Consider the following 41874-nt stretch of genomic DNA (forward strand, 5'->3'; position numbering starts at 1 on the left):
CACCCGCCCCGCGCTGCTCGTCGCCGACGAGGCGCACTTCGCGAAGAACCCCCTCACCCGCCGGGCCCAGGCCGTCTCCGCCTGGGCGGACACCGCCGAGCGCGTCCTGTTCCTGACCGGTACGCCCATGGAGAACCGGGTCTCGGAGTTCCGCAGTCTTGTCCGGATCCTCCGTCCCGATCTGGCTCCCCAGGTCCAGGACGTCGACGCGGTCGCGGGCTCGCAGGCCTTCCGCAGGGCGGTCGCCCCCGCCTACCTCCGCCGCAATCAGCAGGACGTCCTGGCCGAACTGCCCGCCCTCGTCCAGGTCGACGAGTGGGAGGAGCTGAGCGCCGCCGATCTGGGTGCCTACCGCGAGGCCGTCGCGGCCGGGAACTTCATGCGGATGCGCCGGGCCGCTTACGCCCGCCCCGAGAAGTCGGCCAAGCTCGGACGGCTGCGCGAACTGGTCGACGAAGCCGCGGCCAACGGCCTCAAGGTCGTGGTGTTCTCCTACTTCCGCGACGTGCTGGCCACGGTCGGCGACGCGCTTGACGGTTCGTCATCGTACGGACCGATCTCCGGCGACGTCCCTGCCGCCCGGCGCCAGCAGTTGGTCGATGACTTCTCCAGTGCCCCGGGCCATGCGGTGCTGCTCAGTCAGATCCAGGCCGGCGGAGTCGGACTGAACATGCAGGCGGCGTCCGTCGTCATTCTCTGCGAGCCCCAGATCAAGCCGACCCTGGAGCACCAGGCGGTCGCCCGTGCCCACCGGATGGGCCAGGTCAGGACGGTGCAGGTGCACCGGCTTCTGGCAGCGGACAGCGTGGACCAGCGGATGCTCGAGCTGTTGGCCGACAAGACGCGCCTCTTCGACGCCTACGCGCGGCGCAGCGAGACGGCCGACTCGACACCGGACGCGGTCGACGTGTCGGACGGTTCGCTGGCCCGGCGGATCGTCGAGGAGGAGCAACTACGGCTGGGGGCCCGGACCGGGGCGTGACGAACGCCTGCCGTCCGGGCCCCTGTCCGTTCAGATCGCGGTCATCACGTGCTTGACGCGCGTGTAGTCCTCGAAGCCGTACGCCGACAGGTCCTTGCCGTAGCCCGACAGCTTGAAGCCGCCGTGCGGCATCTCCGCCGCGAGCGCGCCGTGCGTGTTGATCCAGACCGCGCCGAAGTCCAGGCTCTTCGACATCCGCATCGCCCGGGCGTGGTCCTTGGTCCACACCGAGGACGCGAGCGCGAAGTCCACGCCGTTCGCGTACGCGACCGCCTGCGCCTCGTCCGTGAAGGACTGGACCGTGATGACCGGGCCGAAGACCTCGTTCTGGATGATCTCGTCGTCCTGGCGGAGGCCCGAGACGACGGTCGGGGCGTAGAAGTAGCCCTTGTCGCCGACCTGGTGGCCGCCCGCCTCGACCGTGGCATGCGCGGGGAGGCGGTCGACGAAGCCCGCCACCTGTGCCAGCTGGCCGGCGTTGTTGAGGGGGCCGAAGAGCGCGTCCTCGTCCGTGGGGTGGCCCGTCTTCGTGTCCTTCGCCGCCTGCGCCAGCGCTGTCACGAACGCGTCGTGGATCGACTCGTGCACGAGTACGCGCGTGGCCGCGGTGCAGTCCTGGCCCGCGTTGAAGTAGCCCGCGACCGCGATGTCCCCGGCGGCCTTCGCGATGTCGGCGTCCTCGAAGACCACGGCCGGCGCCTTGCCGCCCAGCTCCAGGTGGACCCGCTTGACGTCCTTGGACGCCGAGGCCGCGACCTGCATGCCGGCGCGGACCGAGCCCGTGATCGCCGCCATCGCCGGGGTCGGGTGCTCGACCATCAGGCGGCCCGTCTCGCGGTCGCCGCAGATCACGTTGAAGACGCCCGCAGGGTGGCCCTGCTCCTTCAGTACGCCGCCGATGATCTCGGCGAGGAGGACCGTCGACGCGGGGGTCGTGTCCGACGGCTTCAGCACCACGGCGTTGCCCGCCGCCAGCGCCGGGGCGAACTTCCACACCGCCATCATCAGCGGGTAGTTCCACGGCGCGACCTGCGCCACGACGCCCACCGGCTCGCGCCGGATGATCGACGTCAGGCCCTCCAGGTACTCGCCCGCCGAGCGGCCCTCCAGCATCCGTGCCGCGCCCGCGAAGAAGCGGATCTGGTCGGCGCACGGCGGCAGCTCGTCGTCCGTCATCTGCGCGATCGTCTTGCCGGTGTCGCGCGACTCGACGGCGATCAGCTCGTCGGCGCGCTCCTCGAAGAGGTCCGCGACGCGCAGCAGCACCTTCTGCCGGGCGGCCGGGGTCGCGTCCCGCCAGGCGGGGAACGCGGCCGCGGCGGCCTCCATCGCGGCGTCGACGTCCGCGGCCCCGGAGAGTGCGGAGGTCTCGTACACCTCGCCCGTGCAGGGGTCGGTCACGTCGAGGGTGCGGCCGTCCGCCGCTTCCCGGAATTCGCCATTGATGTAGTTACGCAGCATGGGCTCCACACTGGACGAAAGCCCGGCCCACGTGACCTGCCAATGTGGAGCGGAGCGGGCTGTCGCCCTGTGCAGAGCGGCAGAGTGCGGGTCACATGTGGTGATGGGGCTCATAACCGGGAATCGTTCCGTCCGGTTTGGCCACCAGGAACAGGCCGGCCATGCCCATGTCGGAGTGGCTCTGGACATGGCAGTGATACATCCAGGCGCCCGCCCCGACGTGCTCGCCCGCCAGGACCTGGAAACCGAAGGAGTCCGCAGGGCCGACGATCTTGGTGTCGACGACACGGCTCGGGTCGTCCGGGCCGGTCAGCATCCCCGTACGGTTGTCCGCCCAGCGATGTCCGTGCACATGGAACGTGTGGTAGTACTCACCGTGCGTGATCATGACGATCTCGACGCGCTCGCCGACCGTCGCCTGGAAGTCAGGGCCCATGTGGCCGGAGACGTTGTTGATCGTCATGTCGTTGAAGACGATGGTGAAGGTCTTGTCGGGGAGCAGGTCTCCCTTGCGCCGCACGACCAGCCCGCCGTAGAGCCCCTTGCGGATGCCGCCCGTGCCGTGGTCCGTGCCGACGACATGGTCGTGGTAGTGCCAGTAGCCCGCGCTGCCCGGCTGGTACGTGCCGTCCTTGCGCCTGCCGGGTGTGTGCGTGCGCCAGGTGTACGTACGCGTGCCGCCCGGTTCGACCTGGCTCTTGTTGAGACGTGTGCCGTCGCTCGCCACGTCGTAGTCCACGCCGTGGGCGTGCAGGCTCGCGTCGACGTCCATGGTGTTCTCGAACTCGATGTGCAGGGTGTCGCCCTCGGTCAGCTCGATGAGCGGGCCGGGGATCGTGGCCTTGCCCTTCTCCAGTCCGTACCCCATCTGCCCGTCGGCGAGCTTCTCCGCGTACAGCTTGAGATGGCGGACCGCGCCGCCCGCGGGGGCCGTCGGCGCCGTGACGGCCGCCGCACTGTCGTCCGCCGTGGCCAGCGACAACGATGTCACCCCGGCCGCCGTGACCGCGCCGCCCGCGAGCAGGCGCTTGCTGAAGCTCCGTCTGTCCAGGCTCATACCGAACTCCCCACCGCTGTACGGATCTTGAGAGGTTGACGGGGCACACGAGACCCCCGGGACGCCGACACGGTAGCCGGGGACTCTTCGTTTATCCACACCCAGGACAAAGTTCGTGCCATTGCGGTCATACCTCTTGGCGAGTTACGCAAAGGGGTCTAGCTTCATCCGCGTTTGCAGTGACCTCTGAGGGGTGGGTGAACGCATGCAACACCAGCGCAGATCGAGACGTGCCATGGTCGCGGCCCTCGCGGCCGGCGCCCTCGGCGCCTCCTTGCTCGCCGGAAACGCGGCCACGGCGCAGTCGCCACCGGATCCAGATGCCATCAGGACAACGTTGTCCCTGCCGTCGCCGCCCGGCACGAGCAATGTGAAAGTGCTCGTTTTCCACGGCTCGACGGGCGAAGAGTCCCCGACCGTGGACGCCGGGATCGCCGCCATCGAGAAGATCGGGCTGAGCGGTCCCGCGGGGCAGCGGTTCAAGACCGTGGCCACGGACGACGCCTCCGTCTTCACCACCGCCAAGAAGCTCGGCTCGTACAACGCGGTCGTCTTCCTGACCGGCGGCGGGGACATCCTCGACCCCGAGCAGGAGGCCGGGCTCGAGACCTACATGGAGGCGGGCGGCGGCTTCCTCGGCATCGCGGACGCGGCACGCACCGAGCCGTACTCGGACTGGTTCACCGGACTGGTCGGCGCACGGCCCGCAGCGAACAGCCCAACCGCCGTGCAGCGCGCCACTGTTGAGGTCGGCGACCGGCAGAATCCGGCCACCAAGGACCTGCCGCTGGAGTGGAAGCGGCCTGACAAATGGCTGAACTGGACGAAGAACCCGTCCGGTGATGTGCACACCGTGGCCCGGGTACGCGAGATCACCTACCAGCCGGGCGCGAGCGCCAACGGCGCCGACCACCCCATCTCCTGGTGCCGTGACTACGACGGCGGCCGGTCCTTCTACACCGGCATGGGCTCCACGGCCGACTCCTTCAGCGAGGTCGACTTCCGCGACCATCTGCGGGGCGCACTGCTGTGGACGACCCGTCTCGTACGGGCCGACTGCAAGGCCACCATCAACGCCAACTACAAGGCCGAGCGCGTCACCCAGCCCAACCAGCCAGGACAGAACGACCAGATCGGCGAGCCGCACGGCGAGGTCATCGCCCCTGACGGGCGCGTGCTCTACATCGGGCGCGGCGGCGCGGACTCCAATCAGCCCGTCGTCACCGACTGGGCCGACCCGGACGTCGGCAAGGGCATCGGCCAGATCCACGTCTACGACCCGAAGACCAAGAAGGTCACCCTGGCGGGCGGTCTCACCGTCTTCGGCAACAAGGGCGGCGGGGACGAGCTGACCAAGGTCGAGGAGGGGCTGCTCGGCATCGAGCTGGACCCCGGATTCGAGCAGAACGGCTGGGTGTATCTGCACTACACACCCCACTCCCAGCTCGACCGCGACAAGCAGATCGCCGAGCGCCGCGTCTCGCGCTTCACCCTCGACCTGGCGACGAACAAGCTCGACCTCGCCTCGGAGAAGGTGCTGCTCAAGTGGCCGGTCCAGGTCCACAGTTGCTGCCACGCGGGCGGCGGAATGGCCTGGGACTCCAAGGGCAACCTCTACATCGCGACCGGTGACAACAACTCCTCCGGATTCAGCGACGGTTACTCCGGCAACAACCCGCAGCCCAACTACAAGGGCCTCTCGTTCGCCGACGCGCGCCGCACCGCCGGCAACACCAACAACCTCAACGGCAAGATCCTGCGCATCCACCCCGAGCCCGACGGGACGTACACCCTCCCCACGGGCAATCTCTTCACGGGCAAGGAGCAGGACGAGGGCGGCGGCAAGACCCGCGGTGAGATCTATGTGATGGGCGTACGCAACCCGGCGCGCATCTCCGTCGACAAGAAGACCGACATTCTCTACGCGGGCTGGGTCGGCCCCGACGCGGGCGAGCCCTCGACCACCTGGGGCCCTGCGAAGTACGACACCTTCTCGGCCATCATCAAGGCGGGGAACCACGGCTGGCCGTACTGCATGGGCAACAAGCAGCCCTACCGCGACCGCAATCTTCCCGACCCGAGCAAGCCGCTGGGCTGGTACAACTGCGACGCCCCGAAGAACGAGTCGCCGAACAACGACGGCCTGGTCAATCTGCCGCCGATCACCGGCAACACGATCTGGTACTCCCCCCAGGGCGGCGGCATCGACTACCCGCGCGACGCCAACGGCATCCCCAGCTACAAGAAGGAGGAGGGCAAGCAGCTCCTCCCGTGGCTCAAGGGCGGCGGCCAGGCGACCATGAACGGTCCCGTCTACCGTTACGACGCCGCTTCCGCCAGCGCCGACAAGTGGCCCTCGTACTGGGACGGCAAGTGGTTCGTCGGCGACTTCTACGACGGCGACCAGCCGCGCAACGCGGTCCTCACCGACCCCAAGACGGTCGGCAAGGGCGGTCTCCCGACGCACGCCGAGTCCCTGAAGAAGATCATCCCGGTGGGCGCGGACGGTATCCGCAACCTCATGGACTGGAAGTTCGCGCCGGACGGTTCGCTCTACGTCCTGGACTACGGCCGCGGCTTCTTCACCTCGGACTCCAAGTCGGCGCTGTGGCGCGTCACTTACAAGGGCGGCGAGGCGACTCCGGCCGCCGCCGATCTGGCCAGGAAGGCGGAGTAGCGATGAAGCGAAGAACTCCCCGGCTCCGAAGGCCCAGGATGTGGGTGGTCCTGCTGTCCGCCCTGCTGATGGTCCTCGGGCTGACGTCCACGGCGGCATACGGCCGTACCGACGACGCTCAGGAGGCCCAGCAGGTCCTCACCTGGACCGCGGGCGACTCGATCACCCAGTACACCTCGGCGCCCGCCACCGCGGTGGCCGGAACGACGACGATCGTCTTCGAGAACAGCGCGGCGACCGGCAACACCTCAGGCATGCCGCACACGCTGACCTTCGACGTCTCGGACCCCGAATACAACAACGACGTCCCGCTGAACATCCTCGCCAACCCGGGCGACGACCAGGGCGGCAAGCACACCGCCGAGGTCACCCTGACCCCGGGCCGGTACCGCTACCACTGCACGATGCCCGGCCACGAGACCATGCAGGGCATCCTGGTCGTCACCGAGGGCGGCGGCGATGACACCACCGCGCCGGAGACCTCCGCCAAGGTCGAGGGCGAGAAGAACCAGGCCGGCGCCTACATCGGCCAGGCGAAGGTCACGCTGAGCGCGACCGACGCGGGTTCGGGCGTCGACACGATCGAGTACGCGGACGGGGCGGCCGGCGCCTGGACGCCGTACACCACGCCCGTCGTCGTCTCCACGGTCGGCGACCACACCCTCCGCTACCGGGCGACCGACAAGGCGGGCAACGCGGCCGCCGAGAAGTCGGAGACCTTCACGGTCGCCGCCCCGCCGACCGACGACAAGACCCCGCCGGAGACCTCGGCGACGGTCAGCGGCGAGAAGGACGCCGACGGAAACTACCTGGGCATGGCGACGGTCACCGTGACCGCGTCCGACACCGGCTCGGGCGTCAACTCCATCGAGTACGCGGTCGGTTCGGCCGGGGCCTGGACCGCGTACACCGGTCCGGTCATGGTCCACGCGCTGGGTGCGCAGACCGTCCGCTACCGGGCCACCGACAAGGCGGGCAACGCAGCGGCCGAGAAGGCGGTCGACTTCACGGTCGTCGCCCCGCCCACCGAGGACAAGACCCCGCCCGAGACCACGGCGGCCCTCGACGGGACGCTCAACTCCGACGGCGCATACATCACGAGCACCAAGGTGACGGTCACCGCCACCGACGCGGGATCGGGCGTCGACAAGGTCGAGTACTCGCTCGACGGCGGCCCCTACCTCGCGTACACGACGCCGGTTCTCGTCGACCGCGTGGGCCGGCACACCTTCGCCCACCGCGCGACCGACAAGGCCGGCAACACCTCGGGCGCCAAGCAGTCGGCGTTCACGATCGCGGAGGGTGGCGGCGTCCCGGCGCCCAACTGCCCCGAGTGGGACGAGCGGTTGACGGTCATCGTCGGCACGGTCGACACGGGTGTGCCGAACCGGATCACCCGCAGCCGGTGCACGATCAACGAGCTGATCGAGGACGAGAAGGAGTGGACCTCCCAGGCCCTCTTCCTCAAGCACGTCGAGAAGGTGCTCGCCAAGCTCCGGACCGACGGCGTCATCGACCTGCGCGAGCACAAGAAGATCACCAAGGCGGCCAGGCAGTCCGGCATCGGCAAGCCCGGCCAGACGACCGGCTACCGCGACATCTTCGACGGCACCGCACAGTCCCTCGCCAAGTGGCAGCACGTGGGCGGCGGCAAGTTCGGCCTGAACGCCGACGGTTCGATCACCAGCTCCACGACCGTCGACGGCATGGGCATGCTCTGGTACCCGCAGCGCAAGTACGCGGACTTCTCGCTCAAGCTCCAGTGGCGCGACGACGCCCCGGGCACGGGCAACGCCAACGGCGGTGTCTTCGTACGCTTCCCGTGGGTGCACGACAACCCCGAGGAGTCACGCCCCGAGTGGGTCGCCATCAAGTACGGGCACGAGGTCCAGATCCTCGACAAGCCCGACGGCGACATGTACAAGACGGGCTCGCTCTACGGATTCGACCGCGTCGGTCTGGGCGGCGCGGGCGTCACCCCCAAGGGCACCTGGAACGATTACGAGATCCGGGTGGTGGACCAGCACTACTCGATCCTCCGCAACGGTGTCCTGATCAATGAGTTCGACAACGTGGGCGGCCAGGACTTCTTCCCGGCCCGCTCGGATGACCCTGGGACCGACGGCCGGCGGTTCGCCGACGGCTACATCGGTCTCCAGGTCCACTCCACCACGGATGTGATCTCCTACCGCAACATCCGCATCAAGGAGCTGTAGCGGCTCCGGCTGCCGCGGTCGGCGTACCCCCCTCACCTGACGGGAGGGGGGTACAGCCTTCCCCGCCGGGCGTCGCGCTCGGGTCGGGACTCGGTGAGGCCGTGTCCGAGGGCGAGGGGCAGGCCGGCGGTGTGGAGGCCGAATCGCTCGGACTGGGGCTGTCACTTGCGGTCGGCGAGGGCGACGGCGACGGCGACCCGGAATCACTGGCGCCGGGACTCGGGCTCGCACTCGGGCTCGCACTCGGGCTCGGACTCGCACTGCCGGAGGGCGAAGGACTGCCGCTGGGACTCTGCGACGGCTTGGCCGTGCTCGATGGCTTTCCGCCGGGCTGCGGGCCGATGATGATCCCGCCACCGTCACCGCCACCGGGCTTGGCGTCGCGCGGCGGCCTGGGATCGCCCTGCGCGCTTCCCGCACCCGGACTCTGCGGCAACACACCCTGCCCGTCGGCGACTTGGTGCACGCCTTCGCGGTAGAAGGACAGCCACGACAGCACCAGCCGCAGATACGCGTCCGAGTGGTTGTAGCTCAGGATCGAGCGGTCCAGATCGGTTTTTACGGCAAGATCCCTGTCGCCCGCGCAGAGGTAGTGCCCGGCCGCGAGCGCCGCGTCGAAGATGTTGTTCGGATCCTTCTTGCCGTCGCCGTTCCCGTCCTGTCCCCAGGTCGCCCAGGTCGACGGGATGAACTGCATCGGCCCCACGGCCCGGTCATAGGTGGCGTCCCCGTCGTACGCCCCGCCGTCCGTGTCGGAGATGTGCGCGAACCCCGAGCCGTTGAGCACGGGCCCGAGAATCGGCGACAGCGTGGTCCCCTGCGCATCGACGGCGCCACCGCGCGCCTGTCCCGACTCGACCTTGCCGATCGCCGCGAGCAACTGCCACGGCAGCCTGCAGCTCTTGTCGGTCCGTGCGAGATCGCCCTCCGCCTTGCGGTACGCGGCGAGCACCGTGGCCGGGATCCCCTGGTTGTCCCAGGTGGGCCCGGAACCCCCCAGGGTGACGGAGATCTTCGGCGCCGCCGGGGTGACCAGAGGCGGGATCTCGGTGTGGTACGAGTCGTCGGTCGGCCCCTCGACCTGTGCGGTCGTCGGCCCGCCCGCGGTGTCCTGCCCGGGCGAGGCCGACTGGTGCGCCACGAGCCCTGGTGCCTGCGATGCCGTCAGTGCGGCCATCGCCGCCGCGGCCACCGCCGTACCGCCCAGTCCTCGTCTCATCCGTCGCGCGTGCCTCATCCGTCGCTCCCTGATCGGCTCTTATCGGGTGAAGGTGTCGATGTTCGCTATCCGCCAGCTGCCGCCGGTGCGCACCACGTCGACGGCGAACATCGCGGCGGCGTACGTCGTTCTGTCGTCCTTGGCGGCGGTGTTCGTGTTGCTCTGGTCCGCGTAGAGCAGGACCCGCGCCCGGTTCCCGTCGATGAGCTCCACCCCGCTCTCGGTGACCGTGGTGGTCAGTACGAGCTTCTGTTTCGCCGCCTGGGCGCGTACCGCCGCGAGCATGTCCTTGTGCTGCTGCACCGCCTTGCCGGTGAGCAGGGTCCGCGCGGCCCGGTCCGCCGTGCCGGTGTTCGCGTAGTTGTACGAGAAGAGAGAGTTGACGGCGTTGGTGACCTGGCCCTTGACCTCGGTTGTACGGGCGACATCCGAGAGGGCAACGTTGCTGGTGGCGGAGGATTCGCGCAGGTCGGACGCCTGGGTGCCCGCGTAGGCGGCGAACCCGCCGAGCAGCACGGTCAGCAGCCCGAGCACGACGGGCAGCCGGGCCCCCCTGGGAAGGGATCTCCTCGCGGCAGCCCGGGTCTCCCCATCCGCTGCCGTCTCTTCCGTGACAAGCACCGGCCCGGCCACCGCCTGCGGCACGTCCCGCTCGGGCTCTTCCTCGTCCGGCCGCGGCTTCACCCGGACCGCCGTCACAGGTGTCGCAGCCGCCAACCGCCGCTGCCGGTTGATGAGATGACGGGTCGTCGACATAACGTCCTCAGTTCCTGTCCTGTCCGATCCGGTCCGGATTCAGCTTGCGGTGTTGCCGACGGGCGCCTGGCCGAGGGCGCTGAGCTTCCAGACCCCCGAGGTACGGGTGAGCTCCCCCAGCAGCCGGCTCTCCTTGGCCGCCGGTTTGCCCTTCGGGGCGGTCACCGTGATGCGCAGCGCCACCATCACGCTCGCCTTCCCCGTCCGCTCGTCGAGCTCGGTGACCGCCCCCGACAGCACCTTCGCCGTGGACACCGTCTGCGCCTGCTGGATCTGCTTCTCGAACTGCGGGCGCCCGTCGGTCAGTTGCTTGTGGAGATCGCCGGTCGTGGACGCCTCCCAGGAGTCGAGACCGTGCGCCAGCCGCTTGTAGTCGAGGGTGTTCATGTTCTGTACGGCCTGCTCGCCCGCCTGCAGCGCGTCGTCCCGGGTCTGCGCATAGCCGGCCGACTCGTCGTGCGCCGCCGCGTACCAGCTCCAGCCGCCCCAGCCGGCCGCCCCCGCGGCCAGCAGCGCCAGCGCGAGCGCCACGACCGTCAGCGGATTTCTTGCCGTCCTCAGACTCAGCATGTACTTCGTCCCCCTCAACGGGCCTTGATGTCGGTGATCAGCCAGCGGCCGCCGCGCAGTTCGGCGGTGACGGACAGCTGTGCGGCCACCGCCCCGGCCACCTTCCCCTTGCGCTGGGCGGTCTGATCGAGGAAGACCAGAAGGTACGCCTCGCCGCCTTCGAGCCTGACGACCCCGGCCCGTACGACCTGGGTGGTGAGCGTCAGCTGCTGTTCCACCGCACGGGTCCCGACCTGCCCGAACAGCTCGGTGTACTGCTCGGCCGCCTTCCCCGCGAGCAGTTCGCGGGCCGCCTTCGCGGTGACGCCGGTGTCCTCGGGCGTGTACGAGAAGATCTTGCCGAGGGCGTTGCTGACATCCCCCGCCACCTGGGCGGTGGTCTCGGTGTCGGTCAGCGCATGGTTCCTGGCCGCCGGGACATCCCTCAACTGGTGGGCACGGAACAGGAATCCGACCCCACCGCCCACCAGCAGTACGACCGCCAGTGCACCCGCGAGGAAGCCGCGGCTGCGACGCCACCAGGGGCCTGCCTTCCCGGCCTCCGCGCCCTCATCGGCGCCCGGGACATCCTCGACCGCCCCGGCAGCCTCGGCCTCTTCGGCCTCTTCGGCCTCTTCGACGTTCTCGGTGACGCTCACGCGCTGCCCTTCCCCACCGGCACCGCGTTGAGCACGGTGACCTTCCAGCCGTCCGGAGTCCGGGCGAGCGAGGCCTCGAAGCGCTTGCGGTCACTGGTGGCCGAGCCGCTCTTCGGGGTGATGTCGACCTTGACCGTCGCGATCAGCGAGGCCGTCCCCGCCCGGTCGTCCAGCGCGGTGAGCGCCACGTCCGTGACGGTCCCGCGCGCGGAGGTCCCGGCCCGGGCGAGCGTGGTGCGGTCGGTGGCCCTGGTCGATGCGAGCTTGTCGTGGAGTGCGCCCGTCGAGGCGTCGAGCCACTGTTTCAGACCGTCGTCCGTGTGGCTGACATCGAGTGTGTTGAGCTGGGCGACGCGCTCGCGCCCGGCGGCCAGGGCGGCGTCGCGCGAGGCGGAGTATGTCAGCGAGTCGTCGCCGCGCGTCTGCCAGTACACCCATCCGGAGAACCCGCAGAAGAGCACTGCGGCCACGACGACCACCCAACTGACCACTCTGGTACGTCCGTTCACTGCGCCCCTCCCAGTCCGAGCAGCCCGCTCATATCGGTCGGCGCGTTCGCGGGCACGGCCGGCTGCCCCAGCACTCCTGGGAGCGGACCTCCCGCATCGGCTCCCAGGAGCAGGGACCCCGGCTTCGCGGGGGCTGGTACCGCTCCCCCGCCGGGCGCCTGGGCCGACCCGCGTACTTCCTTGCCGCTGCTGGCCGGCGCGGTACAACTGGCTCCGGTGTTCAGCGCCGAAGTGGCGCTGGTGTCCAGGCCGTTGCGGTACTTCGTGCCCTCGTAACCGGTCGTGCAGGGCAGCGGCGAGAAGAAGGTGACCGCCATGCCGAAGCGGGCGCCCTTGTCGGTGATCGCGGTGGATCCCGCGGCCGTGACGGCGGGCAGTTTCACCAGCAGCTCCTCGATGCCGCGCTGCCGTGTGACGGCGACCTCCGAGGTGGTGAGCAGATTGGCGAGCACCACGCTCAGGCTCGGGTTGAGGTCGCGCAGCAGCCCGCTGACCTGGGTGGCGGCGTCCGGCGCGGCGGCGATCAGGTTCCGTAGATCCGTGTCGGAGGCCACCAGCTGTCCGGCGAGCCCCTTGGCCCCCTTCGCGAAGGACTTGAGCGCGTCGCCCTCGGCCGACTGGGTGCGCAGTACGGTCTCGCCGTCGATCATCAGCTTGGTGTTGGTGGGCAGCGCCTTGTCGGCGGCCTGGATGAAGTCGCTGCCGTTGTCCATGAGGACCTGCAGGTCCTCCCCCCGGCCGTTGAGTGCCGTGCCGAATTCATCGACGACCGTGCGCAGCGCCTCCAGGTCGACGGACGACGAGAGGTCGTTCACGCTGGTCAGCACATTGGTGACGGGTGCCGGAATGCTGGCGTCGGCTTGCACGATCGTCGAGCCGTCCTCCAGATACGGGCTGCCGTCGTGGACCGGCCGCAGGTCGATGTACTGCTCGCCCACCGCCGACAGGTTCGCGACGACGGCCTTGAGGTCAGCCGGGATACCGGGTGCGGAGTTGTCGATACGCAGCTCGGCCTCCACCCCGTCCTTGGTGAGCCGGATCGGCCCGACCCGTCCCACCGAGACACCGCGATAGGTGACGTTCGAGTGAGTGAACAGCCCGCCCGTCTCGGGGAGTTGCACCTTCACCACGTAATAGCCGCGCAGTCCGACCAGATGCCCGAGGTCCGCGTAGTGGACCCCGAGATAGCCGAGGACCAGTACGGCGATCAGCAGGAATGCCAGGTTCTTCAGCCGGATGGCCGTGGTGATCATCACTGGCCGCCTTTCGTGGACGGCACGGTGATCGAGGGCAGCGGGAGCGGCATCTTCCGGGACTTCACAGCGGGCGGCGGGGTGGCCGTGCCGGGTTCGTACGGCGGAACGATCTGCGTCCCTGGTGCGGCCGTCACATTCAGATAGACGTTGAGGTAGTCGCCCTTCACCCCGCGCAGCACCTCGTCGGTGAAGGGGTACGTGAAGAGCACCTGCAGCGAGTCCGGCAGATCCTGCCCCGAGTCGGCGAGCGCCTTGAGCGTCGGCGCGAGCGCCGTGAGGTCGGCGACCATGTCGTCCTTGCTCTTGTTGATGGTGTCGACGGCGACCCCGGAGAGCGTGTCGAGCGCCTTGAGCATGGTGAGCAGGGAGCCGCGCTGCTTCTCCAGGACCTTCAGGCCGGGGCTCAGCCCGGTCAGTACCCTGCCGACCTCCGTCTTGCGGGTGGCGAGGGTCGAGGAGAGCCGGTTGACGCCGTCCAGCGCGGCGGTGATGTCGGCCTTGTGACCGTCGAGGCTGGTCACCAGCGTGTTGACACGCTCCAGCATGGAGCGGATCTGCGGTTCGCGTCCGCTGAGCGTCTTGTTGAGTTCATGGCTGATGGTCTTCAGCTGCTGGATCCCGCCCCCGTTGAGCAGCATCGACAGCGCGCCGAAGACCTCCTCGACCTCCGGATTGCGGTTGGTCCGGGTGAGCGGGATGGTCTGCCCGCTCCTCAGCATCGCGGTGGACGCTCCCTTCGTGGGCGCGGCGAGCTGGATGAACTTCTCGCCGAGGAGGCTGGACTGCTCAAGGTGCGCATAGGCGTTCTCGGGCAGCTTCACCTTCCCGTTCACCTTCATCGTGACCTGCGCGGACCAGTTGTCCGGCGAGAGCGTGATCTTCGTGACCCGTCCGACGGAGACGTCGTTGACCTTGACCGCCGACTGCGGCATCAGATTGAGGACGTCATTGAAGTCGGCGGTGATCTCGTACGGATGCGAGCCGAGGTCGGCTCCGCCGGGCAGTGGCAAGGACTCGATGCCGTCGAACGAGGGCGCCGAGCACCCGCCGAGTGTCATCGAGAACCCGACGGCCAGAGCGGCCGCAGCCACGGCTCTCGTACTGCCGGCAATGTGTCGCTTCACTGTCCGGCCCCCTTGCTCTTGGCCGGGGAGCCGTACACATCGCCGACGGCCGGCAGCGGCAGGGCGGGCAGCCCGCTCTGCTGCGAAGGCTGTACGGGCACGAGACCGGCGATCCCGCTGCCGGCTCCCCCGCTCGCACTGTTCAGCGCGGGATTCATGCTGAGCTCGTTGACGTTGCCGCGGCCGTCGATGGTGCGCCGTTCCGGGTCGTACGCATTGAGCAGGTTCCCGGCGGCGAGCGGCGCGGTGTCGAGCATCTCGGCGAGCGAGGCGCGCTGCTTGACGAGGGTCTCGGTGATCGGCCGCAGCTGGTCGATGTTCTTCTTCAGCGCGCCACGGTTCTTCTCGATGAACGCCTTGACCTGCCCGAGCGCCGAACCGAGCTCCTTGAGCGCGGCGCCCAGGTTCTCCTTGTCGTCGTCGAGGAACCCGGTGACGGTGGAGAGCTGCTCCTGTGCGTCCCGTACGTTGCCGTCGTTGTTCTTCAGCATCGTCGTGAAGGACTGCAGATAGGCGAGGGTGTCGAAGAGGTTCGCGCTGCTCTTGTCCAGGGTCTTGCTCGCCTTGCCGAACTGCTCGATCGAGTCCCCGATCGCCTTGCCGTTCCCGTTGAGGTTGGCGGCCCCGGTCTTGAGCAGATCGGCCAGTGCCCCTTGGGAGTTGGCACCCTTGGGGCCGAGCGCCGTGGCGAGCTTGGTGATGCTCGCGTACAGCTGGTCGACCTCCACGGGTGTCGCGTTGCGGTCGGCGGCGAGTGTGGCGTGGTCCTGGATCTCGGGCCCTCCGCTGTACGCGGGCGAGAGCTGTACGTACCGGTCGGCGACGACGCTCGGTGCGACGACCACCGCGTGCACATCCGCCGGCGCCTTCACCCCCTTGTCGAGGACGAGCACCACCTTCACCTCCTTCCCCTCCGGTCTGACCGATTCGACCTTGCCGACCTTCACTCCGAGGATCCGCAGGTCGGATCCGGCGTAGACGCCGGTCGCCTGCTCGAAGTAGGCGGTGATCCTGGTGCCGCCCGAGTCCTCGAAGGCAATGACCCCCGAGGTCGCCACGGCGGCGACGACGGCGAGCGAGGCGGTGATGGTCACGGCGCGTCTGGTGGTGTTCTTCACCGGGTGCCCCCCGACGTCAGCTTGGGCGACATGCATCCGGTGGCCGGAGGCGTGCCCTCGGGCAGGTAGTTCTTGGGTACGAGGCCGCAGATGTAGCTGTCGAACCAGCGGCCGTTCCCGAGCGTGTTGCCGACGAGCCGGTAGTAGGGCCCGGCGAGCGACAGCGCCTTGTCGAGGCTCTTGCGGTTCTTCAGGAGCACGGCGGTGACATTGCTGAGCGCGGTCAGCGTCGGCTGCAGCTGCTTGTCGTTGTCCGCGACCAGGCCCGAGAGCTGGGTGCCCAGATCCCTGGTTCCGGTGAGCAGCAGATGGATGGCGTCGCGTCGGTTCTTGATCTCCCCGAGCAGCAGATTGCCGTCCTTGAGCAGCGCTTCGAAGGCGGTGTTCTTGCCGGACAGCGTCTTCGTCAGCTGTTTGCTGCCCTTGAGCAGCTTCGCCAGCTCCGCATCGCGCTCGGAGACCGTCTTCGACAGGGCGGAGAGCCCGTCGGCCGCCGTCTTCACATCGGGCGGCGAGTCCTTGAAGGTCGCCGATATCGTCTCGAAGCTCTTGGCGAGCTGCGCGGTGTCGATCTCCCCGATGGTGTCGCTCAGCCCGTTGAAGGCCTGGGTGACGTCGTACGGAGAGGTGGTGCGGGTCAGCGGTATCCGGCTGGAGGGATCCTGCTTGCCGGTGCCGACCGGGTCCAGCGCCAGGTACTTGTCGCCCAGCAGTGTCTTGATGGCGATGGCCACGGTGCTGGAGTTCCCCACCCAGGCATCCTTGATCTTGAAGGTCACCTTCACCTTGGCGCCGTCGAGCCCGACCTCGGTCACCTTGCCGACCTTGACGCCGGCGATCCGGACCTCGTCACCGTCCTTGAGCCCCGCCGACTCGGTGAAGTCGGCGGTGTAGGCGGTCCCGCCCCCGATGATCGGCAGCGAGTCGGCCCGGTAGGCGGCGAGCCCGATCAGCGCGAGGACCAGCAGCCCGACGATGCTGACGGCGACCGGGTTTCTCTCCCGTACCGACTTCATCCTCATCATCCCTGGCACCTCGGCTCCGTGATCGCGATGCCGGTGGGCGGCTTGCTGCCGTCCGAGGTGGTCACGCCGGTCACCTTCGCCTCGCAGAGATAGAGGTTGAGCCATGATCCGTAACTGGCGAGCCGGGTGACGGCCTGCATCTTGGCAGGCGTCTTCTGGAGGAAGTTCTCCAGTTGCGGCGTGCTGTCGCCCAACCGCTTTGATACGCGGCCGAGTTCGGCGATGTCCTTCTTCAGCGGCTCCCTGCCGTCCTGCAGCAGTCCGGCCGTCGTGGTGGTCAGTCCCCCCATCGCGGTGATGGCCTCACCGAGCGGTTTACGGTCTCCGGAGAACCCGGTGACCAGCTGCTGCAGCGTCACCACGAGGTCGTTGAAGTTCGTCTCGCGGTCGTTGACGGTCGTCAGGACGGTGTTGAGGTTCTTGATGACCTCGCCGATGACCTTGTCCTTGCCCGCGACGGTGGTGGTCAGCGACCCCACGTGCTGCAGCAGGCTGTCGACCGTCCCGCCCTCGCCCTGGAGCACCTGCACGATGGACCCGGCGAGCTGGTTCATCTCGGTCGGGGCCAGCCCCTGGAAGAGCGGCTGGAATCCGTTGAAGAGCTGGGTCAGATCGAGTGCGGGAGTGGTGCGCGCCAGCGGGATGGTCGCCCCGGCCGCGAAGTGCTGCCCTACGGGCCCGCTCCCCTGGTCGAGGTCGACGTACCGCTGTCCGACCATGTTGAGGTACTTGATGGACGCGGTCACGGAGGCGGGCAGCTCCCGGCCCCGCTTCACCGCGAACCTCACTTCGGCGACCCGCCGGTCGGCGACCTTGATGGACTCGACCTGACCGACCTTCACCCCGGCGATGCGCACGCTGTCGCCCTCGAGCAGCCCGGTGGCGTCGGTGAACCGTGCCCTGTAGGAGACGGTGTCGCTGACGTCGGAGTTGGCGATGGACAGCCCCAGTACGGCAGTTGCCAAGGAGGTGACGATGACGAAGATGGAGGACTTGACGATCGGTCCGGTAAGGCTGCGGCGCTTCACTTGAGCTTCACCTCCGCACCGCGGAAGACAGGACCGGCCAGCAGGCTGCTCCAGTCGGGAAGAGCTGCAGGACGCACCTTGGCGCCCGGTGCGAGCAGCTCGTTGACGAGCTGGTTCTCCTGCGGCGAGTTGGGCAGGCCCAGGCTGTCGCTCCTGCTGGTGGCGGTCGCGGCCGTGGGCGCGGTCTTGCCGATGTACGGGACCGAGTAGCAGTGCGGTCCGCCGTTCGCGGTGTAGACGGGGGTGTCCTTCCCGGGGACGTACTTCCCGAGCGAGGGCACCGACACCAGGCTGACGTGCAGCCCCGGCTGCTTGGTCCCCTTGCCGAGCGCCTTGTCCATGGCGGGCACGAAGCCCGCGAGGGTGCGCAGGGTGCAGGGGAACTCGGGCGAGTACTTCGCGAGGAGCTCCAGCGTCGGGCGGCTGACGGAGGCGAGCCGGATGATGTTGTCCTGGTTCTGGCGCAGGAAGGCGGTGATGTCCTGCGCGGTCTTGGTGGTGGACCCGTAGAGCCCGGCCAGATCGGCCTGCTGCTGTACGAGGGTCGCGCTGGTGGTGGTGAAGTCGTTGAGCGCGGTGAGGATGTCGGGTGCGGCGTCCGCGTACACCTGGGTGACCTTGACCAGCTCCGCGATGTCCCGGTTGAGGGTGGGGAGTTGGGGGTTGAGCTTCTTCAGGTGTGCGTCGAGGGTCTCGAAGGTGTCGCCCAGCTGCTGCCCGCGCCCGGTCAGCGCGGTGGAGACCGCGGAGAGTGTCGCGGAGAGCTTCTCGGGCTTCACCGCGGTGAGCAGCGGCAGCACGTTGTCGAGCACCTGCTCCAGCTCGATGGCGTTGCGCGAGTGGTCCTGCGCGATGGTGTCCCCGGCCCTGAGCGGCTCGGCCGAGGCATGGGCGGGCGGTACGAGGGCGACGTACCGCTCCCCGAACAGCGTCGTCGGCAGCATCTGCGCGGTGACGTCGGAGGGGACCTGTCCGAGCTTGTCGGGCTGGATGGCGAGGGTGAGCCGCGCCCCGGTGCCGTCGGCACTGATGGACTCAACCTGGCCGATCACCACGCCGCGCAGCTTCACGTCGGCGTTGGGGTGCATCTCGTTGCCGACGGTGTCGGTGTCCACGCGGATGGTCGTGGAGCGGGTGAAGTCCTTCTGGTACACGGACACCGACAGCCACACCAGCAGCGCGGGCACGATGACGAACACCACTCCGGCACTCCGGCGCCGTACCGTCTGCGCGCTCATCCCGCCACCTTCACGGTCGTCGTCGCGCCCCAGATGGCCAGGGAGAGGAAGAAGTCGGTGACGCTGATGAGGACGATGGCGTTACGGACCGAGCGGCCGACCGCGACGCCGACGCCGGCCGGGCCGCCGGTGGCGCGGAAACCGTAGTAGCAGTGGGACAGGATCACCATCACGCTGAAGATCAGCACTTTGAGCACCGACAGGATCACGTCGTCGGGGGAGAGGAAGAGATTGAAGTAGTGGTCGTAGGTGCCCGCGGACTGGCCGTTGAACATGACGGTGACGATGCGCGAGGCGAGGTAGGAGCTGAGCAGCCCGATCGCGTACAGCGGGATGATCGCGACGACCCCGGCGATGATGCGGGTGGTGACGAGGTACGGCATCGACCGCACGCCCATCCCTTCGAGCGCGTCGATCTCCTCGTTGATGCGCATCGCGCCGAGCTGGGCGGTGAAACCGGCGCCGACGGTGGCCGAGAGGGCGAGTCCGGCGACGAGAGGCGCGATCTCGCGGGTGTTGAAGTACGCGGAGATGAAGCCGGTGAAGGCTGCGGTGCCGATCTGGTTGAGGGCGGCGTACCCCTGCAGCCCGACGACGGTGCCGGTGAAGAGGGTCATGCCGATCATCACGCCGATGGTGCCGCCGATGACGCCGAGGCCGCCGCTACCGAAGGCCACTTCGGCGAGGAGGCGCTGGACCTCTTTCATATATCGGCGCAGGGTGCGCGGGATCCAGATCAAGGCCCTCACATAGAAGGTGAGTTGGTCGCCTGATCGGTCGAGCCAGCCGAGCATGGACATCGGGTCAGCTCCCCTTCGCGGGGACGATCTGGAGATAGATCGCCGTGAGGACCATGTTCACGAAGAAGAGCATCATGAAGGTGATGACGACGGACTGGTTGACCGCGTCACCGACGCCCTTGGGGCCGCCGCGTGGGTTGAGCCCGCGGTAGGCGGCGACGATCCCGGCGAGGAAGCCGAAGATCAGCGCCTTGACCTCGCTGATGTAGAGGTCGGGAAGCTGGGCGAGCGAGGAGAAGCTGGAGAGGTACGCGCCCGGGGTGCCGCCCTGCATGATGACGTTGAAGAAGTAGCCCCCGAGCGTGCCGACGACGGACACCAGCCCGTTGAGCAGGAGGGCGACGAACATGGTGGCCAACACCCTCGGCACGACGAGCCGTTGAATGGGCGAGACCCCCATGACCTCCATGGCGTCGAGCTCTTCGCGAATCTTCCGCGAGGCGAGGTCGGCACAGATGGCGGAACCGCCGGCGCCGGAGATGAGCAGGGCCACGATGAGCGGGCTGGCCTGCTGGATGACGGCGAGCACGCTCGCCCCACCGGTGAAGGACTGGGCGCCGAGCTGCTGCGTCAGCGAACCCACCTGAAGCGCGATGACGGCCCCGAAGGGAATGGAGACCAGTGCCGCGGGCAGGATGGTGACGCTGGCGATGAACCAGAACTGCTCGATGAACTCCCGCATCTGGAAGGGGCGTCGGAAGATCGCACGGCTGACCGCGATCCCGAGCGCGAAGAGCTTCCCGGTCTCCCGCAGCGGGGCGAGTACGCGCAGTGGGGGCTTGACCCCCGAGTGCCCGGACCGGCTGCCGGCAGCGTTGGTCTCCGGCGGCTCGGCGGGCCGTACCGGTAACTGTGCGGTCACGACTGCACACCCCCGCCCGCGGGGGCCGCGTAACTCTTCATGATGGCCGTGCGTGCCGCCTCGGGCAGCTGGGACATCATCCCCAGGACCCGTTCGCGGCGCCGCATGACGGCCTGGCGCTCGGGGAGTCCGGGGGACGGCTCCAACTGCGGCTGGATCGCCCGTGGTTCATCGAGGTACGCGGCGCTGCCGTTGAGCTGCTCGGCGGCGAGGGTGGCCGCGTCCTTCTCCTCGGACATGGCGATGGGCCCTTCGCGCCGCCCGGCCAGGAACTGCGCGACGGCGGGCTCCCGGCTGGTGAGCAGTACCTCGCGGGGCCCGAAGGTGACGAGGTTCCTGCAGTACAGCATCCCCATGTTGTCGGGAACGGTGGCCGCGATGTCGAGATTGTGGGTGACGATCAGCATGGTCGCGTCGATCTGGGCATTGAGATCGATCAAGGTCTGCGACAGATAGGCGGTCCGTACCGGATCGAGCCCGGAGTCGGGCTCGTCGCAGAGGATGATCTGCGGATCGAGCACCAGCGCCCGCGCCAGCCCCGCCCTCTTGCGCATACCGCCCGATATCTCACCGGGCAGTTTGGCCTCGGCGCCGAGGAGCCCGACGACATCCATCCGCTCCATGACGATGCGGCGAATCTCCGACTCTTTCTTCTTGGTGTGCTCGCGCAGCGGGAAGGCGATGTTGTCGAAGAGTGTCATCGACCCGAAAAGCGCCCCGTCCTGGAACATCAGCCCGAAGAGCTTGCGGGTCTCATTGATGTCGCGCTCACGGCCGTTGACCATGTCGACCCCATTGATGAGGACGCGTCCGCGTTCCGGCTTGAGCAGCCCGATCAAGGACTTGAGGAACACGGTCTTGCCCGTACCGGAAGGACCGAGCATGACGCTGACTTCCCCGGCGGGGAGCGTGAGTGTCACGTCCTGCCAGATGTTCTGCCTGCCAAAGGACTTGGTAAGGCCTTCGACGACTACTTCGATTCCCATCTCACCTCCTGCATGCACTCACGTTGTGACAGAAGTGCACCGAGAGGCGCACGCTAGGTTCACAATCACCGCCAGGACAAGCCCTTGAACAGGGAATTCGACAAGATCCGAATTACTTGTCACCCGATGACAAGTCAGCCGGGGAACTTTGTCGAAAAGTGCGCACTGAGAGCCTGTTGTGCAGGTGGGACCCCGCGGCCCGGAGGGCCGGGACCGCGAGGCCCCACCTCGAGAGCTCCACCCGGAAGGAGGGATCGGGCCGGCGAGCTCTCCCGTAGGGAATCCCGCACGAAGGGGGCGTGGCGGGACTCCATGTCGGGCATGCGGGCAACCCCCGCCTCAGCTGCGGCAGTTACCCACCAGAGGGACGTTACGGCCGGGTAACCTGGCTCGCAATACCAGGTCTCCAAGTTTCCGCACACCGCTGACCAGCCATGTTTTTCTTGGCGTCGGCTGAGTACGCGGGCCTGAAAACTTATCGGCGAGTGATAAATCCCGGGCCGTTTCCGTGCGACGACCGGAACCGGCGGCAAACCGCTTTATCGATATAGGACAGCCTCGCCGGATCAGGCAGTATGGGACAGCTGGTGAAGTTTCCGGAAGAATGTCCGGATGTCCGCGACGAGCCGCTCGGGCTGTTCCATCGCGGCGAAGTGCCCGCCCTTCTCGTGCTCCGTCCACTGCACGATGTTGTTCGTCCGCTCCGCGATGTGCCGCATCGGGATGAAGTTCTCCTGCGGGAAGTCGGCCAGCGCGGTGGGCGTGGACGAGAGCTCGGGCGGGTTGCCCCAGTAGTCGGCATGGGCGCGCTCGTAATAGATACGGGCGGCGGAGCCGGCGGTGCCGGTCAGCCAGTACAGCATCACGTTGGTGAGGAGCTGGTCGCGGTCCACGGCATCCTCCGGCCGGTCCTTCGAGTCGGTCCACTCCTTGAACTTCTCGGCGATCCAGGCGAGTTGGCCGACGGGCGAGTCGGTCAGCCCGTACGCGAGGGTCTGCGGCCGGGTCGTCTGGATGTCGGCGTACCCCTGCCGCTCACGCGCCCACTCCTGGTAGCGGCGCCAGGAGGACAGCGCCCGCTCGCGCTCGGCCGGGCTCAGCGCGGCGAGCTCGTCGGTTCCGGGCTCCTCGGTGACCCCGGAACCGGGAATCAGATTGAGGTGTACGCCGATGACCTTGTCCGGGTGCGTACGCCCGAGCTCCCGCGAGATGGCGGAGCCCCAGTCACCGCCCTGGGCGCCGTACCGCTGATAGCCGAGCCGCTCCATGAGCTCCGCGAAGGCGGCGGCGACCCGGCGGAACTCCCAGCCGGTCTCGTACGTGGGCCCGGAGAAACCGAAGCCGGGGATGCTCGGCAGGACCAGATGGAAGGCGTCGGCCGGGTCGCCGCCATGGGCGCGCGGGTCGGTCAGCGGGCCCACGACCTCGGCGAACTCCACGATCGACCCCGGCCAGCCATGGGTCATGATCAGCGGAGTGGCGCCGGGCTCGGGCGAGCGGATGTGGGCGAAGTGGAGGTTGGCCCCGTCGATGGTGGTCGTGAACTGGGGCCATGAGTTGAGCTTGGCCTCGGCGGCCCGCCAGTCGTACGCGTGGCGCCAGTAGTGGGCCAGCTCCTGCAGATAGTCGCGCGGGATGCCGTACGCCCAGCCGACGCCGGGGAGCTGGTCGGGCCACCGTGTGCGGTCGAGGCGGTCGTCGAGGTCGTCCAGATCGGCTTGGGGGATGTTGATGCGGAAGGGCTGTACGCCCTCGGTGGTACTCGTCATGGCGAGTGACGCTAGATCGACTTGGCGGTGAACGCGAACGGGATACGCCTCGGCCCGGACCTGTCGGGCCGCGGCGATCGTACGGACGGCCCAACACCGCGATTTTGCGCACCGATTGACAAAGAGAGACGGCGCCCCACTCACCCCCGTACGAGAAATGACCCGAGGCGGACATTTATCAAACCTCGGCATTGTGCTCGCGTGTTTCCCGCCAGTAACGTCACGGTCCGGTGAATACGGAGGTGGAATCGGCCTCGCTCAGATCAATTCACCGTGCACGTTCCAGACCCGACAACTCCGGTGCACCGCTGTCACATCGATGGCCGCCGAATAGGGGAAGACATGAGACCTGTTTCCACCCGGGTAAGGGTGAGCGCGCTCGGCGCCTTCACCGCACTCTCCACCGTCATGGCCATGGGGACGGCGACCGCGCAGACACAGCTCAACGGCGTCTGGGGCTCGTTCACCCGATGCCCGGTCGACCACCCGACCATGCTCGCCGCCGACGGGATGACGGACACGGCACTCTGTGTGTCCTCGCACTCCGCCAGCGGTGTCATCAAGCTCGGGAACACCACGGTCCCGACCGGCGCCAGCGACCTGCAGATCGGTGTGGTCACCCACCCGGACGGCGGGTCCACCCTGGTGTCTCCCGCGGGCGGCGCCCTGGTGGCCGACTCGGCGACGCTTCCGGGCGGACTGCTCGGGCTCATGTGCCCGAGCAACGTCCCGGTGGTGAGCGGCGTCTGCAAGTCGATCACCAACGCGACCCTCAACAAGGTCACCGCGACCATCGAGTCCGTCAACTCGCCCAGCGACTTCCAGCTGCTGGCGGGAACCACGACCGGCGAGCCGATCGTGACCCTGCCGGTCAGGATCCATCTGCAGAACCCGCTCCTGGGCGACAAGTGCTACATCGGCTCCGCGGCCAAACCGATCGTGCTGAAGCCCCAGAACGTGACGCAGCCCGAGGCGAGCACGGAGGCGTTCGACGCCAACGGCACGTCCAACCCGGACGGCGTCATGGGCCGGATCAACCTCACGGGTGCGAACCAGGGCGACTCCACGTTCACGGTCCCCGGAGCGAGCGGCTGCGGCGCCGGGCTGCTCGACTGGGCGGTCAACCTGAAGACCGGCCTGCCGGCCGCGTCGGGCAAGAACAGCGTGGCTCTGAACGGCGCGTCGACCTACGTCGCCACCATCAACGACCCGAGTACCGTCGCGCCCGACCAGGGCAAGGCGCTCGCCCAGTACTGGCACTCCGCGGTGAAGTAGCCGCCGACCGCACACCGGTGGGGGCCGGCCCCTTGATCGAAGGGGCCGGCCCCCACCGGCATGTGCGCGCTGTGCCGGGCGCCGCTACGGCGCCTTCGGCAGCGAGGTGGGCAGTGCGGGGATCAACGGGGGGCATGGGGTGTTGTCCGGCTGGTCCTGCACACACGCGTTTCCCTGGTTCATGACGACGTGATTTCCGGGGCCGGAGATCTGGGCGGTGAAGAGGGAGTTCAGATTCTCGCCGCCTGTACCGCACCCGGAGAAAGAGGGAATGGTGACGTCACCCTCGAGAATTCCGCCCGCGAATACGTTGGGGTACCTGGCTCCTCCGTTGAGCACGACCTTGAACGGCCTGGAGGTGCCGCAGTTCTTTCCCACGTCGAGTGGTACGCCGTTGACTTTCACGTCGTACAGCCGAAGAGACTGTTTGAAATACGCCGTGGAGAAAACCCCGGCGTCGGCGTCGGCCCCGATGTTTCCCGTGGAGACGGTGATGGGCCCGTTCTCGAACCTGACCTTCGCGGAGACGGGCTCAAATCCGAACGCCAGGAACGTGGACTCCGCGTCGGGAAGGTCCAGTTGCCCCAGCGAGTCGAACCGCATGTAGTAACCCTCGTTGTTCTCGTCCGGTTCCCTAAACGCGGTGTGCATCATCGCCGCGATGCCGATCTGCACCGGTTTCTTCTGCGGGTCGTTGATGATCATCGCGCCGTTCAGCTTGCGCACATTCGCCAGCCCCACAGCGTAGGAGCACGTCTGCATTCCCGCGCCCACATCGTACTCAGTCGGGACCCGGCCATCGGGGAGCTTGGGCGCCGGGGGCGCTTCGCTGGCGTCGAGTTTTCCCTTGGGCAGGGGGGCCTTGCACAGTTTCTCCGCTGCGGTGACCGGTCCGTCCTGCGGTCCCAGCGCGATGCCCTTCCGCTGCTTCCCACCGGGGTCGTCCGAGGTCGGGGACCCCGTGGGCGACGAGCTCTCCGTGGCGCCCGGGACCGTCACCGTCGCGAAGCGGCCGCTCTCGCCCGCCGCGGGGTCACAGCTGAACGTGAGCCCGGCTCCCGGGTCCTTGTCTTCCGAGGCGACCAGCGGTTTCACTTCGACGGTGAGCCTGCCGGCCGTCAGGGCGACGACCCCCGGGGCGTTCACGGTCACGGTGGGGACCGCACCCTGGTGGGAGAGTTCAAGGTCGCCCTGCGGCGGGACCGGGGCGCCGGGCGCGGCCAGCCCGTTCCACTGCGCTTCTGCGGTGCGGCCGTTCTGGGCGACCTGGACGGCGAGGGTGGCCGTGCTCTGCACCACCGTCGTATCGGGGGGCAGCGCCGCACCGAGGCCGGAACGCGGCAGACTCATGCCGACCGTCACGGGCCCCGGGTCCATCGGTCTGCCGGCTTCCCCCGACTCGGGATAGGCTGCGGCGATCCTGACCGCGGCACGGACCGCCCCCGAGGGCAGCTTGCAGTCGTACTCGATCGTGACCGGGGCCGCGGTCCCTGCTTCTTTGTTGCCCTCGTCGGCAGCCGATCCACCTCCGGAGAGCAGTCCGGCGACCATCGCCGCCGCCGCTACCGAAGCCACCCGCACCGAACGGCTGTTGCGGCCCGCCGGGTACCTCACATCCACGCCCACTCCACTCTCTCCGATCGCTGTGCCGAGCACCCGCTGTGCCGAGCACCCGTACAGAACGGCCCGGAGCGACGGGCGGCATGAGCCGCGTTCGTCGCCCTGGACCCTGAAATGCCGGGCAGCTACGGTGTGGTGACCGACGGGTGTGTGCTCACCGCGTACGTGGCCTTGAGCTTGACCACGTCGCCGTTCTTGATGAGGTTGTAGCAGCTGGCGCTGGACGCGATCAGCGTTGTGCCGGTGCCCGGGAGCACGAGGTTGCCGGTGTCGTTCTCGTAATGAACCGGGATGGTGCCTGTCAAGTCGACGTCGCAGGCGGACCCCTTGATGTGGGCGGAGACACTGCTGATCTTGCCGTCGACCCACTGCGGGTTGGTGACATTGATCGCCGCGACGTCGATCTTCCAGGGTGTGACCTTCATCGTCATGGCGAAGTCGGTAGCGCCGATCTTGCAGGTGGTGAACTTGATGTTGTTGATGTTGCCTATGCCGTTGCCGGTGGCGCTGGTCGCCGCGAGGGTTCCCGCGGTCACGTCGGAGGACACGCAGGGGAAGGTGGCCGCTGGCACGGTCAGCGTCGGGTAGACAGCGTGGGCCGTGAAGGGGCCGGACGGCGCCACGTGCCAGGACAACGTCGCCGTGGCCGAGGCCGTGGTCGTGGTCAGGCCGATCGCTGCGCCAAGTACGCCGGTCACCAGGGCGGCTCTACGGGCGAACTCACGCATTATGCGTTTCCCTTCGTGGGGCATGGCTCCGGCCGAGGGATTCATATCCCCCAGAGAACTACAACTTCCGAGGGGTTCACCCGGTGGCGACGAGTCGACCGGCTCCCGCGCCGTCGACCGTCCCGCGCGGCGATGACGCTACGGACGGGTAACGTGGCCCGCAACAGGTCGCGCCGAAGAAAACGGAAACTTGGTTTCAGCAGCCCGCCTTCTGTCTCCGAGTGAGTAAACCGCCGGACTTTCTTATCAATGAGTGAGCAATCCCTCGGCGCACCGACCGCCCGTACCGAGCAGCGGTCCGGGGCGACGGGCGGCATTATTGGCCGCTTCCGTCGCCCCGGACCCGGAAGTACCCCGACAGCTACGGGGTGGTGATCGAGGGGTGGGTGCTCACCGCGTACGAGGCCTTGAACTTCGCCACGTTGCCGTTGCTGATGAGTCCGAGGCAGCTGGCGTTGGACGCGATCAGCGTCGTGCTGGTGCCCGGGAGGACGAGGTTTCCGGTGTTGTTCTCGTAGTGGCCGGCGACGGTACCAGTGAAGTCGGCGGTGCAGCCGACGCCCGCGATGTGGGCGGAGACGGCGCTGATCTGGCCGTCCACCCACTGCGGGTTGGTGGCGTTCACAGCCGAGACGTCGATCTTCCAGGGAGTGGTCTTCATCGTGACGTTGAAGCTGATGCCGGCGACCTTGCAGGTGGTGAAGGTGATGGTGTTGATGTTGCCTATGCCTGCGCCGGTGGCGCTGGTCGCGTTGAGGGTTCCCGCGGTCACGTCGGAGGAGGCACAGGTGAGGACCGCCGCCGGCACGGTCAGGGTCGGGCTGACGGCGTGGGCCGTGTAGGCGCCGGACGGGGTCGCGTGCCAGCTGACGGTGGTCGTGGCCGTTGCCGTGGTCGCGGTCAGGCCGATTGCTGCGCCGAGTACGCCGGTTACTAGGGCGGCTCTACGGGCGAACTTACGCATTATGCGTTTCCCTTCGTGGGGTATTGCTCCGGCTGAGGGATTCATATCCCCCAGAGAACTACAACTTCCGAGGGGTTCACCCGGTGGTGACGAGTCGACCGGCTCCCGCGCTGTCGTCCGTCCCACCGTGCGGCGATGACGCTACGGACGGGTAACGTGGCCCGCAATAGGTCGCGTCGAAGAAAACCCAAACTTGCTTTCAGCAGCCCGCTTTCTGTCTCCGAGTGAGTGGTCGGCCGCAGATTCTTGTCACCGAGTGAGTACATCCGAGGCGTCCGGATCATGCCCGTACGGGTACGGCGGTACGGTGCGACAGCGGATACCGCGCAGGTCCCGTCCGAGTGCGCCGGGCTCATGGGTGCGCACTCCATGACAGAGGAATCCCGGAAGTCACTCATCTGTTGCCAAAAATTGCCAGGTGCCCGCCACCGGCCCGCGGGTCTATTCCTGACGCCGCTCCCGGTCACCCTCCGCGCCGGTGGACGAGCGAGCGGATCCCGCCAACTTCGGCGCGGCTTCCATGGGGCCCGACGGCGCCGGCCGCTTTTCTTGTCACCGCATGACAATTGGCGATACGCAGCTCGTCACCGTTTACGCATGTCCGCTTCCGGCCGGAACACCATGGCCGGATACATGCCCCATACGCGACGTCCTGTCACAACCGTGTCCATCAGCACCAGCGTGGTCTATGTTCAGCAGCCAAGTCGGTGCGCACCTGACGGCCGCTGGGAGCGCTCTCCCGTCGGCCCACCCCCCACCGGGCGCCGGAGAGCAAGGGGTCTGAATCATGCCGGGAGTCGCACAACCCTCGGACATCGATGAACCGCTGGGACCGCTGCCTCAGGAGTTCGCCGCGGTCATGCGGCCCGAACTGCCCAGCCTGATCAAGGAGATCGGGCTGGAGGTCACGCGCGCCTATCCCGAGTACGCACGCCTTCTCGAAGGCCCGTACGGGCAAGGAATCCGCGTCGGCGTCGAGCAGTCCATCTCCGTCTTCGTGGACCAGGTGGCCGAGCCCACCTCCTCCTCCACCCTGCGCGACGAGATGTGCCGCCGCTTCGGGCGGTTCGAGGCGTACGAGGGCCGGAGCCTGGAGGAGCTCCACGGGGCGTACAGGCTCGGCGCCCGCGTCGCCCTGCGCCGCGCGAAGAAGGTCGGCCGGCGCTACAACCTCTCCCCCACCCTGATGCTCACCTTCGCCGACGCGCTCCTCACCTACGTGGACGAACTCGAATCCCTTTCCCGCGAAGGGTACTTGGAGGTCAAGACAGCCGACGGGGACCACACGGACACCGTGCGCCGGCGGCTGCTCCATCTGATCCTCGCCGGGTCGCCCGTGCCGCGCACCGCCATCGCCGAACTGGCGGAGCAGACGGGGTGGGAGCTTCCGGAGCAGGTCACACTGATCTCTTTACGCTTTCCCGCGGGGGTTCCGCAGGTCAATCTGGACAACGATGTCCTTGCCGACCTCGCCGAACCACAGCCCCACCTCCTCTTCCCCGGGCCCTTCGACGAGCGAAGACAGCTGATGCTGGAGGCCGCCTTCCCCGGTGTGCACGCGGCTATCAGCCTCTCCGTCCCCCTCACGGGCGCGTCGGACGCGCTGCGCTGGGCGCGGCAGGTGCTCGACCTCATCGAGAGCGGCATCATCGACGACGCCCCCACGGTCCGCTGCGAGGACCATATGGTCACCCTCTGGCTGCTGACCGACCCGCCGCTCCTCGCCCAGCTCGCCCAGCGCGAGCTGGCCCCCGTGGCCGACCTCACCCCCAGCCGTCGCGACCGTCTCGTGGAGACCCTGCACGCCTGGCTGGCGACGCGCGGGACCGCTGCCCAGATCGGTGCGCACCTGAGTGTGCACGCGCAGACGGTGCGCTACCGTATGCGCGCCCTGGAGGACATCTTCGGCGAGCAACTCGACGATCCTGACCGGCGATTCGCGACGGAGATCGTGCTGCGCGCACTGGAACTCGAAGAGCGGCGCAAGCAGACCTGAGAGCCGTCTTCAGGTCTGGGTCGTAGCGGCGCGGCGACCCCTCCGGCGCCTGCTCGTCCCACGAGTCGGGCTGACGGTCGAATGCGACGCAGCCCAGTCGTTCATAGAGCGCCCGGGCCCGTAGGTTGCTCTCCTCCCTACCGAGCCCGGCCTGCCACAGAGCGCCGACACCCTCCGGTCCGCATCGGCGCCGACCACATGGGACACAACGGTACGGCGGCGCCCTCGCCCCCCAACGGCAATTCGGCTCTTGCCCGTACGCGCGTGCGCCCATAACCTGACTCCAGAGTAAGATTACTCAAGAGTAAGGAACCGGCTGTGGCAGACCATTCCATCGACGACCTGGCCGCCCTGGACTTCTCCGCGGTCTCGCCGCAGGAGTTCGCGAAGATCATCAAGGGGCTCTCGGCGCAGCAGATCAAGGACATCGCCCACGGCGAGCTGCGCACACGCGTACTGGCGGAGATCTTCGGCCGGATGGAGCGTCAGTTCCGCCCGGAGGCCGCGGGGTCGCTCAACGCCGTCATCCGCTGGAAGGTCACCGGCGAGACGGAAGCTGTCTACGAGACGGCGATCGCGGACGGCGCCTGCACGGTCACGGCGGGCCGCTCGGAGACGGAGCCGCGCCTGACGCTGGTGATGGGCGACGCGGACTTCCTCAAGCTGGTCTCGGGCAACGGCAATCCCGTGACGATGTTCATGATGCGCAAGCTCAAGATCGCGGGCGATGTGGGCCTGGCATCGGGCCTCACCCGGTACTTCGACATCCCCAAGGCCTGAGGAGGGACCCGGGACATGAGCGGCTTCTCTCTCGAACTCACCGAAGAACAACGGGACTTGAAGGAGTGGATCCACGGCTTCGCGGCGGACGTGGTCCGCCCGGCGGCATCCGAGTGGGACGAACGCGAGGAGACCCCCTGGCCCGTCATCCAGGAGGCGGCCAAGATCGGCCTGTACGGATTCGAGTCCCTGGCCGATATGTACGGCGACCCGAGCGGACTCTCCCTCCAGATCGCCAACGAAGAGCTCTTCTGGGGCGACGCCGGCATCGGTATGGCCCTCTTCGGTACGTCGCTCGCGGTCGCCGGGATCTTCTCCTCGGGCACGCCCGACCAATTGGCGGAGTGGGTCCCCCAGTGCTTCGGCGACGAGACCGACCCGAAGCTGGCGGCCTTCTGCGTCTCCGAACCCCAGGCGGGCTCGGACGTCTCCTCCCTCCGTACGCGCGCACGCTACGACGAAGCGAAGGACGAGTGGGTGATCAACGGCCAGAAGGCGTGGATCACCAACGGCGGCATAGCCAACGTCCATGTGGTCGTCGCCTCGGTCGACGCCGAGCTGGGAGCGCGCGGCCAGGCGGCCTTCATCGTGCCGCCTGCCACCCCCGGTCTGGCAGGCAACCGCAAGATCAAGAAGCTGGGCCTGCGCGCCTCGCACACGGCGGACGTGTTCCTGGACGACGTCCGGGTCCCCGGCCACTGCCTGCTCGGCGGAAAGGAGAAACTGGACCGCCGTCTGGCCAGAGCCCGTGAGGGCGGCCGCGCCAAGGGGCAGGCAGCGATGGCGACCTTCGAGGTCAGCCGCCCGACGGTGGGCGCGCAGGCGCTGGGCATCGCGCGGGCCGCGTACGAATACGCCCTCGACTACGCGGGCGACCGTGAGGCCTTCGGCCGCCCCGTCATCGAGAACCAGTCGATCGCCTTCGCCCTGGCGGACATGCGTACGGAGATCGAGTCGGTACGCCTGCTGATCTGGCAGGCGGCCTGGATGGCGCGCAATGACAAGACCTTCGATGCGGGCCAGGGCTCGATGTCGAAGCTCCGGGCCGGCGAACTGGCCGTCTCCGCAACGGAGAAGGCGGTCCAGATCCTCGGCGGTGCGGGATACAGCAGGGAGCACCCGGTGGAGCGGTGGTACCGCGACGCGAAGATCTACACCATCTTCGAGGGCACCAGCGAGATCCAGCGCCTGGTCATCGCCCGCGCGATCTCCGGTCGTCACATCCGCTGAGCCCGGCCGCTCCGGGAGCGGCTGATACGGTACCCGGCCATGGGCGAGCTGCTATTGATCAGACACGGTGAGACCGCGTGGAGCCGCACCGGTCAGTACGCGGGCAGGACCGATGTCCCGATGACAGAGGCCGGGCGAGCCGCCGCCCGCAGGCTGGCTCCTGTGTTCGCGCCCAGGGACGTGGTCGCCGCCTTGACGAGCCCGGCCGGCCGCGCGGTGCAGACCGCGGGCCTGATCGGACTCACCGGCCTGCGCGCCGATCCCGACCTGTGGGAGTGGGACTACGGCGGCTACGAGGGTTTGACGGCAGAGCAGATCTCGGCTGCCCGGCCCGGCTGGAACCTCTGGCGCGACGGCGTCGTCCCCGGCGATGCCGGGCACCCCGGCGAGAGCGTCGCCGAGGTCGGGGCGCGGGTGGACGCCGTACTGGACCGGGTCAGGCCGCTGCTGGCCGACGGGGATGTGGCGCTGGTCCTGCACGGTCACCTGCAACGGGTGCTCGCCGCCCGGTGGCTGGGACTGCCGCCCGAGGCCGGGCGGCTGCTCCGGCACCCGGGCACCGGGACGCTCAGCTCGCTCGGCACCGAGCACGACGAACCGGTGATCGGCACCTGGAACGTACCCGCCGGAGCCTGATGACCCTCACTAGGGCGGTGGCGTCTCACGGGCGATGCGTTTCTCCTCGCGCCGCTGAGCCCTGCGGCGCAGGAATCGCCGGATGCGCCGTATCAGGAAGAACAGCACCAGCAGGCCGAGTACGAGCAGCACCGCCGCGATGATCGCGGCCGCCTGCGGATGGAACATCGCGAACGTCACGACTCCGCCGACCCCGAGGTCCTCGGCGCTGCTCATGGCGAAGTTCGAGAACGGCTCGGGCGACGTATTGATCGCCATACGGGTCCCGGCCTTGACGGTGTGACTCGCCAGCGCGGTGGTTCCGCCGACCGCGCCCGCCGCCAGGTCGGAGAGCGACCCGCTCTGCCCGGCGAGCAGCGCTCCGACGACCGCACCCGAGACCGGCCTGATCACGGTGTGCACGGTGTCCCAGGCCGAGTCCACGTAGGGGATCTTGTCGGCGACGGCCTCGCACAGGAAGAGCACTCCGGCCACGATCAGGACGTCCGGCCGCTGCAGCGACTCGGGGACCTCGTCGGTCAGCCCGGTCGCGCCGAAGATGCCGAGCAGCAGGACCACGGCGTACGCGTTGATCCCGCTGGCCCAGCCGCTGGTGAAGACCAGGGGAAGTACGGACACGGGCAAGAGCGTAACCACGGGGCGGCTCTCCGCGCCTGGCGACCGCGGCAGGCTGCCTAAACGAGGCAGCGCTCAGCGGGGTCCTCGCCGAGCGGGCCCGGAAAGCCGGCTGACCCTGGTGGCGTCAGGACATGAAGGTCAGCGTGTCCCAGTCGTCCTGGGTGAGCATGACCTGGAGATGGGTCCTGGTCAGGATCGTGATGGGTTTCTCCCTGATCACCTGGAACGACGCACCCGGCCTGATGCCGTAGGTCTCGAACATCTGCAGCCTGTTCGGGTCGTCGGTCGACACCGCCCCGATCGTGTAGTGACCCTCGGCCGGGGGCGGGGTGTCCGGCGTCATGCCGCCTCGTACCGGTGCGCCCGTCCGCCGCGCCACTCCACCCACATGCGGTCGTCCAGGACCAGTTCGGCGTCCTCGATCCCCGCACGCCGCAGGAACTCGGTGACATCCCTGTCGCTGTGTGCGAGACCCAGGATCTGGCCCTGCGCGGTGACACGGCGGCCGCCGGACGGGCTGGGCGGGTGGACGATTATCGGCGCACTCATGACTCCAGACTGCGACGCACCGCCCGCTCCCGCACCCCGCGCGGCGCGGTCAGGGGCGGTAGACCTTGCCCGGTTCCGGCTTCGACGGGGCGATCAGTTCGGAGACCGTGACGATCGTGTAGCCGCGCTTGCGCAGCTCGGCGATGATCCCGGGAACCGCCGGGATCGTGCCCTTGTAGCGGTCGTGCAGCAGGATGATGCCGTCGCGCTTGGTCTGGTCGAGTACCCGCTTCGTGATGAGCGCGGTGTCTGTCGTCTCGTAGTCCTTGGCCGTGACGCTCCACAGGATCTGCGCGAGGCCCATCTCGCGCATGATCTTCGAGACGTCGTCGTCGGTACGGCCCTGCGGCGGACGCATCAGTGTGGGCTTCTTGCCCGTCAGCTTCTCGATGGGGTCCTGGACGCGGGAGAGTTCCTCACGTACCTGGGCCGGCTTGATGTCCGTGAGGACCGCGTGCGACCAGGTGTGGTTCGCTATCTCGTTCCCGTCGGCCGCCATACGGCGGACCGTCTCGGGGTACGTGTCGACATGCCCCTTGCCCTGCAGGAAGAAGGTGGCGTGCTGCTTCTCCTTCTTCAGGATGTCGAGGAGCTTCGGGGTGGGCGCGCTGGGACCGCCGTCGAAAGTGAGTGCGACACACTTCGCCTTCCGGCAGTCGACCGCCCCCGCCGCGACCTTCTTGTCCTCCGGTGCGCCGTCCCTCGCGCTGCGCGGCGATGTGACCCCGTGCAGGGAGCTGCAACTGGTCAGTGCCGCAGCCAGGAAGGCGGCCGTCAACAGCCCGGCCAGGGGTTTCAGTCGGACCTTGGACAGGTGGTGCGGCACAGCGGTTCCCCCTGGGTGGGTATGACGGGTCGAAGGGCCGACGAAGATGCGGAGGCCCAGCATCCAGAAACTATACACAGCGCGTACAGTTGCGATTCGAACAGGTCGGCACGCCGATTCGCCGATGTCACGTTCTGCCGCCGCCACTTGTCCTCTGGGTATCCACACGATCCACGGAGGACACCATGAAGGTTCTGCTGGCAGGCGGAAGCGGCATCCTGGGCACGCTCGCCACCGAGGCCCTCACCGCCGACGGCCACACGGTCACCCGGCTCGGGCGCGGGGCGGCCAATGACGTACGGGCCGACCTGCTCGACCGCGACGCGGTGCTGCGGGCCGTGGACGGGTACAGCTTCGACGCCGTGGTGCACGCCGCCACCGCCCTGGCGGGCAAGTCCTTCACCCGCCACCGGGACATGCACGGCACCAACGTCCTCCGCACCACCGGCACCACGCATCTCCTCGACGCCGCACGCGCGACCGGGGCACGGCGCTTCGTGGCCGAGTCGATGATGTTCGGGTACGGGTACGGGGACCACGGCGTCGAGCCGCTGACCGAGTCGGGCACCCCCTTCGGCCCCCAGGGCACCGACGCCGCACTGGAGCAGCATGTCGGCGCCATGCGCACCCTGGAGGAGCTGACGCTGGGCTCGGACGGGATCGAGGGGATCTGTCTCCGCTTCGGGATGTTCTACGGCGCCGGGGTGACCGACGCCCACATGGTGCCGCTGCTGCGCAAGCGCGGCCTGCCCGTCGTCGAAGGTCACGGGCGGGCGCTGTCCTTCGTCGAGGTCGGGGACGCCGCCCGGGCGGTCGTCGCCGCCGTGCGCACCGACCGCGCCGGGCGGGCGTACAACATCGCCGACGACACCCCGGTCAGCTTTGCCGCACACACCCGGGCGACCGCCGAGGCCTTCGGCGCCCCGCGCCCCATGACCGTCCCGCGGTGGGTGCTGCGGGCCGCCCCGCTCGCCCGCACGATCATGGGCAGCCAGCTGCGCCTGGACAACACCAGGGCCGGGGCCGAGCTGGGCTGGAAGCCGACCCGGGCGAGCAGCATCGAGGGGATCAAGGCCCTTGCCGAGAGCGGTGGTTCGCCGGCGGCATGATCACGGCTGCGCCCGTGGGCGATACTCACCGTATGACAGAGATCCGGCGGGCGACCGCCCGGGACGCCAAGCGGCTGACCAGGCTTGTACGGACATCGGGCGCCTATCAGGGCCCGTACGCGCCGATGATCGCCGGTTACCGGATCGGGCCCGACTACATCGAGATCCACGAGGTGTACGTCGCCGTGGGCGAGGACGAGCGGGTGCTCGGCTTCTATGCCCTGCTGCTCGACGCCGCCGAGCTGGACCTGATGTTCGTGGCCGACTCCGCGCAGGGGCTCGGCATCGGCCGGGAGCTGATCGCGCACATGGTGAGCCGGGCGTGCGCCGCCGGTCTCGACGAGGTGCGGGTGGTCTCGCATCCGCCCTCCGAGGGCTTCTACCTCAGCGTGGGCGCGGAAAGGGTCGGCACGGTGGCCGCCAGTCCGCCCGCCGTGGCGTGGGACCGCCCCGACCTGGTCATTCCCGTCGTACGACGGCGCACTTGAGCGCACTTGAGCGCTGGTACGTGCTTCGGTCCGGGGTTTGTTCCGGCGGCCTCACTCGATCAGGTTGCCGTCCGCCCGACCCCCTCCTGAACGGAATGCATCAGGTCACCCTTGGTCACGAGGCAGTCCTGCACGATCTGTTGAGGAGACACCATGCGATCCACCACGCTGTCCCGCGCCCTGCGCACACTGACCGCCGCCACCGTCGGCGTCCTCGCCCTGGCCGGATCCACCGTCGCCACCGCGGCCCCGGCCCCGGCGTCCCGCCCGCAGGCCGTCCGGGCCCCTGCCCTGGTGTGCACGGTCAACGACAACGGCGTCAATTACCGGGGCGGACCGGGACCGGAGTATCCGGTCCTCGGCCAGGTGAACCGGGGTCAGAACCTCGACTACCGCGGGCGGACAGGGGACTGGATCATGGGCGACCTGTGGGGCGGAACCACCGGCGTCTGGATCTATGTCGCCTACCTCGACTGTTAGCGGTCGCCGACGAGTGATCACCGGTCCGGACCACCCCGCATGCGGGCCACCTGACGCGGTGTGAGGGTGCCAGTGTGACCACTGCCAGCGACACCGCACCGACCGCACCGCCCGTCCTCGACGTACGGCAGCGCAACATCGTCTTCGGCACGATCATGCTCGGCATGCTCCTGGCCGCGCTGGACCAGACGATCGTCGGCACCGCTCTGCCGACGATCGTCTCGGACCTGGGCGGTGCGGAGCACATGTCCTGGGTGGTCACCTCGTACCTCCTCGCGGAGACCGTCGCCACCGTCCTGGTCGGCAAGTTCGGTGACCTCTTCGGCCGGAAGCTGGTCTTCCAGGTCTCCGCGATCATCTTCATCACCGGCTCCTTCCTCTGCGGTCTGGCGACGAACATGTCGCTGCTCATCACCTGGCGCGCCATGCAGGGCATCGGCGCCGGCGGCCTGATGGTCACCGCGATGGCGCTCATCGCCGATGTCATCCCGCTGCGCGAGCGCGGCAAGTACCAGGGCGCGATCGGCGCCGTATTCGGTGTCGCCACCGTGATCGGGCCGCTGCTCGGCGGGCTCTTCACCGACCACCTGACGTGGCGGTGGGCGTTCTACGTCAACGTCCCCATCGCCATCGTCGTGGTCATCGCCGCCGCCCGTAACATCCCCACGGTGAAGTCGGCGATCAAGCCGGTCATCGACTACCTGGGCATCGCCCTGGTCGCTGTCGGCGCGAGCGCCCTGATCCTGGGCACCAGCTGGGGCGGCAACGAGTACGCCTGGGGCTCGCCCACCATCATCGGCCTCTTCGTGGGCGGCATCATCGCGCTCGGCCTGTTCTGCCTGGTGGAGACCCGGGCGGCGGAGCCGATGCTGCCGATGCGCCTCTTCAGCAACCCCGTCTTCACCGTCTGCTCGGTCCTCAGCTTCGTCGTGGGCTTCGCCATGCTCGGCGCGATGACCTTCCTGCCGACCTTTCTGCAGTACGTCGACGGGGACTCGGCCACCATTTCCGGCGTCCGGACCCTGCCGATGGTCGTCGGTCTGCTGATCGCGTCGATCTTCAGCGGGAACGTGGTCAGCAAGACCGGCAAGTACCGGATCTTCCCGATCGTCGGTTCGCTGGTGATGGGGCTCGGGCTCTATCTGATGTCGCTCATGGGGGCAGGCACCAGCGCTTGGCTCTCCTCGCTCTATATGTTCGTGCTCGGTCTCGGCATCGGTCTGTGCATGCAGGTGCTCACGATCGCCGTGCAGAACACCGTCGACTACACGGACCTCGGCACCGCCACCTCCGGCGTCACCTTCTTCCGCACGCTCGGCTCCTCCTTCGGCACCGCGGTCTTCGGCACCATCTACACCAACTCCCTGGCGCCGAACCTCACCTCGGGGGTCGCCGAGGCCGCGAAGGCCTCGGGACTGCCTCCCGCGCAGATCGCCAAGTCGGCGACCAGCCCGGAGGGGCTGCACACGCTGCCGGCCAAGGCGGCCCAGCCGATCATCGAGGCGTACGCCGACACCATCCAGACCGTCTTCCTGTGGACCGTGCCCGTCGCGGTCGTCGGATTCGTCGTCGCGCTCTTCCTCAAGCAGGTCAAGCTCCGCGACACCGCACGCGCCGGCTCCACCGACATGGGCGAGGGCTTCGCCTCCCCCTCCAGCGGGGACTCCTCGCGTCTGCTGGAGGGGGCCGTCGCCAAGATCCTCATCGCCAAGGGCCCGGACACCGCACGGCAGATCCTCACCGACTCCGACACCCGCCTCGATCCGGCGGGCGCCTGGGCGGTGATGCAGGTCGAGCTGTACACACGGATGGTCGGGCACACCTCCATCGGGCTGATCGCCGGCCGCCACCGGCTGCCGCCCGAGGTGCTGGTGCCGGTCTTCGAGCGGATGGTCGACGAGGGGTATCTGACCCGGGCCGGCGGTCTCTACTCGCACACGGCGGCCGGGCAGCGGGAGGCCGACACCATCGCGACCGCCTGGTCCGACTGGCTCAACCAGCAGCTGGAGGAGGACACCGGGCGACCGCGCTCCTCCGAGCTGCGGGCCGCGGTGGACGCGATCTCCAAGCGGCTGCTCGCCGAGGACCTCGCGCACGGCCTGCCGCAGAACCGGCGGCCCGCGAGCCTCGGTTCCCGTTCCTGACCGCTCCCCACCTCCTGGCCCCGAAGGCGAGACGGCACACCCGTGAGCAAGGACATCCGCGAAGACCCCCGGGAAGTCTCGGACGCGGGGGACGCCGGATACAGCAAGGCGCTCAAGCCCCGCCACATCAGCATGATCGCGATCGGCGGGGCGATCGGCACCGGTCTCTTCCTCGGTGCGGGCGGCAACTTCGCCAAGGCGGGGCCGGCACTGGCGTTCGCGTATGCGATCTGCGGGATCTTCGCCTTCTTCGTCGTACGCGCGCTGGGAGAAATGGTGGTCCACCGGCCATGTCCAGCCTCAACTCGGGGCTCTATACGACGGGGCGGATCCTGCGCTCGATGGCCATGGCGGGCTCGGCGCCCGGCTTCACCGCACGGATGAGCCGCAGTCATGTCCCGTACGCGGGGATCCTGCTGACGTCGTGCGTAGCGCTGCTCGGTGTGGCGCTCAACGCCTGGCTGCCCGGGGAAGCTTTCGGGATCGTCACCAACATCGCCTCACTGGGCGTCATCTCCACCTGGACCATGATCATGGTCTGCCATCTGGTGTTCGTACGGCAGTCCAAGCTGGGCCTGCTCGACCGGCCGGACTTCCGGCTCTGGGCCTCACCGTGGATCGAGCTGCTGACGATCGCGTTCCTGGCCGGTGTGGTCGTGATGATGTGGTTCGACACGGACGGGGCCGGACGCGACACCGTGATGTTGATCGTGCCGATCGCCGCGGCCCTGGCGCTCGGCTGGTTCGCGGTACGAGGCCGGGTGCGCGGGATCGCGACCGCCCAACAGCCCCCACCCTTCGACCCCTTGGGGTGACACGTTCCAGCCGGCGGGAAGCGATCGCTCGCGGACACCGCTGACGGGTCGGGGGTGGGCTACGGCTGTCCGTCGGCCCGCTAGCGGAAGCGGCCGAGTGAGAACCGGGGTTCCGGGTCGCCCTCCCCGGTGGCGAGTGCGGCGGCCATGGCGCCGATGAGCGGGGTGAACTTGGCGCCGTGGCCCGAGCACGGGGAGACGATCACCAGGGGGCCCTGGCGGTCGAGGACGAAGTCCTCGTCGGGGGTGGTGGTGTAGAGGCAGGTCGCCTCGGCCACCGGTTCGGGGTCCAGACCCGGGAGCCGGTCGGTCACGAATCCGGAGACCCGCAGCCGGGAGGACTCGTCCGGTTCGCCGGTGCGGGTACGGGCGGTGGTGGGGGTGCCCTTGTCGTGCTCCGCGAGCTTGACGGCGGGGGCCGCGCCGCCGTCTGCGCCCGAGGGCAGTCCGTAGAGGGAGAGTTCGTCCTGGGAGACCAGGGTCGGCCAGGACGCTTCCGGGTCCCGCTGGCGGAAGTGGAAGACCTGCTGCTGGGTGATGCGCAGCTCCGGCAGGGGCAGGCCGAACTCGGGCAGCCAGGCGCCTGCGGCGACCACCACGGTGTCGGCGACGATGGCGCCGCCCTGTTCGGTGCGGAGCAACGCCCTTGCCGCGCCCAGGGGTTCGACCGAGGCGATGCGTACGCCGGTGAGGACGCGCGCGCCCAGCTCCGTCGCCCGCCGTACGCAGGCCGCGACCGTGGCGTCGGCGTCGATCACGCCCGCGTCGGGGTGGTACAGCGCGGGGCCGGTGAAGCGGATGCCCGGCCAGCGTTCGCCCGCGTCCTGCGCGGTGAGGAGCTCGTGCGGGACTCCGGCGGTGGCGAGGATCTCGGCGAGACGGGCCGGGTCCCGTCCTTCGCCCAGGTCGAGACCTCCTGTCGTACGGAGCAGACCGGCGTTGGTGTCGCTCTCCAGCTCCTTCCAGGCCTCCCCCGCCCTGCCGGTGAGATCGATGTAGAAGGGGTCGTCGTACACCCTGCGGTAGATACGGGAGCTGCCGTGCGAACTCCCCTTCATGTGACCGGGTTTGTACGCCTCGATCAGGGTGACCTCATGGCCGGCACGGGCCAGCTGCCAGGCGGTTGCCGCGCCCATCAGTCCGGCGCCGACGACGGCGATCACGGCCGGCACCCGGCGGCCGGGGCGGATGCGGCGGGGCGGGGCCGGCCGCGGGTTCGGACAGGGGTCTGCATTTCCAGGGTCATGACTCGAAGGTAGTTGGCGGGACGGCGTCCTGCTTCGACCGGGCGGTCAGTAGCCGGGCGCGGCGTACACGCGCTCCCCTCCTACGTAGGTGAGCGCGACCTTCGTCTCGGCGATGGCCCCGGCGTCGCCGTCGTACGGGTCACGGTCGAGGACCACCAGGTCGGCGAGGGCGCCGGGGCGTACGGAGCCCGTGTCGTCGAGGTGGTTCACGTACGCGGAGCCCGCCGTGTACGCGCCGAACGCGGCGGTGAGGTCGATGCGCTGCTCGGGCAGGAAGACCGGGTCCTTGGCGCCGGGGACGACCCGGTTGACCGCGACATGGATGCCTTCGAGGGGGTTGGCGCTGCTGACGGGCCAGTCGCTGCCCGCCGCGAGTGTGGCGCCGGAGCGCAGGAGCGCACCGAAGGGGTACTGCTGCGCCGCCCGCTCAGCGCCCAGGAAGGGGATGGTCAGCTCGTCCATCTGTGGTTCGTGGGCCGCCCAGAGCGGCTGCATGTTGGCAGTGGCGCCGAGCGCGCGGAAGCGGTTGATGTCGTCGGGGTGGACGACCTGGAGGTGGGCCAGGTGCGGGCGTGTGTCGCTGGGGCCGTTCGCCCTGCGGGCCGCCTCGACGGCGTCCAGGGCATCGCGTACCGCCCGGTCGCCGAGGGCATGGAAGTGGACCTGGAAGCCGAGTGCATCCAACTCGGTCACATAGGACGGAAGTTGCCCGGGGTCGATGAAGCTGGTGCCGCTGTTGGCGGTGACGCAGCCGCACCGGTCGAGGTAGGGGTCGAGGAGGGCCGCCGTGCCGGTCTCGGCCACCCCGTCCAGCATCATCTTCACCGAGTCGGCGCGGAACCGGCCGTGGCGCAGGGCCGCACGGCGCTCCACCAGCTCCGGTATCTGTTCGGCGCCGCGCTCGCGGTCCCACCACAGGGCGCCGACGACNNGAGCATGCCGGTCGGCACACCCTGTGCGTCGCGTTCGAAGCGGCCGTCGGCCGGGTCGGGGGTGTGGCGGGTGACTCGGGCGATCTCCAGGGCGCGGGAGTTGGCCCAGGCGCCGTGGTGGTCGCGGTTGGGGAGGTAGACGGGGC

At 68.6% G+C, this 41874-nt stretch carries 38 protein-coding genes and 3 pseudogenes; 14 read left to right on the forward strand and 27 right to left on the reverse strand.

Annotated features, from left to right (window positions below; translation table 11 throughout):
- The coding region (locus J0695_RS12990) for a DEAD/DEAH box helicase (protein ID WP_206962154.1) at nucleotides 1–982 on the forward strand (982 nt) is incomplete at its 5' end.
- A 30-nt stretch (nucleotides 983–1012) separates the two neighbouring features.
- On the opposite strand, the gene J0695_RS12995 is transcribed toward J0695_RS12990, so the two are convergent.
- Together J0695_RS12995 and J0695_RS13000 are read right to left on the reverse strand one after the other, a co-directional pair.
- On the reverse strand, nucleotides 1013–2443 hold the full coding sequence (locus J0695_RS12995; protein ID WP_206962155.1) for a gamma-aminobutyraldehyde dehydrogenase: 1431 nt from the start codon (nucleotides 2441–2443) through the stop codon (nucleotides 1013–1015).
- A gap of 91 nt (nucleotides 2444–2534) precedes the next feature.
- On the reverse strand, nucleotides 2535–3494 hold the full coding sequence (locus tag J0695_RS13000) for a multicopper oxidase domain-containing protein (protein WP_206962187.1): 960 nt from the start codon (nucleotides 3492–3494) through the stop codon (nucleotides 2535–2537).
- Between the two features lie 241 nt (nucleotides 3495–3735).
- Between J0695_RS13000 and J0695_RS13005 the strand changes: the two genes are divergently transcribed.
- Both J0695_RS13005 and J0695_RS13010 read left to right on the forward strand, forming a co-directional pair.
- Entirely contained in the window at nucleotides 3736–6177 is a 2442-nt protein-coding gene (locus J0695_RS13005) for a ThuA domain-containing protein (RefSeq protein ID WP_242552588.1), read from the forward strand.
- A gap of 2 nt (nucleotides 6178–6179) precedes the next feature.
- On the forward strand, nucleotides 6180–8393 hold the full coding sequence (locus J0695_RS13010; RefSeq protein WP_206962157.1) for an OmpL47-type beta-barrel domain-containing protein: 2214 nt from the start codon (nucleotides 6180–6182) through the stop codon (nucleotides 8391–8393).
- On the opposite strand, the gene J0695_RS13015 is transcribed toward J0695_RS13010, so the two are convergent.
- The 15 genes from J0695_RS13015 to J0695_RS13085 form a co-directional block, all read right to left on the reverse strand.
- Nucleotides 8380–9630 carry a lytic transglycosylase domain-containing protein gene (locus J0695_RS13015; RefSeq protein ID WP_206962158.1) on the reverse strand — a complete coding sequence of 417 codons (1251 nt, stop codon included), beginning with the start codon at nucleotides 9628–9630 and terminating at the stop codon, nucleotides 8380–8382. The genes J0695_RS13010 and J0695_RS13015 overlap by 14 nt on opposite strands.
- Before the next feature lie 21 nt (nucleotides 9631–9651).
- Nucleotides 9652–10368: a nuclear transport factor 2 family protein gene (locus tag J0695_RS13020; RefSeq protein WP_206962159.1), complete on the reverse strand. Its 717-nt coding sequence runs from the start codon at nucleotides 10366–10368 to the stop codon at nucleotides 9652–9654.
- Between the two features lie 39 nt (nucleotides 10369–10407).
- Nucleotides 10408–10938, reverse strand: coding sequence for an Rv1363c family protein (locus tag J0695_RS13025; protein ID WP_206962160.1), 531 nt, complete (start codon nucleotides 10936–10938; stop codon nucleotides 10408–10410).
- Nucleotides 10939–10952: 14 nt separating this feature from the next.
- The gene (locus J0695_RS13030) at nucleotides 10953–11576 is read right to left on the reverse strand and encodes a hypothetical protein (RefSeq protein ID WP_206962161.1); all 624 of its coding nucleotides are present in this window, start codon (nucleotides 11574–11576) and stop codon (nucleotides 10953–10955) included.
- Complete coding sequence (locus J0695_RS13035) at nucleotides 11573–12085, reverse strand: Rv1363c family protein (RefSeq protein ID WP_206962162.1); 513 nt, start codon at nucleotides 12083–12085, stop codon at nucleotides 11573–11575. The genes J0695_RS13030 and J0695_RS13035 overlap by 4 nt, the downstream gene beginning before the upstream one ends.
- Nucleotides 12082–13338, reverse strand: a complete 1257-nt coding sequence (locus J0695_RS13040; protein WP_206962163.1) for an MCE family protein — start codon at nucleotides 13336–13338, stop codon at nucleotides 12082–12084. Before J0695_RS13040 ends, J0695_RS13035 begins: the two co-directional genes overlap by 4 nt.
- Nucleotides 13338–14399 carry an MCE family protein gene (locus tag J0695_RS13045; protein WP_206962188.1) on the reverse strand — a complete coding sequence of 354 codons (1062 nt, stop codon included), beginning with the start codon at nucleotides 14397–14399 and terminating at the stop codon, nucleotides 13338–13340. Before J0695_RS13045 ends, J0695_RS13040 begins: the two co-directional genes overlap by 1 nt.
- A gap of 62 nt (nucleotides 14400–14461) precedes the next feature.
- Entirely contained in the window at nucleotides 14462–15583 is a 1122-nt protein-coding gene (locus tag J0695_RS13050; protein WP_307798594.1) for an MCE family protein, read from the reverse strand.
- A complete protein-coding gene (locus J0695_RS13055) occupies nucleotides 15580–16605 on the reverse strand; it encodes an MCE family protein (RefSeq protein WP_206962189.1) in 1026 nt (341 codons plus the stop codon). Before J0695_RS13055 ends, J0695_RS13050 begins: the two co-directional genes overlap by 4 nt.
- Nucleotides 16605–17636, reverse strand: a complete 1032-nt coding sequence (locus J0695_RS13060) for an MCE family protein (protein WP_206962165.1) — start codon at nucleotides 17634–17636, stop codon at nucleotides 16605–16607. Before J0695_RS13060 ends, J0695_RS13055 begins: the two co-directional genes overlap by 1 nt.
- On the reverse strand, nucleotides 17633–18874 hold the full coding sequence (locus J0695_RS13065) for an MCE family protein (RefSeq protein WP_206962166.1): 1242 nt from the start codon (nucleotides 18872–18874) through the stop codon (nucleotides 17633–17635). Before J0695_RS13065 ends, J0695_RS13060 begins: the two co-directional genes overlap by 4 nt.
- Nucleotides 18871–19674 (reverse strand): MlaE family ABC transporter permease, encoded by an 804-nt coding sequence (locus tag J0695_RS13070; protein WP_206962167.1) that lies wholly within the window; start codon nucleotides 19672–19674, stop codon nucleotides 18871–18873. Before J0695_RS13070 ends, J0695_RS13065 begins: the two co-directional genes overlap by 4 nt.
- 4 nt (nucleotides 19675–19678) lie before the next feature.
- Nucleotides 19679–20536 carry an MlaE family ABC transporter permease gene (locus J0695_RS13075; protein WP_206962168.1) on the reverse strand — a complete coding sequence of 286 codons (858 nt, stop codon included), beginning with the start codon at nucleotides 20534–20536 and terminating at the stop codon, nucleotides 19679–19681.
- Entirely contained in the window at nucleotides 20533–21522 is a 990-nt protein-coding gene (locus J0695_RS13080; protein WP_206962169.1) for an ABC transporter ATP-binding protein, read from the reverse strand. The genes J0695_RS13075 and J0695_RS13080 overlap by 4 nt, the downstream gene beginning before the upstream one ends.
- 566 nt (nucleotides 21523–22088) lie before the next feature.
- Nucleotides 22089–23291 carry an epoxide hydrolase family protein gene (locus J0695_RS13085; protein ID WP_206962170.1) on the reverse strand — a complete coding sequence of 401 codons (1203 nt, stop codon included), beginning with the start codon at nucleotides 23289–23291 and terminating at the stop codon, nucleotides 22089–22091.
- Nucleotides 23292–23633: 342 nt separating this feature from the next.
- Between J0695_RS13085 and J0695_RS13090 the strand changes: the two genes are divergently transcribed.
- Entirely contained in the window at nucleotides 23634–24566 is a 933-nt protein-coding gene (locus J0695_RS13090; RefSeq protein ID WP_206962171.1) for a hypothetical protein, read from the forward strand.
- Nucleotides 24567–24650: 84 nt separating this feature from the next.
- On the opposite strand, the gene J0695_RS13095 is transcribed toward J0695_RS13090, so the two are convergent.
- From J0695_RS13095 to J0695_RS43835, 3 genes are all read right to left on the reverse strand, one after another.
- Nucleotides 24651–26186, reverse strand: coding sequence for a DUF6801 domain-containing protein (locus J0695_RS13095; protein WP_206962172.1), 1536 nt, complete (start codon nucleotides 26184–26186; stop codon nucleotides 24651–24653).
- A 125-nt stretch (nucleotides 26187–26311) separates the two neighbouring features.
- The gene (locus tag J0695_RS13100) at nucleotides 26312–26914 is read right to left on the reverse strand and encodes a hypothetical protein (RefSeq protein WP_206962173.1); all 603 of its coding nucleotides are present in this window, start codon (nucleotides 26912–26914) and stop codon (nucleotides 26312–26314) included.
- A gap of 361 nt (nucleotides 26915–27275) precedes the next feature.
- Nucleotides 27276–27878 carry a hypothetical protein gene (locus tag J0695_RS43835; RefSeq protein WP_242552589.1) on the reverse strand — a complete coding sequence of 201 codons (603 nt, stop codon included), beginning with the start codon at nucleotides 27876–27878 and terminating at the stop codon, nucleotides 27276–27278.
- Between the two features lie 787 nt (nucleotides 27879–28665).
- On the opposite strand from J0695_RS43835, the gene J0695_RS13110 reads away from it, so the two are divergent.
- Complete coding sequence (locus J0695_RS13110) at nucleotides 28666–29874, forward strand: PucR family transcriptional regulator (protein ID WP_206962174.1); 1209 nt, start codon at nucleotides 28666–28668, stop codon at nucleotides 29872–29874.
- A gap of 19 nt (nucleotides 29875–29893) precedes the next feature.
- On the opposite strand, the pseudogene J0695_RS45630 reads toward J0695_RS13110, so the two are convergent.
- A pseudogene (locus J0695_RS45630) lies at nucleotides 29894–30034 on the reverse strand (GNAT family N-acetyltransferase); the annotation flags it as partial.
- A 158-nt stretch (nucleotides 30035–30192) separates the two neighbouring features.
- On the opposite strand from J0695_RS45630, the gene J0695_RS13115 reads away from it, so the two are divergent.
- Genes J0695_RS13115 through J0695_RS13125 form a run of 3 tightly spaced genes read left to right on the forward strand, consistent with a single transcriptional unit; the run spans nucleotide 30193 to nucleotide 32520 of the window.
- A complete protein-coding gene (locus J0695_RS13115) occupies nucleotides 30193–30654 on the forward strand; it encodes an SCP2 sterol-binding domain-containing protein (RefSeq protein WP_206962175.1) in 462 nt (153 codons plus the stop codon).
- A 15-nt stretch (nucleotides 30655–30669) separates the two neighbouring features.
- The gene (locus tag J0695_RS13120; protein ID WP_206962176.1) at nucleotides 30670–31884 is read left to right on the forward strand and encodes an acyl-CoA dehydrogenase family protein; all 1215 of its coding nucleotides are present in this window, start codon (nucleotides 30670–30672) and stop codon (nucleotides 31882–31884) included.
- Between the two features lie 39 nt (nucleotides 31885–31923).
- Nucleotides 31924–32520 carry a histidine phosphatase family protein gene (locus tag J0695_RS13125; RefSeq protein WP_206962177.1) on the forward strand — a complete coding sequence of 199 codons (597 nt, stop codon included), beginning with the start codon at nucleotides 31924–31926 and terminating at the stop codon, nucleotides 32518–32520.
- Nucleotides 32521–32529: 9 nt separating this feature from the next.
- On the opposite strand, the gene J0695_RS13130 is transcribed toward J0695_RS13125, so the two are convergent.
- The 4 genes from J0695_RS13130 to J0695_RS13145 all read right to left on the reverse strand — a co-directional run bounded on the left by J0695_RS13130 (nucleotide 32530) and on the right by J0695_RS13145 (nucleotide 34576).
- Nucleotides 32530–33138: a DUF4126 domain-containing protein gene (locus tag J0695_RS13130; RefSeq protein ID WP_206962178.1), complete on the reverse strand. Its 609-nt coding sequence runs from the start codon at nucleotides 33136–33138 to the stop codon at nucleotides 32530–32532.
- 124 nt (nucleotides 33139–33262) lie between these two features.
- Entirely contained in the window at nucleotides 33263–33481 is a 219-nt protein-coding gene (locus J0695_RS13135) for a hypothetical protein (RefSeq protein ID WP_206962179.1), read from the reverse strand.
- Nucleotides 33478–33687: a hypothetical protein gene (locus J0695_RS13140; RefSeq protein ID WP_206962180.1), complete on the reverse strand. Its 210-nt coding sequence runs from the start codon at nucleotides 33685–33687 to the stop codon at nucleotides 33478–33480. The genes J0695_RS13135 and J0695_RS13140 overlap by 4 nt, the downstream gene beginning before the upstream one ends.
- Nucleotides 33688–33736: 49 nt before the next feature.
- On the reverse strand, nucleotides 33737–34576 hold the full coding sequence (locus J0695_RS13145) for a polysaccharide deacetylase family protein (RefSeq protein WP_206962181.1): 840 nt from the start codon (nucleotides 34574–34576) through the stop codon (nucleotides 33737–33739).
- Nucleotides 34577–34698: 122 nt separating this feature from the next.
- On the opposite strand from J0695_RS13145, the gene J0695_RS13150 reads away from it, so the two are divergent.
- The 6 genes and pseudogenes from J0695_RS13150 to J0695_RS13170 all read left to right on the forward strand — a co-directional run.
- Nucleotides 34699–35622: an NAD-dependent epimerase/dehydratase family protein gene (locus J0695_RS13150; protein ID WP_206962182.1), complete on the forward strand. Its 924-nt coding sequence runs from the start codon at nucleotides 34699–34701 to the stop codon at nucleotides 35620–35622.
- 32 nt (nucleotides 35623–35654) lie between these two features.
- The gene (locus J0695_RS13155; RefSeq protein WP_307798597.1) at nucleotides 35655–36110 is read left to right on the forward strand and encodes a GNAT family N-acetyltransferase; all 456 of its coding nucleotides are present in this window, start codon (nucleotides 35655–35657) and stop codon (nucleotides 36108–36110) included.
- A gap of 153 nt (nucleotides 36111–36263) precedes the next feature.
- Nucleotides 36264–36590 (forward strand): SH3 domain-containing protein, encoded by a 327-nt coding sequence (locus J0695_RS13160; RefSeq protein WP_206962184.1) that lies wholly within the window; start codon nucleotides 36264–36266, stop codon nucleotides 36588–36590.
- 74 nt (nucleotides 36591–36664) lie between these two features.
- Nucleotides 36665–38734, forward strand: a complete 2070-nt coding sequence (locus J0695_RS13165) for an MDR family MFS transporter (protein WP_206962185.1) — start codon at nucleotides 36665–36667, stop codon at nucleotides 38732–38734.
- 132 nt (nucleotides 38735–38866) lie between these two features.
- Nucleotides 38867–39118 (forward strand): hypothetical protein, encoded by a 252-nt coding sequence (locus J0695_RS46260; RefSeq protein ID WP_425573215.1) that lies wholly within the window; start codon nucleotides 38867–38869, stop codon nucleotides 39116–39118.
- Nucleotides 39022–39549 (forward strand): annotated as a pseudogene (locus tag J0695_RS13170) (amino acid permease); the annotation flags it as partial. The gene J0695_RS46260 and the pseudogene J0695_RS13170, both read left to right, overlap by 97 nt.
- An 80-nt stretch (nucleotides 39550–39629) precedes the next feature.
- Here the strand turns inward: J0695_RS13170 and J0695_RS13175 are convergent.
- Together J0695_RS13175 and J0695_RS13180 are read right to left on the reverse strand one after the other, a co-directional pair.
- Nucleotides 39630–40712, reverse strand: coding sequence for an FAD-dependent oxidoreductase (locus J0695_RS13175; RefSeq protein WP_206962186.1), 1083 nt, complete (start codon nucleotides 40710–40712; stop codon nucleotides 39630–39632).
- Nucleotides 40713–40841: 129 nt separating this feature from the next.
- Nucleotides 40842–41874: pseudogene (locus J0695_RS13180) on the reverse strand (amidohydrolase); the annotation flags it as partial.

It is taken from the genome of Streptomyces beijiangensis (assembly GCF_017315755.1).
GTDB lineage: Bacteria > Actinomycetota > Actinomycetes > Streptomycetales > Streptomycetaceae > Streptomyces > Streptomyces beijiangensis.

What these genes read in the sequence shown, in the direction of transcription:
- J0695_RS12995 (WP_206962155.1), bottom strand. Translation starts at nt 2,443, where the DNA reads ATGCTGCGTAACTACATCAATGGCGAATTCCGGGAAGCGGCGGACGGC.
- J0695_RS13005 (WP_242552588.1), top strand. Translation starts at nt 3,736, where the DNA reads ATGGTCGCGGCCCTCGCGGCCGGCGCCCTCGGCGCCTCCTTGCTCGCC.
- J0695_RS13010 (WP_206962157.1), top strand. Translation starts at nt 6,180, where the DNA reads ATGAAGCGAAGAACTCCCCGGCTCCGAAGGCCCAGGATGTGGGTGGTC.
- J0695_RS13015 (WP_206962158.1), bottom strand. Translation starts at nt 9,630, where the DNA reads ATGAGGCACGCGCGACGGATGAGACGAGGACTGGGCGGTACGGCGGTG.
- J0695_RS13020 (WP_206962159.1), bottom strand. Translation starts at nt 10,368, where the DNA reads ATGTCGACGACCCGTCATCTCATCAACCGGCAGCGGCGGTTGGCGGCT.
- J0695_RS13025 (WP_206962160.1), bottom strand. Translation starts at nt 10,938, where the DNA reads ATGCTGAGTCTGAGGACGGCAAGAAATCCGCTGACGGTCGTGGCGCTC.
- J0695_RS13040 (WP_206962163.1), bottom strand. Translation starts at nt 13,338, where the DNA reads ATGATCACCACGGCCATCCGGCTGAAGAACCTGGCATTCCTGCTGATC.
- J0695_RS13045 (WP_206962188.1), bottom strand. Translation starts at nt 14,399, where the DNA reads ATGACACTCGGCGGGTGCTCGGCGCCCTCGTTCGACGGCATCGAGTCC.
- J0695_RS13055 (WP_206962189.1), bottom strand. Translation starts at nt 16,605, where the DNA reads ATGAGGATGAAGTCGGTACGGGAGAGAAACCCGGTCGCCGTCAGCATC.
- J0695_RS13065 (WP_206962166.1), bottom strand. Translation starts at nt 18,874, where the DNA reads ATGAGCGCGCAGACGGTACGGCGCCGGAGTGCCGGAGTGGTGTTCGTC.
- J0695_RS13070 (WP_206962167.1), bottom strand. Translation starts at nt 19,674, where the DNA reads ATGTCCATGCTCGGCTGGCTCGACCGATCAGGCGACCAACTCACCTTC.
- J0695_RS13080 (WP_206962169.1), bottom strand. Translation starts at nt 21,522, where the DNA reads ATGGGAATCGAAGTAGTCGTCGAAGGCCTTACCAAGTCCTTTGGCAGG.
- J0695_RS13085 (WP_206962170.1), bottom strand. Translation starts at nt 23,291, where the DNA reads ATGACGAGTACCACCGAGGGCGTACAGCCCTTCCGCATCAACATCCCC.
- J0695_RS13090 (WP_206962171.1), top strand. Translation starts at nt 23,634, where the DNA reads ATGAGACCTGTTTCCACCCGGGTAAGGGTGAGCGCGCTCGGCGCCTTC.
- J0695_RS13100 (WP_206962173.1), bottom strand. Translation starts at nt 26,914, where the DNA reads ATGCGTGAGTTCGCCCGTAGAGCCGCCCTGGTGACCGGCGTACTTGGC.
- J0695_RS43835 (WP_242552589.1), bottom strand. Translation starts at nt 27,878, where the DNA reads ATGCGTAAGTTCGCCCGTAGAGCCGCCCTAGTAACCGGCGTACTCGGC.
- J0695_RS13110 (WP_206962174.1), top strand. Translation starts at nt 28,666, where the DNA reads ATGCCGGGAGTCGCACAACCCTCGGACATCGATGAACCGCTGGGACCG.
- J0695_RS13120 (WP_206962176.1), top strand. Translation starts at nt 30,670, where the DNA reads ATGAGCGGCTTCTCTCTCGAACTCACCGAAGAACAACGGGACTTGAAG.
- J0695_RS13125 (WP_206962177.1), top strand. Translation starts at nt 31,924, where the DNA reads ATGGGCGAGCTGCTATTGATCAGACACGGTGAGACCGCGTGGAGCCGC.
- J0695_RS13135 (WP_206962179.1), bottom strand. Translation starts at nt 33,481, where the DNA reads ATGACGCCGGACACCCCGCCCCCGGCCGAGGGTCACTACACGATCGGG.
- J0695_RS13140 (WP_206962180.1), bottom strand. Translation starts at nt 33,687, where the DNA reads ATGAGTGCGCCGATAATCGTCCACCCGCCCAGCCCGTCCGGCGGCCGC.
- J0695_RS13145 (WP_206962181.1), bottom strand. Translation starts at nt 34,576, where the DNA reads ATGCTGGGCCTCCGCATCTTCGTCGGCCCTTCGACCCGTCATACCCAC.
- J0695_RS13150 (WP_206962182.1), top strand. Translation starts at nt 34,699, where the DNA reads ATGAAGGTTCTGCTGGCAGGCGGAAGCGGCATCCTGGGCACGCTCGCC.
- J0695_RS13155 (WP_307798597.1), top strand. Translation starts at nt 35,655, where the DNA reads ATGACAGAGATCCGGCGGGCGACCGCCCGGGACGCCAAGCGGCTGACC.
- J0695_RS13160 (WP_206962184.1), top strand. Translation starts at nt 36,264, where the DNA reads ATGCGATCCACCACGCTGTCCCGCGCCCTGCGCACACTGACCGCCGCC.
- J0695_RS46260 (WP_425573215.1), top strand. Translation starts at nt 38,867, where the DNA reads ATGATCGCGATCGGCGGGGCGATCGGCACCGGTCTCTTCCTCGGTGCG.